This window comes from Ancylobacter mangrovi (genome assembly GCF_024752335.1).
Lineage (GTDB): Bacteria > Pseudomonadota > Alphaproteobacteria > Rhizobiales > Xanthobacteraceae > Ancylobacter > Ancylobacter mangrovi.
Genome location: NZ_JANTHY010000005.1, coordinates 168,004 through 223,355 on the forward strand (window position 1 = coordinate 168,004; position 55,352 = coordinate 223,355).

General features: G+C 68.5%; 52 protein-coding genes, 2 tRNA genes and 1 pseudogene (1 of these 55 running past the window's edge). 30 read left to right on the forward strand and 25 right to left on the reverse strand.

What is annotated here, in order from left to right; all coding sequences use genetic code 11:
* The first annotated feature begins 288 nt into the window (after positions 1-288).
* A complete protein-coding gene (locus tag NVS83_RS14160; protein ID WP_258739903.1) occupies positions 289-615 on the forward strand; it encodes a hypothetical protein in 327 nt (108 codons plus the stop codon).
* Between the two features lie 38 nt (positions 616-653).
* On the opposite strand, the gene NVS83_RS14165 is transcribed toward NVS83_RS14160, so the two are convergent.
* Positions 654-1,502 (reverse strand): LytTR family DNA-binding domain-containing protein, encoded by an 849-nt coding sequence (locus NVS83_RS14165; protein ID WP_258739904.1) that lies wholly within the window; start codon positions 1,500-1,502, stop codon positions 654-656.
* A gap of 288 nt (positions 1,503-1,790) precedes the next feature.
* Here NVS83_RS14165 and NVS83_RS14170 point away from each other — a divergent pair, with 288 nt between their 5' ends.
* On the forward strand, positions 1,791-2,552 hold the full coding sequence (locus NVS83_RS14170) for a MipA/OmpV family protein (protein WP_258739905.1): 762 nt from the start codon (positions 1,791-1,793) through the stop codon (positions 2,550-2,552).
* A 97-nt stretch (positions 2,553-2,649) separates the two neighbouring features.
* Here the strand turns inward: NVS83_RS14170 and NVS83_RS14175 are convergent, their stop codons facing one another.
* Positions 2,650-3,333, reverse strand: a complete 684-nt coding sequence (locus NVS83_RS14175) for a carbonic anhydrase (protein ID WP_258739906.1) — start codon at positions 3,331-3,333, stop codon at positions 2,650-2,652.
* Positions 3,334-3,494: 161 nt separating this feature from the next.
* The gene (locus tag NVS83_RS14180; protein WP_258739907.1) at positions 3,495-4,457 is read right to left on the reverse strand and encodes an AraC family transcriptional regulator; all 963 of its coding nucleotides are present in this window, start codon (positions 4,455-4,457) and stop codon (positions 3,495-3,497) included.
* 312 nt (positions 4,458-4,769) lie between these two features.
* Between NVS83_RS14180 and NVS83_RS14185 the strand changes: the two genes are divergently transcribed.
* From NVS83_RS14185 to NVS83_RS14195, 3 genes are read left to right on the forward strand one after another with little or no spacing between them, the layout of a single operon-like run.
* Entirely contained in the window at positions 4,770-6,905 is a 2,136-nt protein-coding gene (locus NVS83_RS14185) for an FUSC family protein (RefSeq protein ID WP_258739908.1), read from the forward strand.
* A gap of 3 nt (positions 6,906-6,908) precedes the next feature.
* Complete coding sequence (locus NVS83_RS14190; RefSeq protein WP_374115066.1) at positions 6,909-7,148, forward strand: DUF1656 domain-containing protein; 240 nt, start codon at positions 6,909-6,911, stop codon at positions 7,146-7,148.
* Positions 7,145-8,017 carry an efflux RND transporter periplasmic adaptor subunit gene (locus NVS83_RS14195; protein ID WP_258739909.1) on the forward strand — a complete coding sequence of 291 codons (873 nt, stop codon included), beginning with the start codon at positions 7,145-7,147 and terminating at the stop codon, positions 8,015-8,017. Before NVS83_RS14190 ends, NVS83_RS14195 begins: the two co-directional genes overlap by 4 nt.
* Before the next feature lie 203 nt (positions 8,018-8,220).
* Here the strand turns inward: NVS83_RS14195 and NVS83_RS14200 are convergent, their stop codons facing one another.
* The gene (locus tag NVS83_RS14200; RefSeq protein ID WP_258739910.1) at positions 8,221-8,379 is read right to left on the reverse strand and encodes a hypothetical protein; all 159 of its coding nucleotides are present in this window, start codon (positions 8,377-8,379) and stop codon (positions 8,221-8,223) included.
* Between NVS83_RS14200 and NVS83_RS14205 the strand changes: the two genes are divergently transcribed.
* From NVS83_RS14205 to NVS83_RS14255, 11 genes are all read left to right on the forward strand, one after another.
* Positions 8,378-9,802 carry a sensor domain-containing diguanylate cyclase gene (locus NVS83_RS14205; RefSeq protein ID WP_258739911.1) on the forward strand — a complete coding sequence of 475 codons (1,425 nt, stop codon included), beginning with the start codon at positions 8,378-8,380 and terminating at the stop codon, positions 9,800-9,802. The genes NVS83_RS14200 and NVS83_RS14205 overlap by 2 nt on opposite strands.
* Before the next feature lie 172 nt (positions 9,803-9,974).
* Complete coding sequence (eno, locus tag NVS83_RS14210) at positions 9,975-11,258, forward strand: phosphopyruvate hydratase (protein WP_258734112.1); 1,284 nt, start codon at positions 9,975-9,977, stop codon at positions 11,256-11,258.
* A 208-nt stretch (positions 11,259-11,466) separates the two neighbouring features.
* Entirely contained in the window at positions 11,467-11,802 is a 336-nt protein-coding gene (locus NVS83_RS14215) for an FtsB family cell division protein (RefSeq protein ID WP_258734111.1), read from the forward strand.
* Between the two features lie 245 nt (positions 11,803-12,047).
* Positions 12,048-13,109, forward strand: coding sequence for a pyruvate dehydrogenase (acetyl-transferring) E1 component subunit alpha (gene pdhA / locus NVS83_RS14220; protein WP_258739912.1), 1,062 nt, complete (start codon positions 12,048-12,050; stop codon positions 13,107-13,109).
* 16 nt (positions 13,110-13,125) lie between these two features.
* Positions 13,126-13,425: a hypothetical protein gene (locus NVS83_RS14225; protein ID WP_258739913.1), complete on the forward strand. Its 300-nt coding sequence runs from the start codon at positions 13,126-13,128 to the stop codon at positions 13,423-13,425.
* Positions 13,426-13,452: 27 nt separating this feature from the next.
* The gene (locus NVS83_RS14230) at positions 13,453-14,865 is read left to right on the forward strand and encodes a pyruvate dehydrogenase complex E1 component subunit beta (RefSeq protein WP_258739914.1); all 1,413 of its coding nucleotides are present in this window, start codon (positions 13,453-13,455) and stop codon (positions 14,863-14,865) included.
* A gap of 14 nt (positions 14,866-14,879) precedes the next feature.
* Positions 14,880-16,292 (forward strand): pyruvate dehydrogenase complex dihydrolipoamide acetyltransferase, encoded by a 1,413-nt coding sequence (locus NVS83_RS14235; protein WP_258739915.1) that lies wholly within the window; start codon positions 14,880-14,882, stop codon positions 16,290-16,292.
* A gap of 8 nt (positions 16,293-16,300) precedes the next feature.
* On the forward strand, positions 16,301-17,716 hold the full coding sequence (gene lpdA, locus NVS83_RS14240) for a dihydrolipoyl dehydrogenase (RefSeq protein ID WP_258734106.1): 1,416 nt from the start codon (positions 16,301-16,303) through the stop codon (positions 17,714-17,716).
* A 34-nt stretch (positions 17,717-17,750) separates the two neighbouring features.
* Positions 17,751-18,029, forward strand: coding sequence for a GlsB/YeaQ/YmgE family stress response membrane protein (locus NVS83_RS14245; RefSeq protein ID WP_258739916.1), 279 nt, complete (start codon positions 17,751-17,753; stop codon positions 18,027-18,029).
* A 111-nt stretch (positions 18,030-18,140) separates the two neighbouring features.
* Positions 18,141-19,178 carry a lipoyl synthase gene (gene lipA / locus NVS83_RS14250; RefSeq protein WP_258739917.1) on the forward strand — a complete coding sequence of 346 codons (1,038 nt, stop codon included), beginning with the start codon at positions 18,141-18,143 and terminating at the stop codon, positions 19,176-19,178.
* Positions 19,179-19,181: 3 nt separating this feature from the next.
* Positions 19,182-19,652, forward strand: a complete 471-nt coding sequence (locus NVS83_RS14255) for a type II toxin-antitoxin system RatA family toxin (RefSeq protein ID WP_258739918.1) — start codon at positions 19,182-19,184, stop codon at positions 19,650-19,652.
* Here NVS83_RS14255 and NVS83_RS14260 read toward each other — a convergent pair.
* Together NVS83_RS14260 and NVS83_RS14265 are read right to left on the reverse strand one after the other, a co-directional pair.
* Positions 19,552-20,146 (reverse strand): annotated as a pseudogene (locus NVS83_RS14260) (CinA family protein). The gene NVS83_RS14255 and the pseudogene NVS83_RS14260 sit on opposite strands and share 101 nt — an antisense overlap.
* Before the next feature lie 49 nt (positions 20,147-20,195).
* On the reverse strand, positions 20,196-21,362 hold the full coding sequence (locus tag NVS83_RS14265; protein WP_258740115.1) for a bifunctional 2-C-methyl-D-erythritol 4-phosphate cytidylyltransferase/2-C-methyl-D-erythritol 2,4-cyclodiphosphate synthase: 1,167 nt from the start codon (positions 21,360-21,362) through the stop codon (positions 20,196-20,198).
* Between the two features lie 199 nt (positions 21,363-21,561).
* On the opposite strand from NVS83_RS14265, the gene dusB reads away from it, so the two are divergent.
* From dusB to ntrX, 5 genes are all read left to right on the forward strand, one after another.
* Entirely contained in the window at positions 21,562-22,623 is a 1,062-nt protein-coding gene (gene dusB / locus NVS83_RS14270; RefSeq protein WP_258739919.1) for a tRNA dihydrouridine synthase DusB, read from the forward strand.
* Positions 22,620-23,744 carry a two-component system sensor histidine kinase NtrB gene (locus NVS83_RS14275; RefSeq protein WP_258734100.1) on the forward strand — a complete coding sequence of 375 codons (1,125 nt, stop codon included), beginning with the start codon at positions 22,620-22,622 and terminating at the stop codon, positions 23,742-23,744. Before dusB ends, NVS83_RS14275 begins: the two co-directional genes overlap by 4 nt.
* A 7-nt stretch (positions 23,745-23,751) precedes the next feature.
* On the forward strand, positions 23,752-25,197 hold the full coding sequence (gene ntrC / locus NVS83_RS14280) for a nitrogen regulation protein NR(I) (protein WP_258734099.1): 1,446 nt from the start codon (positions 23,752-23,754) through the stop codon (positions 25,195-25,197).
* A 120-nt stretch (positions 25,198-25,317) separates the two neighbouring features.
* Entirely contained in the window at positions 25,318-27,570 is a 2,253-nt protein-coding gene (locus tag NVS83_RS14285) for a sensor histidine kinase NtrY-like (protein ID WP_258739920.1), read from the forward strand.
* Between the two features lie 14 nt (positions 27,571-27,584).
* Positions 27,585-28,952, forward strand: coding sequence for a nitrogen assimilation response regulator NtrX (gene ntrX, locus NVS83_RS14290; RefSeq protein WP_258734097.1), 1,368 nt, complete (start codon positions 27,585-27,587; stop codon positions 28,950-28,952).
* A gap of 24 nt (positions 28,953-28,976) precedes the next feature.
* Here ntrX and bla read toward each other — a convergent pair whose 3' ends face one another.
* Positions 28,977-29,864, reverse strand: a complete 888-nt coding sequence (bla, locus tag NVS83_RS14295; RefSeq protein ID WP_258739921.1) for a class A beta-lactamase — start codon at positions 29,862-29,864, stop codon at positions 28,977-28,979.
* Positions 29,865-30,025: 161 nt separating this feature from the next.
* Here bla and trkA point away from each other — a divergent pair, with 161 nt between their 5' ends.
* From trkA to hflX, 5 genes are all read left to right on the forward strand, one after another.
* Positions 30,026-31,402 (forward strand): Trk system potassium transporter TrkA, encoded by a 1,377-nt coding sequence (trkA, locus tag NVS83_RS14300; protein WP_258734095.1) that lies wholly within the window; start codon positions 30,026-30,028, stop codon positions 31,400-31,402.
* 10 nt (positions 31,403-31,412) lie between these two features.
* Positions 31,413-32,861: a TrkH family potassium uptake protein gene (locus NVS83_RS14305; RefSeq protein ID WP_258739922.1), complete on the forward strand. Its 1,449-nt coding sequence runs from the start codon at positions 31,413-31,415 to the stop codon at positions 32,859-32,861.
* 13 nt (positions 32,862-32,874) lie between these two features.
* On the forward strand, positions 32,875-33,735 hold the full coding sequence (locus NVS83_RS14310) for a D-amino-acid transaminase (protein WP_258739923.1): 861 nt from the start codon (positions 32,875-32,877) through the stop codon (positions 33,733-33,735).
* A 184-nt stretch (positions 33,736-33,919) separates the two neighbouring features.
* Entirely contained in the window at positions 33,920-34,171 is a 252-nt protein-coding gene (hfq, locus tag NVS83_RS14315) for an RNA chaperone Hfq (RefSeq protein WP_192638390.1), read from the forward strand.
* A 1-nt stretch (position 34,172) separates the two neighbouring features.
* Positions 34,173-35,570 (forward strand): GTPase HflX, encoded by a 1,398-nt coding sequence (gene hflX, locus NVS83_RS14320; protein WP_258739924.1) that lies wholly within the window; start codon positions 34,173-34,175, stop codon positions 35,568-35,570.
* A gap of 1 nt (position 35,571) precedes the next feature.
* Here hflX and mazG read toward each other — a convergent pair whose 3' ends face one another.
* The 12 genes from mazG to NVS83_RS14380 form a co-directional block, all read right to left on the reverse strand.
* Positions 35,572-36,420, reverse strand: a complete 849-nt coding sequence (gene mazG, locus NVS83_RS14325) for a nucleoside triphosphate pyrophosphohydrolase (RefSeq protein ID WP_258739925.1) — start codon at positions 36,418-36,420, stop codon at positions 35,572-35,574.
* Between the two features lie 121 nt (positions 36,421-36,541).
* A complete protein-coding gene (locus tag NVS83_RS14330; protein ID WP_258739926.1) occupies positions 36,542-37,342 on the reverse strand; it encodes an MBL fold metallo-hydrolase in 801 nt (266 codons plus the stop codon).
* A gap of 19 nt (positions 37,343-37,361) precedes the next feature.
* Positions 37,362-38,135: a TatD family hydrolase gene (locus NVS83_RS14335; protein WP_258739927.1), complete on the reverse strand. Its 774-nt coding sequence runs from the start codon at positions 38,133-38,135 to the stop codon at positions 37,362-37,364.
* On the reverse strand, positions 38,132-39,688 hold the full coding sequence (gene metG / locus NVS83_RS14340; protein ID WP_258739928.1) for a methionine--tRNA ligase: 1,557 nt from the start codon (positions 39,686-39,688) through the stop codon (positions 38,132-38,134). The genes NVS83_RS14335 and metG overlap by 4 nt, the downstream gene beginning before the upstream one ends.
* A 37-nt stretch (positions 39,689-39,725) precedes the next feature.
* Entirely contained in the window at positions 39,726-40,757 is a 1,032-nt protein-coding gene (locus NVS83_RS14345) for a DNA polymerase III subunit delta' (RefSeq protein WP_258739929.1), read from the reverse strand.
* A complete protein-coding gene (gene tmk, locus NVS83_RS14350) occupies positions 40,754-41,503 on the reverse strand; it encodes a dTMP kinase (RefSeq protein WP_374115067.1) in 750 nt (249 codons plus the stop codon). Before tmk ends, NVS83_RS14345 begins: the two co-directional genes overlap by 4 nt.
* A gap of 2 nt (positions 41,504-41,505) precedes the next feature.
* Positions 41,506-42,732, reverse strand: coding sequence for a D-alanyl-D-alanine carboxypeptidase family protein (locus NVS83_RS14355; RefSeq protein WP_258739930.1), 1,227 nt, complete (start codon positions 42,730-42,732; stop codon positions 41,506-41,508).
* A 99-nt stretch (positions 42,733-42,831) separates the two neighbouring features.
* A complete protein-coding gene (locus tag NVS83_RS14360) occupies positions 42,832-43,785 on the reverse strand; it encodes a septal ring lytic transglycosylase RlpA family protein (RefSeq protein WP_258739931.1) in 954 nt (317 codons plus the stop codon).
* A gap of 299 nt (positions 43,786-44,084) precedes the next feature.
* On the reverse strand, positions 44,085-45,392 hold the full coding sequence (locus NVS83_RS14365) for an ABC transporter permease (protein ID WP_258739932.1): 1,308 nt from the start codon (positions 45,390-45,392) through the stop codon (positions 44,085-44,087).
* A gap of 3 nt (positions 45,393-45,395) precedes the next feature.
* On the reverse strand, positions 45,396-46,061 hold the full coding sequence (locus NVS83_RS14370; protein WP_258739933.1) for an ABC transporter ATP-binding protein: 666 nt from the start codon (positions 46,059-46,061) through the stop codon (positions 45,396-45,398).
* A 2-nt stretch (positions 46,062-46,063) separates the two neighbouring features.
* Entirely contained in the window at positions 46,064-46,465 is a 402-nt protein-coding gene (locus tag NVS83_RS14375) for a hypothetical protein (protein WP_258740117.1), read from the reverse strand.
* Between the two features lie 161 nt (positions 46,466-46,626).
* Positions 46,627-48,369 carry an alkaline phosphatase gene (locus NVS83_RS14380; protein WP_258739934.1) on the reverse strand — a complete coding sequence of 581 codons (1,743 nt, stop codon included), beginning with the start codon at positions 48,367-48,369 and terminating at the stop codon, positions 46,627-46,629.
* 305 nt (positions 48,370-48,674) lie between these two features.
* Between NVS83_RS14380 and NVS83_RS14385 the strand changes: the two genes are divergently transcribed.
* On the forward strand, positions 48,675-49,730 hold the full coding sequence (locus tag NVS83_RS14385) for an alpha/beta fold hydrolase (RefSeq protein ID WP_258740118.1): 1,056 nt from the start codon (positions 48,675-48,677) through the stop codon (positions 49,728-49,730).
* Between the two features lie 159 nt (positions 49,731-49,889).
* On the opposite strand, the gene NVS83_RS14390 is transcribed toward NVS83_RS14385, so the two are convergent.
* Positions 49,890-50,114, reverse strand: a complete 225-nt coding sequence (locus tag NVS83_RS14390) for a hypothetical protein (RefSeq protein ID WP_258739935.1) — start codon at positions 50,112-50,114, stop codon at positions 49,890-49,892.
* A 690-nt stretch (positions 50,115-50,804) separates the two neighbouring features.
* Between NVS83_RS14390 and NVS83_RS14395 the strand changes: the two genes are divergently transcribed.
* The gene (locus NVS83_RS14395) at positions 50,805-50,951 is read left to right on the forward strand and encodes a hypothetical protein (protein ID WP_258739936.1); all 147 of its coding nucleotides are present in this window, start codon (positions 50,805-50,807) and stop codon (positions 50,949-50,951) included.
* Positions 50,952-51,189: 238 nt separating this feature from the next.
* Complete coding sequence (locus tag NVS83_RS14400; RefSeq protein ID WP_258739937.1) at positions 51,190-51,423, forward strand: hypothetical protein; 234 nt, start codon at positions 51,190-51,192, stop codon at positions 51,421-51,423.
* A gap of 39 nt (positions 51,424-51,462) precedes the next feature.
* On the opposite strand, the gene NVS83_RS14405 is transcribed toward NVS83_RS14400, so the two are convergent.
* The 5 genes from NVS83_RS14405 to NVS83_RS14425 all read right to left on the reverse strand — a co-directional run bounded on the left by NVS83_RS14405 (position 51,463) and on the right by NVS83_RS14425 (position 54,443).
* Positions 51,463-51,789, reverse strand: a complete 327-nt coding sequence (locus NVS83_RS14405; protein WP_258739938.1) for a hypothetical protein — start codon at positions 51,787-51,789, stop codon at positions 51,463-51,465.
* A gap of 402 nt (positions 51,790-52,191) precedes the next feature.
* Positions 52,192-53,397: a M14 family metallopeptidase gene (locus NVS83_RS14410; RefSeq protein ID WP_258740119.1), complete on the reverse strand. Its 1,206-nt coding sequence runs from the start codon at positions 53,395-53,397 to the stop codon at positions 52,192-52,194.
* 509 nt (positions 53,398-53,906) lie between these two features.
* Positions 53,907-53,983: transfer RNA gene (locus tag NVS83_RS14415), tRNA-Arg, on the reverse strand.
* A gap of 24 nt (positions 53,984-54,007) precedes the next feature.
* Positions 54,008-54,313 carry an ETC complex I subunit gene (locus tag NVS83_RS14420; protein WP_258733602.1) on the reverse strand — a complete coding sequence of 102 codons (306 nt, stop codon included), beginning with the start codon at positions 54,311-54,313 and terminating at the stop codon, positions 54,008-54,010.
* A 53-nt stretch (positions 54,314-54,366) separates the two neighbouring features.
* A tRNA-Pro gene (locus NVS83_RS14425) sits at positions 54,367-54,443 on the reverse strand.
* Positions 54,444-54,772: 329 nt separating this feature from the next.
* Here NVS83_RS14425 and NVS83_RS14430 point away from each other — a divergent pair.
* On the forward strand, positions 54,773-55,352 hold the 5' end (the start) of the coding sequence (locus NVS83_RS14430) for a glycosyltransferase family 4 protein (protein WP_258739939.1). Its footprint extends 1,061 nt past the window's final position; 580 of the gene's 1,641 nt are visible here — the first part of the coding sequence; its start codon is at positions 54,773-54,775; its stop codon lies beyond the right edge, outside the window.

Here is a 55,352-nt window from a genome sequence, read left to right on the forward strand (position 1 = left end):
TGAAGATGTGAGTTGACACCTGCATTGCCGGTCGTGTTCTATCGTCGTTATCTGCCAGAGTCGCACTAACCTCGGCGATCTATGTAGTAATTATCGCGCATAGATCTGTACGCGCCGCAGGAATGTGCAGTGTTGAATTCGACAAATAAATAAATAATGAAATTCGAAATATTGTCGACTTCATGTAGAGGTAATATAATCCTTACGACGTGAGCGGTTACGCTGGGCAGGCGGTGCGGGTTCTTTCGCCTCGCTCGCTCGGCCTTCCTCCTCGGAGCGCGGTGCCTCATGCAGCAGAATGCCATCTATCTCCACTTTCCCGATCGTGCCGCCGCGCTGGCCATGGGCGCGGCACTCGCGGGCGGGGAGAGAGTCGAGCGGCTCCAGCCGGAAGGCGTTTATGTCGGCACCTATTGGCGGATGGACGATATCGGCACGCTCTACCGGCCGACCGGCGCCGTGGACGGGGAGGGCGCCCCGCTCTACGAGGCGCTGGCGGGCTATTACGTCAATATGGTGTGGTGCGGGCCCGTTGAGACGCTGCCGGACGCCATCGACGCCTTCCGCATCTATCCCGACACGCCGTTTGCCGTGCAGGCCGGGCGCGCTTCCTGAGCGATTCCTCGCCCCCTAGGGCGGCGGGCTTTCGCGGCCTAGCGGGCCGCCGGACGGCTAGACGCCAGCGTCTCGACCGACTTCAGGTGCCGCTGGGAGACCGGCGTCGACAGGCCGTTGCTGAGGCGGAGCGTCCCGGTGCGCCCGGTGCGAACGAAGCTATCCACCGCGTCGTCCGCCACCCACCAGGAACGATGCACCTGTCGCCCGGCCGTGGGCGCGGTCTCGGCCATCGCGTCGCTCAGGCGCAGCAGCAGGAGCGCCGAGCCGCGCTCAGTGTGCACGCGCACATAGTGGTCTTCCATCTCGAGGCAGATCAGCCGGCCGCGCAGTCCCGGCGCAAGGCGCTGGACGAGGCGGCTCTCCACAAGTTGCGGCGCTGCGGGAGGCACGTTCGGCACGATAGCGGCCGGCAGCGCGCCCGCCGTTCCCCTTTGGACGGGCGGACAGTCCGAGACGGTTTCGGGCGCGCGGGCGAGAGCGGCGCGGGCGATCAGCCACACGCCGGAGCCGACGAGGACGATCTGCACGTATTTCTCGCCGAGTTCGAGAAGGGTCACCTGCCATCCGGTGAACAGGTAGGTCGCCGGCGCGACGATAAGGAGCATCGGGAAGGCGGCGAGGGCGATGATCGCCGCCCGCTTCGCCACCGGGCGTGCCTCCGCGAACAGGCCCGCATTGCCGAGCAGTTCCTCGGTGATCGCCATCACGACGAACCAGCTCGCCAGCATCCCGCTCCAGTACAGCAGCCCGGAGAGAAAGGGCTCGTCATCGGTGCCGAACGGACCGACCCAGGCGAAGGCCGGGCCGAGGGCGAGGGCGAACCCCACCTCCGCTGTCCAGCGCGGCAGCCGGACGGCGGGGTGGAAACTGGCGAATTCACGCATCGTGAACGGTCCCGATTCCTGTGTCGGGGCACCGTTGACGAAGAGTTTGGCGCAATTGCGAAACCGGGCTGGAGGCAGTCGGGTGCGGCGGGAATTGTGCGGCGGTCCGCAAGACCTGCGTTTTCACTCACGAAGAGCCGCTGCATGAGAAACGCCGACCTGACCTGCATCAGGCCGTCCTCGATCGTCCCTGCCATGATGATCGCGATCCTGTCGCTTACCCCGAGGCCGGCGAGAGCCGACGAGGCTGCGCCGCCCGAAACGGCCCGGCGCGAAACCGCCGAGCCTATGAGCGGCTGGGACTTCGACACCGCCAGCGCCGATCTGCGCTCCACGGTGAACGAGCAGCTCACCTTCGCCAACCAGCGGCTGGCGGAGTGGAAGGTCATCCTCGGCGGCGGGGCGATGATCGCGCCGAAATATGAAGGCTCGAACGAGCTCGACGTGCAGCCGATCCCGTTCTTCGCCGCCAGCTTCGGCGAGTGGGTGAAGGTCGATCCGCGCGCGGTCTCGATAAGCCTGTACGAGCTCGGCAATCTGCGCTTCAGCGGCCAGGTCGGCTACGACCGCGGGCGCAAGGAGGACGATTCCGACAAGCTGCGCGGCCTCGGCGACATCGATGTCGGCGCGGTGGTCGGCGGCACGGTGCAGTTCGGCACCGACCCGTTCGACTTCTACGCCTCGTTCAGCCAGATCATCGGCGGCAGCGACGGCATCGAGGTCACGTTCGGTGGCGACTTCGCGCAGACCATCGACCGATTCCGCCTGTCGGCCGGCCTGTCGACCACCTGGGCCGACGGGGACTACATGCAGACCTTCTTCGGCGTGACGCCGGAACAGTCCGCGCGCTCGGGCCTCCCCGCCTATTCGATCGGCGCGGGGTTCAAGCGCGTCGATCTCGACCTCGCCGTCACCTACGCGGTCAGCGAGCACTGGGTCGTGCGCGGGCAGGTCGGCCTCGGCTACCTGCTGGGCGACGTCGCCGACAGCCCGATCGTGCAGGACGAGTTCCAGCCATCGGTCACCTTCGCCGTCGGCTACCGCTTCTGAGCGGCGCCGACGCGGAAAGCCCGGTGCCCAGGTCTGCGAGCCCCCGAGGGCCCGGGCACCGGGCTGCTATTTCCCGGAAGCGGAACCGGGCGCGGGTCTACATGAACGTCACCTGCCCGGTGGAGATGTCGTAGACGCCGGCCGCCGCCGTCAGCTTGCCCGCGCTATGGAGATCCGAGAGGATCGGCGCCGCGGTCCTCGCCCGCTCCGCGTTCAGCTGCGCGTTCTTCGCCGTCGCGGCGGCGAGCAGATCCTCCGCCTTGTCGTCCATCGCGGCATACACCGCCGGCCGGATGGCGTTGACGAGGCTCGGCAGGTGGCCGGGCGGCAGGGTCCTGTCCTTGATCGACTTGATCGTGGCGTCGACCGCGCCGCAGGACGAATGGCCGAGCACGAGGATCGTGCCGATACCGAGCACGGCGGCGCCGTATTCGAGGCTGGCGAGGCCGTCCTCGTTGATGAAGTTGCCGGCGACGCGGACGATGAACAGCTCGCCCGGCCCCTGGTCGAAGATCAGCTCGGGAACGACGCGCGAATCCGAGCAGGTGACGATGGCGGCGAAGGGCTGCTGCCCGAGCGAGCGCTTGGAGCGGCCGACCGAATGGTCGGTGTTGATCGGCGCATTGGCGACGTAGCGCGCATTGCCTTCCTTGAGACGCGTCAGCGCGTCCTGCGAGCCGGCGGGAGCCGCCGTCTGGGCGGAAGCCCGGGACATGAAGGCACCCGTCAGCGAGAGGGCGAGGCCGCCCGCGATCAGACGTCGCCGGTCCAGCATACCCATCGAACAATCACGGCACATGGCCAACCCCCCAGTTGTTTGTTGCCAGGATGCGCAAAAAGGGCGCGCACGCTCTTTTCAATAGGAAGGTGAGGCAATGCCGACTATCCGGAAACCGCAAAGCCGGCGGCGGCAGCAGCCGATTTCCCTTGTCGCTCCGTTCATTAGGAGGTGAGCGTCGCGGAAGGCGTCTCCTCGAACATCTGTTTGTAATCGCCGGCGAAGCGGCCCAGATGCAGGAAGCCGAGCCGCATCGCCACCTGCGTGACGCTGGTCTCCTCCGGCGTCGCGGCGAGCAGCATCGCCCGCGCGCGGCTGAGGCGGCACAGCCGCAGATAGGCGAGGGGCGAGATGCCGACATATTCGCGGAACGCGTATTGGAGCGTGCGCTCGCACACGCCCACCGCGGCGCAGATGTCGGAGAGGGTGGGAAGATCGTCGCCCTCCATGCGCTCCTCGACGAAGGCGCGCGCCGACTGGCAGATTCGCAGAGCTCGCGCCCGGGTGGGGGGCGGCGGAGAGGCGGTGCCCTGCCTAGCCGCCACCACCACGGCCTGCACCACGGACTGGAAGACGAGCCGGTCCAGCACGCGGGGATCGGGATGGTCGCCGTCGTCCGCCTCGGCGCTCTCCAGCCACAGGTCCACCGCCTGCCGTAGCTCGGGGAGGGCGGCCGGCAGGGCCGTCAGCGCGCGCGGCGCGTCCTCCCACCGCTCGGGATCGAGCGCGCAGGCCGCGTGCTGGAACGCCTGCTGGCTGAAGCCGACATAGAAGGTGCGCGCCCCGGCGGGCACGCGCAGGTCGAACTCGGTGTTCTCCGGCATGAAGAAGATCGCTTCCTCCGCACCTGTGCAGCGGTCGGTGAAGCGGAACGCCGGATCGGGCGTGCATTGCGAGACGGTGCACAAATCGGCCGGCGTGGCTCCCAGCTTCTGGACCGCCGCATATTGCGTCTCGCGCACGATCTGCGCCCCGGACAGGCCGAGGCTGTCCATGCGCGCGACGCGCCGGCCGGGGCTGAGCTGGAAGCACTGCATGGAGAAGCGCGGCTGCAGCGCCGCCTGGAGCGCGGCGTCCTCGATCTCCACCGAGCGCAGGCCCTCCTCGCGCGGATGCTCGCCGCACATGTCCCCGTCACCGGGAGGAGGAGGCGGAGTGCCGAGGGCTGCCTCTCCCGCCGGGAGAGCGCCGGTGCGCCAAGCCGATTCCATGTGCCCTCATGTCGACCCGCCGCACGGTAGAGCAGCGGGCACGACTATACCTGCGAAACCTGGCAAACCGCCACCCGACCTTCCCAAGGGGCGGGAGCGGTTCCGTCCGGGCCATTACGGCGAAGGGCGTGCGCGAATACATCTTGGCCGGCACGGCGCTACCGGCGATAATCTCACGGCGAGGCCGGAGTCCGACGGCCGCGAGCTTAGGATCGCCCGCGAGGCGCCATGAGTGCGGCCAACGTCTCCCGCTCCCGTCTCCTGTCGTCCTTTCCGGTCGACCTCGGCTGGCGCAATGTCAGCTTCGCGCTGCGGATCGGGATCGCCGGCGTCGCCGCCCTCGCCATCGCCTACCAGCTCGAGATGCAGGACCCCCAATGGGCGATCCTGACCGTCTACCTCCTTGCCCAGCCGACCGCGGGCGGCGCGCTCGCCAAGAGTGCGTATCGCGTGGTCGGCACGGTCGGCGGCGCCTTCGTGGGGCTGCTGATCCTGAAGCTCTACGCCGAGGCGGCGGTGCCGCTGGTGGGCTGCGTCGCGCTCTGGCTCGGCGGCTGCTTCTATGCCGGCGCGCGGCTGCGCAACTACGCCTCCTATGGCTTCTTGCTGTCGGGCTACACCACGCTGCTGGTGGCGCTGGAAGGCGCGACCGATCCGATGAACGCCTGGTCGATCGCCGCCGACCGCACCGGCGAGATCATCATCGGCATCGCCTGCGCCACAGCGGCGACCGTGCTGGTGATGCCGCGCTATGCCGGCGTCGTGCTGCGCGAGCAGATGGCGCGGCTCGTCAGCGAACTCGCCCATTACGGGGCGACCGCGCTGCGCCCGGGCACTTCGCTCGCCGCCTTCGCGGCGCTGCGCCGGCAGATGGTGGAGGCGATCGTCAGCTTCGATGCGCTGCGCTCCTACACGGTGTTCGAGGCGCCGGAGATGCGGGCCGACGACGTGCTGCTGCGCCGCGCGGTGCGCGAGTTCCTGCGCGTCCTCGCCGTGGCGCGCGGGCTCTACATGCGGATCGGCGATTTCCGCGTCGAAGGCGCCGGGCCGGTCCTTGCGCAAATGCAGCCGGCGATGGAGGCAACGGCGGCGACGCTCGACCGCATCGCCGCGAACCCCAATGCCTTCGCCGACCTGCACGCGGTGCGCAGGGAATTGCTGGCCGCACGGGCCGGGCTCGGGGCGGGCGCGCAGCGGCTGGAGGCGATGGCCGGCACGGTGCCGTTCGAGCCGCTGGCCGACGGGCTGCTCATCCTGCGTCGCTCAGGGGACCTTCTGCACGGCCTCTCCATGGTGATGGTGAGCGAGGCGGCCAGCGTGCGTGCGCGCCGCCCGACCTCGGTGCGGCGCCCGCAGCACACATTGCCGGCCTCCGCGCGCCTCGAGGCGGTGCTGATCGGCCTGCGGGCGGTGCTCGCCATCGTCCTCGCCAGCCTCTTCTGGGCCGCGACCGAATGGACCTACGGCTTCAACGCGCTGACCGGCGTCGGGCTGATGCTGTTCTTCTCGGTCAACCAGGACCGGCCCGGCAAGCTCGGCCTGCCGGTGATGATCTGGACCGTGCTTGCCCTCGTCATCTCCTACTTCGCCATGGTGCTGGTGCTGCCACGCATCGAGGGGTTCGAGGCGCTCGCCCTGTTCCTCGTCCTTCTCCTCCTGCCCGGCGGGCTGATGGCCGGCACACCGCAGCTGATGTGGCCCGGCGTCATGCTGGCCGGCTTCATCGGCGCCCAACTCGGCACCGGCAACGTGTTCCGGCCGGACGACCTCGCCTTCTTCAACGCCAACCTCGCCTTCGTGCTCGGCATGGCGACGTGCCTCGGCTTTCTCGCCCTGGTGCCGGTCACCTCGACGGCGACCCGCACCGCCTTCTGGAGAAAAGTGATCGGCCGGCTGCTGCCGGAAGCGGCGCGCGGGGTGCGCCACGAGCGGCGGATCCTTGGGCAGGTCCTGGACATGCTGGCGGAGCTGCTGCCGCGCCTGTCGCTCGACCGGACGCCGGACGAGGATTTCCTGCGCGGTGCGCTCGGCGCCGCCTCGACCGCTCTCGAACTCGGCCGGCTCAACCGCCTGCGCCGCGACCCGGACCTGCCGCCCGAGGTGGCAGCGCTGCTCACCACCTTCCTGGCGCGCTTCGCCGGGATGCTGGAAAGCCTGCCGCAGGCGGGGGAGGCGCGGGCAGGGCGGCTCGCGGATGCCGAGGCCGAGGTGCGCTCGGCGCGCACCAATCTCGCCGGGCTGGCGCTTCGGCCGGGCGAGCCGGGCGCGGCGCTGACGGTGCGCGCCGGCGCGTCGCTGCGCTTCATCTCGGACCGCTTCGACATCGACCGACCCTTCCTCACCCGTTCGCTCACGGAGGAATGAGCCGTGCTGTTCGCGCCGCAGATCGTCTTCCACGCGCCCGAGGCGTTCGGCTTCTACCTGCCGCCGCTGCTGATGTGGGGGCTTGCCGCGCTGCTGCCGTTCTTCGTACTGCGCTGGCTGCTGGGACTGGCGGGCTTCTACCGCCTCGTCTGGCACCGGCCGCTGTTCGACACGGCATTCTACGTCATCGTGCTCGGCGTGCTCCTGCTCGCCTTGCCGATTCTAGCGGGAGGACAGGGATGAACCGGGGCGGCGCCCTCCTTCGCGTCGGCATCACCTGCGTCGCGGTCGCGGCCGCACTGGCGATCGGCTGGCAGCTCTGGATCTACTACACGCTCTCGCCCTGGACCCGCGACGCGCGGGTGCTGGCCAACGTGATCGAGATCGCCCCGGACGTGTCCGGGCTGGTGAGCGCCGTCAACGTTTCCGACAACCAGCTCGTCCACAAGGGCGACGTGCTGTTCGTCATCGACCAGCAGCGCTTCAAGGTCGCGGCCGAGCAGGCGAGGGCGCAGGTGGCGCTGAAGGTGCAGGCGCTGAAATACGCGCAGGACACCGCCAATCGCGACACGAGCCTCGTCCGCGACGACAGCGAGGCGATCTCGGTGCAGACGGTCGAGCGAACCTCGGTCTCGGCGGCCGAGGCCGAAGCCGAGCTGCAGGCCGCGCAGGCGGCGCTCGACACGGCCGAGCTCAACCTGACCCGCAGCGAGGTTCGCGCGCCGGTCGAGGGCTACGTCACCAATCTCAACGTCTTCGTCGGCAACTACACCACGGTCGGCAAGGGCGCGATGGCGCTGGTCGATCGCAACTCCTTCTACGTCTACGCCTATTTCATGGAGACCAAGCTGCCGGCGATCCGCGACGGCGATCCCGCGCGGGTCGAGCTGATGGCCGGCGGGGTGGTGATCGACGGCGTGGTGGAGGGGCTCAGCCGCGCCATCGCCAACACCACCGACCAGAGCGGCCTGCTCGCCAATGTGAACCCGGAATTCGACTGGATCCGGCTCGCCCAGCGCATTCCGGTCCGCATCAAGCTCGGCCCGCTGCCGCCCGGCGTCGAGCTCGCCGCCGGCATGTCGGCGACCGTGATCGTCCTCCCTCGCCGGTGATCGCGCACACGTGAGCACGGTCGTCTCATAGCCAAGGCCGATGATGTCTTTCCCCGCGCCCGGCTCGATTCCGGCGCCGAGGCCGGCCGTCTACGGCGCGGCCTCGCGACGAGAAAGGTAATCCATTCTGCATCCGGGTGAATTTCATGCTGACGCATAGGTCGCGTGCGAGATGATCGGGTCACAAGTGCGAGCGAAGGGTGCTAGGTTCCCTGCCGCAAGCTTTTGTTAACCAACGAAGCGAGCGGCAGGGTGGACGGGTATTCGATCAGCAGGCGTTTCAGGCCGATGCCGCGCGGGCGCATCGGCACCATCATCACCGTGCTGGTGGCCGTCGCCTCCCTTTCGGTGGTCGCGGTCATGGTCGAGACGGTCCGCATGGCCTATCGCGACGCCGAGTACCGCGCCGAGCGCGAGGGCCTCGGCCTGTTGCAGGCGAGCGAGAGCTACATCGCCAGCCGGCTCAGGGTCTGGGACCTGGCGCTCGAAATGAGCGTCGATCTGGTGCAGGACCCGCGCTTCTCCTCCATGCCGGCCGCCGACAAGAACGCGCTGCTGGCCAATCTGGCGTCGAAGATCAGCTTCATCGGCTCGCTGCTGGTGCTCGACAGCAACGGCAACATCGTGCTCGACCCGCTGTCGCCGCAGCCGCGGCTGGGCAATTTCGCCGACCGCGACTATTTCCTGGCGCAGAAGCCGAGGGATGCCGGGCTCTATATCAGCCAGCCCTTCCGCAGCCGCCTGCGCAACAACGACCCGAGCATCGGCATCAGTCGCCGCATCTCGAATCCCGACGGCTCGTTCGGGGGGATCGTCCTCATCGCCATCCGCCTGAACTCGATCCGGGACCTGTTCAGCAGCCTCGATCCGGGCCAGCGCGGCTCCATCACCCTGTTCAATGCCGCCGGCCGCGTACTGATGCGCCAGCCGTCGATGGACGGCACGGGTGACACCGACATCGACCTGTCGAGCAGCCCCACCTTCGCGCAAATGGTCCGGGAGAAATCGGGCACGCTCACCGCGGTAGCTGTCACCGACGGCACCGAGCGGCTCTATAATTTCTCCCAGATCCCGGGCACCGATCTCTTCATGGCGGTCGGACTCGCCTGGAACGACATCCTCTCCGGATGGTGGTTCCGGCTCTACATGACCGTCGCCTTCACCTTGACCCTCTGTTTCCTCGCCCTCGTCGTCGCGATCCGGTTGCAGCGGGAGCTGGCGCGGCGGGAGCGGGTCGAGAACGAGCTGGCGAAGCTGGCGCGCACCGATCCGCTGACCGAGCTCGCCAACCGGCGCGTCTTCGACGAGAGCCTGGAGCGGGAATGGCGGCGCACGCGGCGGACCCACAAGGAGCTCTCGCTGCTGCTGGTCGATTCCGACCACTTCAAGCAGGTCAACGACCGCCATGGCCACACCATCGGCGACCGCGTGCTCAAGAAAATCGGCGACGTGCTGGCGCGTCATGCCCGCCGCGCGGGCGACCTCGCCGTGCGCTATGGCGGCGAGGAATTCGCGATGATCCTGCCCGATACGCCGGCCGAGGGCGCGTGCAAGCTCGCCTCCGAGATCTGCCAGGCGGTCGAGGAGGAGACCGGGCACATGACCTCGCTCTCCCAGGCCTGCACGGTGAGCATCGGCGTCGCGTCCTCCCACGCCCATGTGGCGACCGCGAGCCAGCTCGTGAAGGAAGCGGACGCCGCGCTCTACCTCGCCAAGGAAGCGGGCCGCAATTGCGTCAAGTGCTTTGAGCCGCCGCTGAAGGGAACGGCGTTCCCGGCGACGTAGGGGACCAGCGCGCAATGAGCGTCGGGGAGGGGACGGGCACGGCCCCGCCTGCCGCAACGCGAGGCGGAGGGCGGCAGGGCGCTGTCATCGTGGCACCCCTTTCGCATGTCACACGGGTCGAGTAGAAGCGCCCACGAACCCTCCGTGGGCGAGCGAGGAACTGGGGAAGCGCATGACCGCCATAGTCGATATCGTTGGGCGTGAGATTCTGGACAGCCGCGGCAACCCGACCGTCGAGGTCGACGTGGTGCTAGAGGATGGCTCTAAGGGTCGCGCCGCCGTTCCCTCGGGCGCCTCGACCGGCGCGCACGAGGCCGTGGAGCTTCGGGACGGCGACAAGGAGCGCTATCTCGGCAAGGGCGTGACCAAGGCGGTCGACGCGGTCAATGGCGAGATCTTCGACGCCATCGGCGGCATGGATGCCGAGGACCAGGTGGCGATCGACCAGATCCTGATCGATCTCGACGGCACACCCAACAAGGCGCGGCTCGGCGCCAACGCCATTCTCGGCGTCTCGCTGGCGCTGGCCAAGGCGGCCGCGGCGGCGCGCGACCTGCCGCTCTACCGCTATATCGGCGGCACCAATGCCCGCACCCTGCCGGTGCCGATGATGAACATCGTCAATGGCGGCGCTCATGCCGACAACCCGATCGATTTCCAGGAATTCATGATCCTGCCGGTCGGCGCGCCGACCTTCGCCGAAGCGCTGCGCACCGGCTCGGAGATCTTCCACACGCTGAAGAAGGCCCTCAAAGACGCCGGGCACAACACCAATGTCGGCGACGAGGGCGGCTTCGCGCCGAACCTGCCGTCCGCCGACGCGGCGCTGGGCTTCGTGATGAAGGCGATCGAATCGGCCGGCTACACCCCGGGCGAGGACGTGTGCATCGGCCTCGACTGCGCCGCGACCGAGTTCTTCAAGAACGGCAAGTACGACTATGAGGGCGAGGGCACCGTCCGCGACGTCGAGGCCCAGGTTGCCTACCTCGCCGACCTCGTGGCGCGCTACCCCATCGTCACCGTCGAGGACGCCATGTCCGAGGACGACTGGGAGGGCTGGAAGCTGCTCACCGATGCCATCGGCTCCAAGTGCCAGCTCGTGGGCGACGACCTGTTCGTGACCAACGTCACGCGCCTGTCGGCCGGCATCAAGCAGGGCGTCGGCAACTCGATCCTGGTCAAGGTGAACCAGATCGGCTCGCTGACCGAGACGCTGAACGCGGTCGAGATGGCCCACAAGGCCGGCTACACGGCGGTGATGTCGCATCGCTCGGGCGAGACCGAGGATTCGACCATCGCCGACCTCGCCGTCGCGACCAATTGCGGGCAGATCAAGACCGGCTCGCTGGCCCGCTCCGACCGCACCGCCAAGTACAACCAGCTCCTGCGCATCGAGCAGGAACTCGGGCCGCAGGCGCTCTATGCCGGCCGCGCGGCGCTGAAGGCGCTGGGCTGAGTCGCGAAGGCTCCCGCCGCGGCGCCCGCCTCTCAGGCGTCGCCGGCATCCATTAGCCGACCACATAAACGGTCCCGGCGGGCATCCCCTCCGGGATCGTTTCTTTTTCGGCGTGCCGAAGCGAGGAGCGGGGAGGGCGACATGCGCGCGTCGCTTTTTGCCCGCAGAGTTAACGGAGCCTCAACCCGCGCGCGGCTAGGCTCCGCTCATGATCATTCGCACCCGCTGGCGCTCCTTCTTCCAGACCGTCACCCTGCATCTCGGGGCGGCGGCGCTGATCGGCTATTTCGCCTTCCAGGGCTATAACGGGCAGTACGGGCTTCTGGCCCGACGCCACTTCGAGCAGGAGCTCGCCGACCTCACGGCGCAGCGCGACGACATCCGCTCCCGGCGCGAGGCGCTGGAGGCCAAGGTGGCGCTGCTCTCGCCCGAACGGATCGACGCCGACACGCTCGACGAGGAGGCGAGGGCGCTGCTCAACCTCGTCAATCCCAAGGATCTCGTTTTGCTGCGCACCCCCGGAACGACGGCGCGCCCGGAATAATCATGCGGAACCGCATTTTCGGCGCAGCGTTGGTATGCCACATACGCAGGGCGGGAAGTGGCGCGATTGCAAAAGCTTAACTTGATGTGAGCTAATTTCGTTCCTGAACTATATTTCCGTTAAAGTCCGGAAACTGCTGCGCCTACAGCATGTTGTGCGTTGCAGCATTGCGCTGAAAGCGTAGCGCAGTGTCCGAAGGTGCGTTATTAAGCTCGGCAAATTCCGCAACGAGCTGAGGATGCGCCATGGTAGTTGCCGCCAAGAAATCGGCCGCCAGCAAGACCGTCGCCAAAGCCGCCGCGCCCAAGGGAACTTCCCGGCGTTCGGAGAAGGCCCCGACGGTTCCCGACTTCACCAAGGCGGAAGAGCTCGACGCCTACCGCGACATGCTGAGGATCCGCCGCTTCGAGGAGAAGGCGGGCCAGATGTACGGCATGGGCCTGATCGGCGGCTTCTGCCACCTCTATATCGGCCAGGAAGCGGTCGTGATCGGCATGCAGGCGGCGTTGAAGGATGGCGACCAGGTCATCACCGGCTACCGCGACCACGGCCACATGCTGGCCTGCGGCATGGACCCGAAGGGCGTCATGGCCGAGCTCACGGGCCGCCGCGGCGGCTATTCCAAGGGCAAGGGCGGCTCGATGCACATGTTCAGCATCGAGAAGGGCTTCTTCGGCGGCCACGGCATCGTCGGCGCGCAGGTCTCCCTCGGCACCGGCCTCTCCTTCGCCAACCACTACCGCGAGGACGGCGCGGTCTGCCTGACCTATTTCGGCGACGGCGCGGCCAATCAGGGCCAGGTCTATGAGAGCTTCAACATGGCGGAGCTCTGGAAGCTGCCGGTGGTCTACATCATCGAGAACAACAAGTACGCCATGGGCACCGCGGTGAACCGCGCCACCGCCCAGGCGGACTTCTCCAAGCGCGGCAGCTCGTTCAACATTCCCGGCGAGCAGGTCGACGGCATGGACGTGCGCGCGGTGAAGGCCGCCGGCGAGCGCGCGGTCGAGTTCGCCCGCTCCGGCAAGGGCCCCTACATCCTCGAAATGCTCACCTACCGCTATCGCGGCCACTCCATGTCCGACCCGGCCAAGTACCGGTCGAAGGAGGAGGTGCAGAAGATGCGTACCGAGCACGATCCGATCGAGCAGGTGCGCGCGCGTCTGCTGGACAAGAAGTGGGCGAGCGAGGACGAGCTCAAGGCGATCGACGCCGAGATCCGCGACGTCATGAACGCGGCTGCCGACTTCGCCTCGCACGATCCCGAGCCGGATCCTTCCGAGCTCTATACCGACGTCCTGCGCTGAGCGGCGGGGCCATCGGATGCTCGTCGAGCTGTTCTGGGTCGCGATCGTCGCCGGGGCGTCTTCCGCCGTGGTGATCTGGGTTCTCGCGACCCGGGCCGCCTTCGGCGTCGTTTCGGCGGGCCATCCGAGCCTCGCAGATCGCATCCGCCTCGTGCTGTGGCCCTTCGGGGTCCGCCACTCGGCCGCGGTGTCCGCCGAAACCGCCGCCAGCTTCAACAAGATGCTGGTCGGCTTCTTCATAGCCCTTCTCGTGGCCATCGCTTCGGTGGCCGTCTACAGCAACCTGACGTTCGTGCCGCCCGCACGGATGCAGTGACGCGCGATCTTGCCGAGGAACGCCGCCATGTCGACCGAAATACTGATGCCGGCCCTCTCCCCCACCATGGAGAAGGGCAATATCGCCAAGTGGCTCAAGAAGGAGGGTGACACCGTCAAGTCCGGCGACGTCATCGCCGAGATCGAGACCGACAAGGCGACCATGGAGGTCGAGGCGATCGACGAGGGCACGCTGGGCAAGATCCTGGTCCCCGAGGGCTCGCAGGACGTCGCGGTCAACACGCCGATCGCGGTGATCCTCGCCGATGGCGAGGACGCCAGCGCCATCGGCTCCGCGCCCAAGGCCGCCGAATCGGCCCCGCCGGTGGAGGCCGCCCCGCTCGCTCCCTCGCCGGTGGCGAGCGCCGCGCCGGCGACCCCCGCGAGCGTCACCTCGGCCGTAGCGGCCCCGCCGCAGCCCGAGACGGTGCCCGAGCCCGACGTGCCGGAAGGCACGGAGATGGTGAACCTCACCATGCGCGAGGCGCTGCGCGACGCCATGGCCGAGGAGATGCGCCGCGACGGCGACGTCTTCGTCATGGGCGAGGAGGTCGCCGAATATCAGGGCGCCTACAAGATCACCCAGGGCCTGCTGCAGGAATTCGGCGCCAAGCGCGTCATCGACACCCCGATCACCGAGCACGGCTTCGCGGGCGTCGGCGTCGGCGCCGCGATGGCGGGGCTGAAGCCGATCGTCGAGTTCATGACCTTCAACTTCGCCATGCAGGCGATGGACCAGATCATCAACTCGGCGGCGAAGACGCACTACATGTCGGGCGGGCAGATCGGCTGCTCCATCGTGTTCCGCGGCCCGAACGGCGCGGCGGCGCGCGTGGCGGCCCAGCACAGCCAGGACTTCACCGCCTGGTACAGCCACATTCCCGGCCTCAAGGTCGTCGCGCCCTACACGGCGGCGGACGCCAAGGGCCTGCTGAAGGCGGCGATCCGCGATCCCAACCCGGTCGTGTTCCTCGAGAACGAGATCCTCTACGGCCATTCCTCGCCGGTGCCGAAGCTCGACGACTTCGTGATCCCGATCGGCAAGGCGCGCATCGCGCGGCCGGGCAAGGACGTCACGCTGGTCGCCTGGTCGATCGGCATGAACTACGCGCTCAAGGCGGCCGAGGAGCTCGCCAAGCTCGGCATCGACGCCGAGGTGATCGACCTGCGCACCATCCGCCCGATGGACGTCGATTCGATCGTCGCCTCGGTGCAGAAGACCGGGCGCTGCGTCACGGTCGAGGAGGGCTGGCACCAGTCCGGCGTCGGCGCCGAGATCGTCGCCCAGCTCATGGAGAAGGCGTTCGACTATCTCGACGCCCCCGTGCTGCGCGTCACCGGCAAGGACGTGCCCATGCCCTACGCCGCCAATCTCGAAAAGCTCGCCCTGCCGTCGGTGCAGGAGGTCGTCGAGGCCGCGCGGGCCGTCACCTATCGCTGAGGCGGGAGTTCGCTATGTCCATCGACATTCTGATGCCTGCCCTGTCTCCGACCATGGAGAAGGGCAACCTCGCCAAATGGCTGAAGAAGGAAGGCGACAAGGTCGCGCCGGGTGACGTGATCGCCGAGATCGAGACCGACAAGGCGACCATGGAGGTCGAGGCGGTCGACGAAGGCACGCTCGCCAAGATCATGGTGCCGGAAGGCTCGGCCGACGTGCCGGTGAACCAGCTCATCGCCGTGCTCGCCGCCGATGGCGAGGATGTGAGCGCGGTCGCCGCCAGCGCCGGTTCTTCGCCGGCCCCCGAGGCGCCGAAGGCCGAAGCGCCCAAGGCAGAGGCGCCCGCCGCCGAGGCCCCGAAGGGTCCAGAGCCGGCGCCTGCCGCAGCTCCCGCCGTCGCCGCGCCGACCGCTCCGGCGCCCGGCGTCGCGCCGGTCCCGGCGGCCGCCGCCTCCGGCAGCCGCGTCTTCGCCTCGCCGCTGGCCCGCCGCCTCGCCAAGGAGAAGGGGATCGACCTCTCGGCCGTGGCCGGCTCCGGCCCGCATGGCCGCATCGTCGCCGCCGATATCGCCGGCGCGACGCCCGGAGTCGCCAAGCCGGCCGCTGCGGCGCCGGCGGTCGCGCCCGCTCCGGCGGCTGCTCCCGCGGCACCTGCCGCCGCTGCCGCGCCGGTCTCCGCCAGCGCGGTGCTTGAGCAGGCCAAGGCGTTCTACGAGCCCGGCACCTATGAGGAGGTGCCGCTCGACGCCATGCGCCGCGTCATCGCCCAGCGCATGACCGAGGCCCGGCAGACCGTCCCGACCTTCTACCTCACCGTCGACTGCGACGTGGACGAGTTGCTCAAGCTTCGCGAGATGCTGAACAAGCAGGCGCCGGAGAAGGACGGCAAGGCCGCCTACAAGCTCTCGGTCAACGACTTCGTCATCAAGGCCTACGCACTCGCCTTCCAGCAGGTGCCGGACGCCAACATGGTGTGGGGCGGCGATCGCTACCTCAAGCTGAAGCACTCCGACATCGGCGTCGCGGTGGCGATCGACGGCGGCAAGGGCCTTTTGACCCCGATCATCCGCAAGGCCGAGATCAAGACCCTGTCGGCGATCTCCAACGAGACCCGCGACCTCGCCATCCGCGCCCGCAACAAGAAGCTGGCGCCGAACGAGTACCAGGGTGGATCGTCGGCGATTTCGAACCTAGGCATGTTTGGAATCAAGGACTTCACGGCGATCATTAATCCGCCGCATGCAACGATTCTCGCCGTCGGCACGAGCGAGCAGCGCGCCGTCGTGCGCAAGGGCGAGCTCACCATCGCCACCCAGATGACGGTGACGATTTCCTGCGACCACCGGGTGATGGACGGCGCCATGGGCGCCCAGCTGATCGGCGCCTTCAAGCAGATCATCGAAAACCCGATGTCGATGCTGGTGTGAGGAACGAGATGGCCACGAATTACGACGTCCTCATCATCGGTTCCGGTCCCGGCGGCTATGTCGGCGCCATCCGCGCCGCCCAGCTCGGGCTCAAGGTCGCTGTCGTCGAGCGCCAGTACATGGGCGGCATCTGCCCAAACTGGGGCTGCATCCCGGCCAAGGCGCTGCTGCGCTCGGCCGAGATCTTCCACTATATCGAGCACGCCAAGGACTACGGCCTCGTCGCTGAGAAATTCGGCGTCGACATCGCCGGCGTGGTGAAGCGCTCGCGCGGCATCGCGGCGCAGATGAGCAACGGCGTCGGCTTCCTGCTCAAGAAGAACAAGGTCGACGTGATCTGGGGCCAGGCGACAATCACCGCGCCCGGCAAGGTCTCGGTCGCCGCCACTGACGGCGCCCCGAAGGGCGCGCTCGGCGCCGGCGAGTACACGGCGAAGAACATCGTCATCGCCACCGGCGCCCGCCCGCGCGTGCTGCCGGGCATCGAGCCGGACAAGAAGCTGATCTGGACCTATTTCGAGGCGCTGGCCCCGGCGAGCGTTCCGAAGTCGCTGCTGATCATGGGCTCGGGCGCCATCGGCGTCGAATTCGCCTCGTTCTACAAGGCGATGGGCTCGGACGTGACGATCGTGGAGCTGCTGCCGCAGATCCTCCCCGTCGAGGACGAGGAGATCGCCGAGCACGCGAGGAAGCGGTTCGAGAAGCAGGGCATCAAGATCCTCACCGGCGCCAAGGTGTCGAAGGTGGTGAAGGGCGCGGACAACGTGACCGCGACCGTCGAGACCGCCGACGGCAAGAGCCAGGCGATCACTGCCGACCGGCTGATCGCCGCGGTCGGCGTGGTCGGCAATGTCGAGAATCTCGGCCTCGAGGCGGTCGGCGTGAAGACCGACCGCGGCTGCGTCGTCATCGACGGGCTGTGCCGCACCAACGTGCCGGGCATCTGGGCCATCGGCGACGTCGCCGGCCCGCCCATGCTCGCCCACAAGGCCGAGCATGAGGGCGTCATCTGCGTCGAGGCGATCGCCGGCAAGCATGCCCATCCGATGGACAAGCTCATGATCCCCGGCTGCACCTACTGCATGCCGCAGGTCGCCTCGGTCGGCCTCACCGAGAAGAAGGCCAAGGAAGCGGGCTACGAGGTCAAGGTCGGCCGCTTCCCCTTCATCGGCAACGGCAAGGCGGTGGCGCTGGGTGAGGCGGATGGCCTCGCCAAGACCATCTTCGACGCCAAGACCGGCCAGCTTCTCGGCGCGCATCTCGTCGGCGCGGAGGTGACCGAGCTGATCCAGGGCTTCGTGGTGGCAATGAATCTCGAGACCACCGAGGAAGAGCTGATCAACGCCGTCTTCCCGCATCCGACGGTTTCTGAGACGATGCACGAGAGCGTGCTCAACGCCTATGGGCGCGCCATCCACATCTGATGCGGGCGGACCGGCGCGGGGGCAGGGGCGTTTCATGGAGACGGAAACCTATTCGGCCTTGAACCAGCCGGGCGTCGGCTGGTTCGCGATGATCGTCATCGGCCTGCTGGCCGGATGGATCGCGGAGAAGGTGACGGAGAGCGACCACGGCCTGCTCACCAACCTGCTGTTCGGCCTGGTCGGCGCCTTCCTCGGCAAATATGTCGCCGAGATGGCGGCGATCCCGATCTTCGGCTTCTTCCGCACGCTGATCGCCGCGACGGTCGGCGCCATCATCGTCCTGTTCGTCTGGCGCAAGATTCGCGGGCGCTAGGCTCCGCCATGCGTTGCGCAGGGGGCGGCTGCGTGCGCGAAGCCCTTTCGCATCGGCCGGAGCGGGCTTAACTGTGGGGCATCCGCTCCCCGATGAGGCAACGGAAAGCGAATGGTCGTCGTTCTCAACACACTGAACCGCGCTCTCGAAAAGCCGCGTCATCCCGAGAAGGCGAAGCGCGCCGAGACGCCGGCGCTGAAGAAGCCGGACTGGATCCGCGTGCGCGCGCCCGGCACGCCCGGCTGGGCCGAGACGGCCTCGATCGTGCGCGCCAACGGCCTCGTCACCGTGTGCGAGGAGGCGAGCTGCCCGAACATCGGCGAGTGCTGGCAGAAGAAGCACGCAACCTTCATGATCATGGGGGATACGTGCACGCGCGCCTGCGCCTTCTGCAACGTGCGCACCGGCATGCCCGCCCCGCTCGACCAGGACGAGCCGCAGAAGGTGGCCGACGCGGTCGCCAGGCTCGGCCTCGAGCACGTGGTCATCACCTCGGTCGACCGCGATGACCTCGCCGACGGCGGCGCCGAGCATTTCGCCCGCACCATCCGGGCGATCCGCGCCACCAGCCCGAAGACCACGATCGAGATCCTGACCCCGGACTTCCTGCGCAAGGACGGCGCGCTCGAGGTGGTGGTCGAGGCGCGGCCGGACGTGTTCAACCACAACCTCGAATGCGTGCCCTCGCTCTATCTGACGGTGCGCCCCGGCGCCCGCTATTTCCACTCGCTGCGCCTGCTGCAGCGGGTGAAGGAGCTCGACCCGTCGATCTTCACCAAGTCCGGCATCATGGTCGGGCTCGGCGAGGAGCGGAACGAGGTGCTGCAGCTCATGGACGACCTGCGCTCGGCCGATATCGACTTCATTACCATCGGCCAGTATCTCCAGCCGACCCGCAAGCACCACGCGGTGATGGCCTTCGTCACGCCGGAGGAGTTTAAGTCCTACGAGACGATCGCCTACACCAAGGGCTTCCTGATGGTTTCGTCGAGCCCGCTGACGCGCTCGTCGCACCATGCGGGCGAGGACTTCGCCCGGCTGCGCGCCGCCCGCGAGGCCAAGCTCGGCGTCATGGGCAAGGGAGCGATGGGTAAGGGCGCGGCGCCCACCGCCGCTCAGGTCGCGGCAGCCGCCCCGGCGACCGCCTGAGCGATGCCGTCCTTCCGCAACAAGCGGCACGTCCGCCATTCCGCGAACGACATGTTCGACCTCGTGGCCGATGTCGAGCGCTACCCCGAATTCGTGCCGCTGTGCGCGAGCCTGCATGTGCGCCGGAAGGTGGCGAGCGGCGAGGGGGTGGAGATCCTCGTCGCCGACATGAGCGTCGCCTACAAGATGCTGCGCGAGAACTTCACCAGCCGCGTGACGCTCGACCGCCCGCGCTTCGCCATCACCGTCGAATATCTCGACGGGCCGTTCAGCCGGCTGGAGAATCGCTGGACCTTCCGGCCCGACGGCGAGCACGCCTGCGAGGTCGAATTCTTCATTTCCTACGAGTTCCGCTCGCGCACGCTCGGCCTACTCATGGGGGCGATGTTCGACGCCGCCTTCCGCCGCTTCGCCGAGGCGTTCGAGAAGCGGGCGGACGAGGTCTATGGCCGTCAGGGCGTGACCGGCTCCTGAGCCGCGAGCTCGGCCAGCATGGCGAGCGCCGTGAGTACGGAAAGCTGCCGCACGCCTGTGCGATCCTCGCCGGCGAAGACCTCCCGCCGCTCGATCATCTTCCCCGCCGCCGTCACCGCCACGAAATGCACGAGCCCAACCGGCTTCGAGGCCGAGCCGCCGCCCGGCCCGGCAATGCCGGTGATCGCCACGCCGAGCGAGGTGCGGGCGATGCGCAGCAGGCCGGAGACCATCTCGCGCGCCGTCTCGGCGCTCACCGCGCCATGGGCGTCGAGCGTCGCGGCGGCGACGCCGAGCACCTCGCGCTTGGCGGCGTTCGAATAGGTGACGAAGCCGCGGTCGAGCACGTCCGAGGAGCCGGCGATGTCGGTCAGCGCGCCCGCAACCAGGCCGCCGGTGCAGGATTCCGCCGTCGCGACGGTCAGGCGCCGCGCCCGGCACAGGTCGAGCACGCGGATCGCCTCGAGATCGATCGCATCGGTCCGCTCGTTCATCCCGTCATCCCTCGCTGGCTGGCCCGGCGGCAGTCTAACCGTTCGGCGCTCAGTCTATCCAGGGCAGGCGGACCGTGGCACTCGCCATCGCCGCGATGCCCTCGCGCCGCCCGGTGAAGCCCAGCTTTTCGCTGGTGGTCGCCTTGACGCTGACCCGGGCCAGCGAGATGCCGGCGATCTGCGCGATCCGCTCGCGCATCGCCTCGCGATGCGGGCCGATCTTCGGCGCCTCGCAGATGACGGTGGCGTCGAGATGGGCCACCAGCCCGCCGGCCGCCTTCACCAGCGCCACCGCATGGGCGAGGAAGAGGTCGGAGGAGGCGCCCTTCCATTGCGGATCGGAGGGCGGGAAGTGGTGGCCGATATCGCCGCTGCCGATCGTGCCGAGCAGCGCGTCGGTGAGTGCGTGCAGCACCACGTCGGCGTCGGAATGCCCGCTGAGCCCCTGCTGGTGGGGAATGCGCACGCCGCCGAGCACCACATGGTCGCCGGGCCCGAAGGCGTGGACGTCGAAGCCGGTTGCGCTGCGGACATCGGCGAGTGCGAGGGCGACATGGCGTTCGGCGGTCACGAAATCCTCGGGGGTCGTCAGCTTGGTGTTGGCGGGATCGCCGGGGAAGGTGGCGACCCGGTGGCCCGCCGCCTCGGCGACCGCCGCGTCGTCGGTAAGGTCGTCCGTCCCCGCGCGGGCACGGTGGGCGGCGCGAATCAGCTCGTAGCGGAAGCTCTGCGGCGTCTGCACGCTGCGCAGGCCGCCGCGGTCGGGGCCGGCGCCGACGAATCCGGGCTCGCCCACCGCCTTGATCGTGTCGACCAGCACCAGCGCGGGCACCGCCGCGCCATGACGCTCCGCCGCCGCGATGGCATCGGCGACGAGGCGCGCCGAGACGAAGGGGCGGGCGGCGTCGTGGATCAGCACCAGGTCCGGCGGGTCGTCCGCCAGCGCCTCGAGTCCCGCACGCACCGAAGCCTGCCGCGTAGCGCCGCCGGCGACCGGCGCGAGCACGCCCTCGAGCCCCGCCATGGCTTCGGCGCACCAGGACGCGTGGTCGGGGTGAATGACCGGCAGCACGTGGCGAATTCCCGGCTGACCGAGAAAGGCCTCCAGCGACCGGCGCAGCACGGTGCGTCCGCCGAGCGGGCGGAACTGCTTGGGTATGCCATCGCCCGCTCTTTGGCCGCTGCCTGCCGCGACCACGATCACGTCCGTCCGCATCACCCCGGGTACCGCCTCGTCCAATGATTGCCGCTTCATCAATCACGGCTTGTCCTGCCGGATCGTTTAGCGCAAAAGCGGGGCACATTTATAAAAGTTTTGACGTATCGTCGTCACGAGGGTTGATGATGGGCGCGCCGTGGCTATTATGTAGGCAGAGCCCTTGAGGCTCATTTCGTGTGCATCGAGTGATCACGGCTTGATCCCTACTGCTTCTGCGATCGTCAATCCCAGCATCGGCCCCGTTCCGGTGCCCAGCATGGTCGTGCTCGCGCCCATGGCCGGCATTACCGACGCACCGTTCCGGCGCATGGCGCTGCGCTACGGCGCGGGCCTCGTCGTGTCGGAGATGGTCGCCTCCCAGGCGCTCGAGGACAGGCACGAGGAGACTGTGCTGCGCGCCGAGGGCGAGGGGGTCGCCATCCACGCCGTCCAGCTCGCCGGAAACGAACCCGCCTCCATGGCGCGGGCGGCGCGAATCGCCGAGGGCGCGGGCGCGGCGATCATCGACATCAACATGGGCTGCCCGGCCAAGCGGGTGACGACCGGGCTCGCCGGCTCGGCGCTGCTGCGCGACCTCGATCTCGCCCAACGCATCATCGAGGCCGTGGTCGGCGCGGTGAAGGTGCCGGTGACGCTGAAGACCCGGCTCGGCTGGGACGAGACGCAGACGGTGGCGCCGGAGCTGGCCCGCCGGGCCGAGGCGATCGGCGTCGAGATGATCACCATTCACGGGCGCACGCGCTGCCAGTTCTACACCGGCAAGGCCGACTGGGCCGCGATCCGGCAGGTCAGCGAGGCGGTGTCGATCCCGGTGCTGGCCAATGGCGACCTCGTCCATGCCGACGACACGCCGGCGATGCTTGCCGCTTCCGGCGCCGACGGCGTGATGATCGGGCGCGGGGCGCAGGGGCGCCCGTGGTTCCCCGGCCAGGTGGCCGCGCGGCTGAAGGACGGGACCGCTCCCGCCGATCCGGCGCTTGCCGAGCAGCGCGACGTGCTGCTGGAGCTTTATGACGGCTGGCTCGGCCATTACGGCCGAGATCTCGGCCTGCGCTGCGCCCGCAAGCACATCGGCTGGGCGCTCGCCGCCGCCGCGCAGAGCGCCGGCCGGCCGGCCGAGGCGGCCGGTGCGTGGCGCCGGCGCCTGCTTACGCTCGATACGCCCGAAGGGGTCGTTGCCGGCATCGTCGACGCGTTCGATGATCTCGCCGGGGACGGACCCGCCCGGGACGACCTTGATTGGAGTGCCGCAGCATGACGTCGGCGTCGTCGGAACGCCCCGCGCCCGTGATCCCGACCGCCGAGGCCGTGGTCAACGCGCTTCCGCATCCAGTCATAACGGTCGCGGAAGACGACCGCATGGTCGACGCCAATGTCGCGGCCGAGGCCTTCTTCGAAGCCTCACTCGCGGTGCTGCAGCGCCACCGCCTGCAGGAATTCGTGCCGTTCGGCAGCCCGATCCTGGCGCTGGTCGAGCAGGTGCGCACGCGCGGCGCGGCGGTGAACGAGTATCGCGTCGACCTCGGCACGCCGCGCAATGGCGGCGAGCGCATCGTCGACATCCATGTCGCGCCGCTGCCCGAGGTGCCGGGGCACGTCGTCATCATGCTCCAGGAGCGGACCATCGCCGACAAGATGGACCGCCAGCTCACCCATCGCGGCGCGGCGCGCTCGGTCACCGCACTGGCGGCGATGCTGGCGCACGAGATCAAGAACCCGCTGTCCGGCATTCGCGGCGCGGCGCAGCTTCTGGAGCTCTCCGCCAGCGACGACGACCGCTCGCTGACCCGCCTCATCACCGAGGAGGCGGACCGCATCGTCAAGCTGGTCGACCGCATGGAGGTGTTCTCGGACGAGCGCCCGATCGAGCGCGAGCCGGTGAACATCCACGCGGTGCTGGAGCATGTGCGCACGCTCGCCTCGTCCGGCTTCGCCCGGAACATCCGCTTCGTCGAGGAATACGACCCCTCGCTGCCGCCGGTGCTGGCCAATCGCGACCAGCTGATCCAGGTGTTCCTCAACCTCGTGAAGAACGCCGCCGAGGCGGTGAGCGACGTGCCGGATGCCGAGATCCAGCTCACCACCGCGTTCCGGCCGGGCGTGCGGCTGATGGTGCCCGGCGCCCCGGCCCGGGTGAGCCTGCCGCTCGAATTCTGCGTCAAGGACAACGGCCCGGGCGTGCCCGAGGACCTGATGCCCCACCTGTTCGATCCCTTCGTGACCACCAAGCCGACCGGAACCGGCCTGGGCCTCGCCCTGGTGGCAAAGATCGTCGGCGACCACGGCGGGATCATCGAATGCGACAGCCAGCCGCGCCGCACCACGTTCCGGGTTCTCATGCCCATGTATCGCGGTGGCCGCGGTAACGAGAAGAGTTGAGAGCGCCATGCCGACGGGAAGTATCCTGGTTGCCGATGACGATGCCGCCATCCGCACCGTGCTCAATCAGGCTCTGTCGCGGGCAGGCTATGAGGTGCGCTCCTGCGGCAATGCCGCTACCCTGTGGCGCTGGGTGAGCCAGGGCGACGGCGACCTCGTCATCACCGACGTGGTGATGCCCGACGAGAACGCCTTCGACCTGCTGCCGCGCATCAAGAAGGTGCGCCCGGACCTGCCGGTCATCGTCATGAGCGCGCAGAACACCTTCATGACGGCGATCCGCGCCTCGGAGAAGGGCGCCTACGAGTACCTGCCCAAGCCCTTCGACCTGAAGGAGCTGATCGCCATCGTCGGGCGCGCGCTGTCGGAGCCGAAGAAGCCCGACGCGGCGCTGAAGCCGGGCGGCGACGACGTCGACAACATCCCGCTGGTCGGCCGCTCGCCGGCGATGCAGGACATCTACCGGGTGCTCGCCCGGCTGATGCAGACCGACCTCACCGTCATGATCGCGGGCGAGAGTGGCACCGGCAAGGAACTGGTGGCGCGCGCGCTGCACGACTACGGCAAGCGCCGCAACGGCCCGTTCGTCGCCATCAACATGGCGGCGATCCCGCGCGACCTGATCGAATCCGAGCTGTTCGGCCACGAGAAAGGCGCGTTCACCGGCGCCAATGCCCGCTCGGCCGGTCGCTTCGAGCAGGCCGAGAGCGGCACGCTGTTCCTGGACGAGATCGGCGACATGCCGATGGAGGCGCAGACCCGCCTGCTGCGCGTGCTGCAGCAGGGCGAGTACACGACGGTCGGCGGGCGTACCCCGATCAAGACCGACGTGCGGATCGTCGCCGCCACCAACAAGGACCTGCGCATCCTCATCCAGCAGGGCCTGTTCCGCGAGGATTTGTTCTTCCGCCTCAACGTCGTACCACTGCGTCTTCCTCCTCTACGCGAGCGTACCGAGGACGTGCCGGACCTGGCGCGCCACTTCTTCCTGCAGGCCGAGCGTGAGGGACTGCCGAGCAAGCAGATCGACGCCGCCGCGCTCGACCGGCTGAAGCGCTACCGCTGGCCGGGCAATGTGCGCGAGCTGGAGAACCTGATCCGCCGGCTCGCCGCGCTCTACCCGCAGGAGATCATCACCGCCTCCATCATCGAGGCGGAGCTCTCGACCCCGATCTCGACCTCGGCGACCGAGGAATCGAGCCAGGACGAGACGCTCTCCTCGTCGGTGGAGCGGCACCTGAACGCCTATTTCGGCGGCTTCGGCGAGAACCTGCCGCCGCCCGGCCTCTATCACCGCATCCTGAAGGACGTGGAGTACCCGCTGCTCTCGGCCGCGCTGGCGGCGACGCGCGGAAACCAGATCAAGGCGGCAGAGCTTCTGGGCCTCAACCGCAACACGCTGCGCAAGAAGATTCGCGATCTGGACATCCAGATCATCCGAACCAGCCGATGAAGGCGACGCCGCCTTCCGGTGAATAAATCCGGGCGGTGGCGTTCAATGTCACATTTTTGCACCAGTGTCGTTTCACTGCATCACCCGTGCGGGCCGACTCTGCGGCTCTTCGGGTGATGAATGACTGATTCCTCCAACCGCGACCTGGACCGGAACGACGCGCCCGACATCGGCGCGCTCGGCTTCCGGTTCTCGCTCTGGGGGCTGGCGCCGCTCGCGGTTCTGCTGGCGCTGATCATCGCGCTGGCGAGCTTCCTGATCCTGATCGGCCTGACCCCGCTGGTGCCGGCGCAGACCGTCGTCATCACGGTGCTGGCGATCAACGGCGTAATGTCGCTGGTGCTGGTCAGCATCATCGGCCGCGAGGTCTGGCGCATCGTCAAGGCGCGGCGGCGCGGGCGGGCGGCGGCGCGGCTGCATGTGCGGGTGGTCGGGCTGTTCGGCATCGTCGCCGTGGTGCCGGCGCTGCTGGTGGCGCTGCTCGCCAGCATCACGCTGGATCGCGGCCTCGACCGCTGGTTCTCGGTGCGCACCCGGGCCATCGTCGACAATGCGGTATCGGTGGCGCAGACCTATGTGCGCGAGCACGCCTATTCGATCCGCGGCGACATTCTCGGCATGGCGCGCGACCTGCAGCGCATCCGCCCGCTATGGGACCAGGACCGCAGCCGGTTCCGGCAGGCGCTGACCGCGCAGGCGGTGGTGCGCGGCCTGCCGGCGGCGATGATCATCCAGCGCGACCTCACCATCGTCGACCGGGCGACGATCCGGGTCGGGCGCGAATTCGTGGTGCCGCAGAACCTCCAGCTCAAGGACGCGACCGACGAGCAGCCGCTCATCTACCTGCCAAACGACGCGGACTTCGTCGGCGCGGTGATCCCGCTGAAGGATTTCGGCGACCTGTTCCTCTATGTGGCGCGCCCGATCGACCCGCGCGTCATCGAATATCTCAAGGAGACGCAGGCGGCGGTCGCGGATTATCGCAATCTCGAGCAGCAGCGATTCGGCGTCCAGGTGGCCTTCGCGCTGCTCTATGCGGTGATCTCGCTCACCGTGCTGCTCTGCGCGGTCTGGCTCGGCATCCACTTCGCCAACCGGCTGGTCGCGCCGATCCGCCGGCTGATCGGCGCCGCCGACCTGGTGGCGGCGGGCAATCTCTATGTCGAGGTACCGGTGCGCCGCTCCGAGGGCGACCTGTCGAGCCTCGCCGAGACCTTCAACAAGATGACCCAGGAACTGCGCACCCAGCGCAACGACCTGGTGCAGGCGCGCGACCAGATCGACACCCGCCGCCGCTTCACCGAGGCGGTGCTGTCGGGGGTCGGGGCAGGGGTCATCGGCCTCGATTCGACCGGGCGCATCTCGATCATCAACCGCCCGGCCGAGAAGCTCCTCGGCGTCACCGAGGCCGAGGTGCTGGGCACCGAACTCGGCGCGGTGATCCCCGAAATCGCCTCGCTGCTGGCCGAGGCGATGCAGCCCGACCAGCGCAGCGCGCAGGGCAACACCACGCTGACCCGCAACGGGCGCGACCGGGTGATCGCGGTGCGCGTCACCACCGAGCAGTCGCGCGAGGCCGACCATGGCTGGGTGGTGACGCTCGACGACATCACCGAGCTGGTGCTGGCGCAGCGCTCCTCGGCCTGGGCGGACGTCGCCCGGCGCATCGCCCACGAGATCAAGAACCCGCTCACCCCGATCCAGCTCTCGGCCGAGCGGCTGCGACGGCGCTACGGCAAGGTGATCGGCGAGGACCGCGAGGTCTTTGACCAGTGCACGGACACCATCATCCGCCAGGTCGGCGACATCGGCCGCATGGTGGACGAGTTCTCCTCCTTCGCCCGCATGCCGAAGCCCGTGGTCGAGGACCAGGACGTGGCGGAGACGACGCGGCAGGTGGTGTTCCTGATGCGGGTGGGCAATCCCGATATCAGCATCGACTTCGCCGTGCCGGACACGCCGGTGATCGCCCGCTTCGACCGCCGGCTGATCTCGCAGGCACTGACCAACATCATCAAGAACGCCACCGAGGCGCTCGCCGCCGTTCCTCCCGAGGAGCGCACCGAGCCCGGGCGCATCAAGGTCGACCTCACGGGCGACGAGCGCATGGTGGCGATCGACGTCATCGACAACGGCAAGGGGCTGCCGACCGAGAACCGGCAACGGCTTCTCGAGCCCTATGTGACGACGCGCGAGAAGGGCACCGGGCTCGGCCTCGCCATCGTCGGCAAGATCATGGAAGAGCACGGCGGCGGCATCGAGCTGTTGGACGCGCCGGACGGGCAGGGGGCATGGATCCGCCTGACCTTCGCGCGCGACGGCGGCCCGGCGACCGCGGCCCTCGCTGCCGGCAACGGCAGACTGGCTGGCTAAAGGAGAACGGACTCATGGCGACCGACATTCTGATCGTCGACGACGAGGCCGACATTCGCGGACTGGTGGCCGGCATCCTCGAGGACGAGGGCTATGGCTGCCGCACGGCGAAGGACAGCGACGAGGCGCTCGCCGCCATCGAGGCGCGCCGCCCGCATCTGGTGTTCCTCGACATCTGGCTGGAGCGCTCCAAGCTCGACGGCCTGCAGCTTCTCGAGCTGATCAAAAAGCACCACCCGGACGTGCCGGTGGTGATGATCTCGGGCCACGGCACGATCGAGACCGCGGTGGCGGCGATCAAGCAGGGCGCCTACGACTTTATCGAAAAGCCGTTCAATTCCGACCGCCTGATCCTCGTCGCCGAGCGCGCGCTGGAGACGCTGCGGCTCAAGCGCGAGGTGAAGGACCTCAAGCAGCGCGCCCCGGTCGCGCAGCAGCTCGTCGGCAAGTCATCAGTGATGAACCAGCTCCGGCAGGCGATCGAGCGGGTCGCCCCGACCAACAGCCGCATCATGATCGTGGGCCCCTCCGGCGCCGGCAAGGAGCTGGCGGCGCGCATGATCCATGCCGCCTCGGGGCGGGCCAACGGGCCGTTCGTGGTGATCAACGCCGCCGCCATCACGCCAGAGCGGATGGAGGTCGAGCTGTTCGGCATCGACGAGGCGAGCGGGCAGGGGCGCCAGACCGGCGCGCTCGAGGAGGCCCATGGCGGCACGCTGTTCATCGACGAGATCGCCGACATGCCGCGCGAGACTCAGAACCGCATCCTGCGCGTCCTCGTCGACCAGAACTTCCTGCGCGTCGGCGGGGCGACCCGCGTCTCCGTGGACGTGCGCATCATTTCCTCGACCGCGCGCAACCTCGAGAAGGAGATCGCCGAGGGCCGGTTCCGCGAGGACCTCTACCACCGGCTCGGCGTGGTGCCGATCCGTGTGCCGCCGCTGGCCGAGCGCCGCGACGACGTGCCCGAGCTGGTGCAGTTCTTTCTCGACCAGATTTCGCAAGGCACCGGCCTGCCGCGCCGGCGCATCGCCGACGACGCGCTCGCCGTGCTGCAGTCGCACGACTGGCCGGGCAATGTCCGCCAGCTCCGCAACAATATCGAGCGGCTGCTGATCCTCGCCTCGGGCGAGGCCGAGGCGCCGGTGACGGCCGACATGCTGCCGCCCGACGTCGGCTCGCTGGTGCCGAGCCTGCCGAACGGCAATGGCGGCGAGCACCTGATGGGCCTGCCGCTGCGCGACGCCCGCGAGGTGTTCGAGCGCGAATATCTGGTGGCCCAGATCAGCCGCTTCGGCGGCAACATCTCGCGCACCGCCGAGTTCGTCGGCATGGAGCGCTCGGCGCTCCACCGCAAGCTCAAGGCGCTCGGCATCGGCTGACGAGCGGGGTGAGGGGCGCCCGCCTCAGTCGGTGAGGAAATCCGCCGCCACCTGCGCCACCGAGGCGAACACCGCGTCGGTCTCCGCCTGCTTGAGGGTGACCTCCTTCATATAGGCGGCGATCACCACCGGGGCGCGGTCGGGCGGCCAGGCGATGGCGACGTCGTTGGCCGCGCCGGTCGTCGTGCCGGTCTTGTCGCCCGCCTTCCAGTCCTTCGGCAGGCCGGCGCGCAGGCGCTTGCCGCCGGTCTGGCTGGCGATCAGCCAGTCGGCGAGCTGCTGGCGCGAGCCGGGCTGGAGCACATCGCCGGTGACGAGGCGGCGCACGTCCTCGGCCATGGCCGCGGGGGAGGTGGTGTCGCGCCGGTCGCCGGGCTTCACGTCGTTGAGCGCGGTCTCCCAGCGGTCGAGCCGGCTGGTCTCGTCGCCGATGCGGCGGGCGAAGGCGGTCAGCCCCTCCGGCCCGCCGATCGTCTTCAGCATGAGGTTGCCGGCGGTGTTGTCGCTCAGCGTTATCGCCGCCTCGCAGATCGCTCCGAGGCTCATGCCCTCGCCGGCGTGCTTCTCCGTCGCCGGCGAATAGGCGACGAGGTCGTCCTTGCCGTAGGCGACGACGCCATCCAGCCGGTTCTTATGCGCGTCGACCCGCTCCAGCACCGCCGCGCCGGCCAGCAGCTTGAACGAGCTCAGCAGCGGGAATCGCTCGTCGGCGCGGTAGCCGACGCGGGTGCCCCAGGCGCAGTCGATGATGCAGACCCCGAGCTTCGCCCCGCCCGCCTTGCGCTCGATCGCCTGCAGCGCCGCGATCAGATCCGACGGGCCGGTGACGGCCGCGCCAGCCGGGCGCGCAAGGGAGGGAAGGGCGAGCGCGGCAAGGCCGCCGGTGACGAGCTGGCGTCGGTCGATCCGCATGGTGGAAGCCCCCAAGGTCAACATGCGCGAGATGATCAATATCGACGAGAAGCGTCTGCGGCCGCTCGCGAAGCTGCTATAGAGTGAATCGAACAAGGCAGGCCGATGGCAATCCGGCGGTATCGGGCGCCACCCGGCATCCGTTCGAACGAGGCGTTTTCATGAAGGTCGTCATTTGCGGCGCGGGGCAGGTCGGGTTCGGCATCGCCGAGCGGCTGGCCGCCGAGCAGAACGACGTTTCGATCATCGACACCTCGCCACGTCTCATCCAGGCCATTACCGATTCGCTGGATGTCCGCGGCTTCGTCGGCCACGGCTCGCATCCCGACGTGCTGGCGCGCGCGGGCATCGAGGCGGCGGACATGCTGATCGCGGTGACGCTGCATGACGAGGTGAACATGGTGGCGTGCCAGGTCGGGCACGCCCTGTTCGACGTGCCGACCAAGATCGCGCGCGTGCGGGCGCAGAGTTACCTGCAGGGCCACTGGCGCGACCTGTTCTCGCGCGATCACCTGCCGATCGACGTGGTGATCTCGCCCGAGGTCGAGGTGGGCGAGACGGTGCTGCGCCGCCTCTCGCTGCCGGGCGCCATCGACACGGTTAGCTTCGCCGACGGCGAGGTGGTGGTCGCCGGCGTGCTGTGCGAGGAAGACTGCCCGGTGCTGGACACGCCGCTGCGCCAGCTCACCGACCTGTTTCCCGACCTTCAGGCCGTGGTGGTCGCGGTGAACCGGAAGGGGCGGGTGTTCGTGCCCCACAGCGCCGACCAGCTCACGGCCGGCGATGTCGCCTATTTCGTCGCCCAGGGCGATCAGGTGACGCGCACGCTCTCCATCTTCGGCCATGACGAGCCGCCGGCGCAGCGCATCGTCATCTGCGGCGGCGGCAATATCGGCCTCTACGTCGCCCGCCAGCTCGAGGAGCGCAATCCGCGCGCGCGGCTGAAGATGATCGAGGCCGACCTCGACCGTTCCGAGGAGATCGCGCAGGAGCTCTCCCGCACCGTGGTGCTGCGCGGCAGCGCGCTCGACCGGACGATCCTGGAGGAGGCCACCGTCGATGCCGCCGACACGGTGATCGCCGTCACCAATGACGACCGGGTCAACATCCTCTCCTGCCTGCTGTCGCGCGAGCTCGGCGCCAAGCGCATGCTCTCGCTGCTCAACGACCCGGCCTATCCGGCCTTCGCACGCGGGCTCGGCATCGACGCCTATGTCAATCCGCGCCAGATCACGGTCTCGAAGATCCTCCAGCACGTGCGCAAGGGGCGCATCCGCGGCGTGCACTCGCTGGTGAACGGGCAGGGCGAAGTGATCGAGGCGGAAGCGCTGGAGACCTCGCCGCTGGTCGGCAAGCCGCTACGCGAGCTCGACCTGTTCGACGGAATGAGGATCGGCGCGGTGATCCGCGGCGGGCGCGTGCTGCTGCCCCGCGGCGACATGGTCATCCAGGCCCGCGACCGGGTGGTGATCTTCGCCCTCGCCGGCAAGGTGAAGCGGGTGGAGCAGCTCTTCCGCGTCAGCCTCGAATTCTTTTGAGCGCATGCCGATGATCGCAGTCGCCCGCCACAGTGCCGTCGCTGCCGGGGTGATGGCCGTCTTCCTCCTCATCGTCTCCCTCGGGGCGCTGTTGCGCAACGAGGCGGGGGCGGACGTCTACATCATGACGGCGCTGCTGACCGTGTTCGGCGCCGGCGCGGTGCATCTCGCCGTGCGCAATCGCGGCGGCCGGCTCGACCGGCGCGCCGCCTACAGTTTCCTGGTGCTGATGTGGGTGGGGGTGCCGGTGATCGCGGCCTTCCCGGTCGCCGCCACCACCTCGCTGTCGCCGATGCAGGCCTGGTTCGAGACCGTCTCCGCCTTCACCACCACCGGGGCGGTGCGGATCCACGAACTCGAGGACGTGCCGCGCGCGACGCTGGCCTGGCTGCTCACCCTGCAATGGGGCGGGGGACTGCTCACCCTCCTCGGCTTCGTGGCCGTGCTCGGCCCGGCGGGAATCGGCGGGCTGCCGGACCGGAGCATGCGGCTCGACCGCTTCGGTGGCACCGAAGCGCAGGAGATCGACGACGCGCTGCGGCAGGTGCTGCCGCTCTATCTCGGCGCGACGATCGCCTGCGCGCTGGCGCTGTTCGCGGTCGGCGTGCGCGGCTTCGACGCGATCGGCCTCGCCGGCGCCGCGCTGTCCACCGGCGGGCTGATGCCGGACGCGGACGGCATCCCCGCCTATGGGCATTTCTCGGTCAAGCTCGTCATGATGGCCTTCATGCTGGTGGGCGGCACCAGCGTGCTGTGGCACCGGCTGCTGCTGACGCGGCGCTTCCGGCTCGCCATGGGCCAGCAGGAGAACATTGCGCTGCTGGCGGTGTGCCTCGTGGTCGGCATCCTCGCGGCGTCGCTGCATTATGGCGGGCCGTTCGGCCACCTCTCGCTGCCGGTCGCCATCACGGACGGGCTGTTCACCGCCGTTTCGCTGGTCACCACCACCGGCGCGCAGCCCTATGGCGACGCCTTCGCCACGCTGCCTCTGGCGCTGGTGCTGGCGCTCATCTTCATCGGCGGCGCCACCTTCTCCACCACCGGCGGAATCAAGATGTACCGCGCCGGCATCATGATGCTGCAGAGCTTCCTGGAGCTCGAGCGGCTGGTCCAGCCCCATGCGGTGCGCATGCGCAAGCTCGGCCAGCAGAACGTCTCGCTGCAGATGATGAAGGGGATCTGGATCATGTTCGGCGTCGCCTGCACGGTGACGGCGGCGCTGACGGCGGCGGTCTCGCCCGCCATGCCGAGCTTCGCGGCCGCCTTCGTCGCCGTGATGTCGGCGATGTGCAATATCGGGCCGGTCTACGCCACCGGCTGGCCGGATGCGGGAAATTGGCCCGAATGGAGCACATTGCCGGCCTATGCGCAGATAATATTGGCGCTCGCCATGATTCTCGGCCGGCTGGAGATACTCGTCGTGCTCGGCCTCGCGAATTTCACGCTCTGGCGGCGGTAAGTTGGGGACGACCATGTCGCGCATCGCCTATGTAAACGGACAGTACGTACCGCACGATCAGGCGGCCGTGCATATCGAGGACCGCGGCTACCAGTTCGCCGACGGCGTCTATGAGGTCTGCGAGGTGACCGGCGGGCGGCTGGTGGACGAGCGGCGCCACATGGCGCGGCTCGTGCGCTCGCTCGGCGAGATCCGCATCGCCATGCCGATGCCGCTCGCCGCGCTCGGCGTGGTGCTGCGCGAGACGATCCGGCGCAACCGGGTGCATGACGGCTTCGTCTATCTTCAGGTCACGCGCGGCGTCGCCCGCCGCGACCACTATTTCCCCGATCCCTCCACGCCGCCCTCGATCGTGGTCACCGCCCGCGCCGCCGATCCGCGCAAGGCGGACGCGCAAGCGCTGCAGGGAATCGCGGTGATCACCACGCCCGACAATCGCTGGGGCCGCGTCGACATCAAGACCGTCGGCCTGCTGCCGAACGTGCTCGCCAAGCAGGCGGCGAAGGAGGCCGGCGCGCGCGAGGCGTGGTTCGTCGACGCCGAGGGCAGGGTCACCGAAGGCGGCTCAACCAATGCCTGGATCGTCACGCAGGACGGCAAGCTCGTCACCCGGCAGGCAGACAACGCGATCCTGCGCGGCATCACCCGCACGGTGATGATGGAGGTGGCCGAGAAGCTCCAGCTCCGCGTCGAGGAGCGCGCCTTCACCGTGCCGGAGGCGCTGGCGGCGAAGGAGGCGTTCGTGACCTCGGCCACCAATTTCGCCATGCCGGTGGTACGAATCGACGGCAAGCCGGTCGGGGAGGGCAGGCCGGGCCCGGTGGCGCGGGCGCTGCGCGAGCATTTCCACGAGACCGCGGAAATCACCGGATGACGCGGTGCGGCGGGCTATGGCGCACTGCCATATCAATGTCACGAAAGCATCTTGCGCGACGATCATGGTGTGCGATGCTATAATCGCACGTCTTCGTCGATGTTCGTCCCCGGACGGGACGCAACGGAGACGAGGATAACCGCGCCGACTTACGAGCAACAACAAACAAACGGATCAAAAAAATATGGCCGCGGAACGGTCCCAGAATCTCCAGGACACCTTCCTCAATCACGTCCGCAAGAACAAGACGCCACTCACGATCTTCCTCGTCAATGGCGTCAAGCTCCAGGGGGTCGTCACCTGGTTCGACAATTTCTGCGTGCTGCTGCGCCGGGACGGGCATTCGCAGCTCGTCTACAAGCACGCCATCTCCACCATCATGCCCGGCCATCCGGTGCAGCTGTTCGAGCCGGACGAGACCGCGGAGAAGGGCTGAGTTGGAACTGAAGGGCAGCCGGCGCTCGCCAGCCGGCCGCACCGCCGGGCTTCCCGCCGACGACACGACGAGGGGCGACGCGACCCGCGTGGTGGTGATCGTTCCGAACCTGACGCGGCGGAGCGCCGAGGAGGAGACTCCCCGGCGTGCGCCAGAGGCACGCCTCGACGAGGCGGTCGGGCTGGCCCTCGCCATCGATCTCGACGTTGTCGCCAGCCTTGTCGTCGGGCTGAGCCAGATCCGCCCGGCGACGTATCTTGGTACCGGCAAGGTCGAGGAGATCGCCGGGCTGGTGCGTGCCGAGGAGGCGGGGCTCGTCTTCGTCGACGCGCCGCTGAGCCCGGTGCAGCAGCGCAACCTCGAAAAGGCGTGGTCGGCGAAGGTCATCGACCGCACGGCGTTGATCCTTGAGATCTTCGGCCAGCGCGCCCGCACCAAGGAGGGCGTGCTGCAGGTTGAACTCGCCCACCTCAACTACCAGCGCAGCCGGCTGGTGCGTTCCTGGACCCATCTGGAGCGCCAGCGCGGCGGCTTCGGCTTTCTCGGCGGTCCCGGCGAGACACAGATCGAGGCCGACCGCCGGCTCATCGGCGAGCGCATCATCAAGATCGAGCGCGAGCTGGAGCAGGTGAAGCGCACCCGCGCCCTGCACCGCGCCAGCCGCAAGAAGGTGCCGTATCCGGTGGTCGCGCTGGTCGGCTACACCAATGCCGGCAAGTCGACCCTGTTCAACCGGCTGACGCGCGCAGAGGTGAGGGCGCAGGACCTGCTCTTCGCCACGCTCGACCCGACCCTGCGCGCGGTGCAGCTTCCCGGCGGCGAGCGCGTCATCCTCTCCGACACGGTGGGCTTCATCTCCGACCTGCCGACCCAGCTCGTCGCCGCCTTCCGCGCCACGCTGGAAGAGGTGATCGAGGCCGATCTGATCCTTCACGTGCGCGACGTGTCGCACGAGGACACTGAGGCGCAGGCCCACGACGTGGCGCAGGTGCTGGCGGATCTCGACATCGACCCGGACGACCATCACCGGCTGATCGAGGTGTGGAACAAGATCGACCGGCTCGACGAGGACGGCCGGGCGGGCCTGTTCAACACCGCGTCGCGTCGCGAGGGCGAGGCGCGGCCGATCCCGGTCTCGGCGCTGACGGGGGAGGGCATGGACGCCCTGCTCTCGGCCATCGCCACCCGGCTCGGGCGCGACCGCACGGTGCTCGGCGTCGAGCTCGAGGCCACCGATGGCAGCGGGCTGAGCTGGCTCTACCGCCACGCCGAGGTGCTGGAACGGCGCGAGGATGCCGAGGGACGGCTGCACCTCGCTGTGCGCGTGCCGCACGATCGCGCCGATCACATCCGGCATCGCTTCGGCGCGCGCCGCGTCACCGTGCAGGGCGCGGCCTGAGCTATTCCGTGCCTTTGGCGGTGCCCGTGGCGGCCGTTTTCGCGGCCTGCCAGTGCGCTTCCATCTCGTCGAGCGTCGCCTCGCGCGGCGTGCGGCCCTCGCGCGCGAGCTGGTCCTCGATATAGGCAAAGCGGCGCGCGAATTTCGCGTTGGTGCCGCGCAGCGCCGCCTCCGCGTCGACGTCGAGATGGCGGGCGAGATTGGCCATGGCGAAGAACAGGTCGCCGACCTCGGCCGCCGCAGCCGCCTGGTCGCCGCGGTCGATCTCGGCCTCGACCTCGTCGACCTCCTCGCGGATCTTCGCCAGCACGAGGCGCGCATCCGCCCAGTCGAAGCCGACCGTCGCCGCCTTGGCCTGGAGCCTTGCGGCGCGGGCGAGGGCGGGGGTGCCGGCCGGCACCCCGTCCAGCGTGCGGCCCTGCGCCGGCTCCGGCGGCAGGCCGGCCCGTGCCCGGCGCGCGGCGCGCTCCGCCTTCTCCTCGGCCTTGATCTCCGCCCACGCCGCGTTGACCGCCTCGACGTCGCGCCCATGCTTGTCGCCGAACACGTGCGGGTGGCGGCGGATCATCTTGGTGGTGACGGCGGTGACGACGTTACCAAAATCGAACGCGCCGCGCTCCTGTGCCATGCGGGCGTGGAACACGACCTGCAGCAGCAGGTCGCCCAGTTCGTCGCACAGATCCTCCAGGTCGCCGCGCGCGATCGCGTCGGCCACCTCGTAGGCTTCCTCGATCGTGTAGGGCGCGATGGAGGCGAAGTCCTGCTCGAGGTCCCACGGGCAGCCGGTTCCGGGCGTGCGCAGCGCGGCCATGATCTCGATGAGGCGGGAAATGTCCCGGGAAGGCGTCATGTGCGGTTCTCCGGTTTCCGGCATCCACGATTCGCAGAAGACATATTATGGAAATTACTGTTGAACCCGATATGGGCGCCGGGCATAGTTCCGTACATGAGAGACAGCCGCCAACAGCCTGTCAAATCGTGATTTTCAGGCCGTCATAGGCGGCGACGATGCCCTCCGGCAGGCCACGCGACACGGTCGCATAGTCGAGGTCGGTGTGCATGTTGGTCAGCACGGCGCGGCGCGGCTTCATGCGCGCGATCCAGCCCAGCGCCTCGCTCAGCGAGAAATGCGTCGGATGCGGCGTGATGCGCAGCGCGTCGACGATCCACATGTCCAGGCCTTCGAGATGATGCAGGCTTTCGTCCGGCAGGTCGTGCAGGTCGCTCGAATAGGCCAGCCCGGCGATGCGGAAGCCGTAGGAGATGATGTTGCCGTGATACTGCTGGAACGCCGTCGCCTCGATCGGCCCGCCGGGCCCGTCGACGCGGATGGTGTCGCCGTTTCGGAAACGGTGCTCGGCGAGGATCGGCGGATAGTCGCTGCCGGGCGGCGTCTCGAAGCAGTAGCCGAAGCGCTGGTGCAGCACCGCCGAGGTCTCGGCGTCGACATGCACGTTGATGCGCCGGCGGTGCATGATGGTGAGCGGGCGCAGATCGTCGATGCCGTGGGTGTGGTCGGCATGCTCATGGGTGAAGAGCACGCCGTCGAGCCGGTCGACGCCGACGCCGAGAAGCTGCTCGCGCAGGTCCGGCGAAGTGTCGATGAGGACTCGCGTGGGTTGTACTTCCCCATCGGCAAATCGCTCGACGAGGAGCGAGCAGCGCCGGCGGCGGTTGCGCGGCTCGTCCGGATCGCAGGCCCCCCACCCCTGCCCGACTCGCGGCACCCCGCCCGAGGAACCGCAGCCGAGAATGGTGAAGACATAAGCCATGCGCCGGATTCGTCCTTGGCTAGTGCGCCCGCGCGAACAGGCGGAAAAAATTCCCAGTGGTCAGCGCCGCGATCTCCTCGCGGGAGACGCCGCGCGCCTCGGCCAATATACGGGCCGTCTCGACCACATAGGAAGGCTCGTTGCGCTTGCCGCGCCAGGGATTGGGCGCGAGATAGGGCGCGTCGGTCTCCACCAGCAGCCGCTCCGCCGGCAGGCCCGCCGCGATCTCGCGCAGCGGCGCGCCGGACTTGAAGGTCAGTATGCCGGAGAAGGACACGTAGCCGCCAAGCGCCACGGCGCGCCGGGCGAGCTCCGGCCCGGCGGTGAAGCAGTGCAGGACGAAGGAGAACGCCCCGCGGCCGGTCTCGTCCTCGAGGATCGCCGCCACGTCGTCGTCCGCCTCGCGGGCATGGATGACCAGCGGCAGGCCGGTGCGCCGCGCCGCCTCGATGTGGAGCCGAAAGCCGGCCGCCTGCGCCTCGCGCGGGGCAGAGTCGTAGTGGTAGTCGAGCCCCGCCTCACCGATGGCCACAACCCTCGGATGGTCCGCCTCGGCGAGCAGCTCGTCCAGCGTCACGTCGGCTTCCTCGCCCGCATTGTGCGGATGGGTGCCGACCGAGCAGAACACGTCGTCGAAGCGCTCGGCGATCGCCCGCACCTGCGCCGAGCGGCGCACGCGGGTGCCGATCGTCACCATGCGCCCGACCCCGGCGGCGCGGGCGCGCTCGACCACGGCGTCGAGTTCGTCCGCGAAATCGGGGAAGTCGAGATGGCAGTGGCTGTCGACGATCATGCCGAGCTCGAAGTCTCGGGTTCGACGTAGCGCGGGAAGACCGCCGCGGGGGCAGGGAACACCGTGCCGCCCGCCAGCCGACCGCCCTCCCCCAGGCTTGCGAAGTCGCGCGCATCCGCCGGAATAGCGAGCAGGTCCAGCAGCTTGGTGGCGCCGGCCGGCACGAAGGGTTGCGCCAGCACGCCGACCTGCCGGATCACCTCGGCCGTCGTCCACAGCACGGTGCCGAAGCGCTCGGGATCGCTCTTGCGCAGTTCCCAGGGCGCGGCGGTGGCGAAGTAGCGGTTGGCCTCCGCGACCACGGCCCAGATCTCCGCCAGCGCGTGGTGAAGCTGCTGCTGCTCCATCGCCGCCCTCACCTTTCCGGCCAGCGCATCGGCCGCGGCGAGCATTGCCGCGTCGTCCGGCGACAGAGGTCCGGGCGCCGGCAGCGTGCCGCCGAGATTCTTGGCGATCATGGACAGCGAGCGCTGCGCGAGATTGCCGAGGTCGTTGGCGAGATCGGCATTGGTGCGCGCGACGATCGCCTCGTGGCTGTAGGAACCGTCCTGGCCGAACGGGATCTCGCGCAGCAGGAAGTAGCGCAGCGCGTCGACGCCATAGGCCTTCGCGAGGTCGAACGGATCGATCACGTTGCCGACCGACTTCGACATCTTCTCCCCGCGATTGTGGATGAAGCCGTGCGCGAACACGGTCTTCGGCGGCGCGACACCGGCCGACATCAGGAAGGCGGGCCAGTAGACCGCGTGGAAGCGGATGATGTCCTTGCCGATGACGTGCAGGTCCGCCGGCCAGAAGCGCTCGAAGCTGGCGCTGTCCGTCTGCGGATAGCCGACGCCGGTGATGTAGTTGGTGAGCGCGTCGACCCACACATACATCACATGCGCCGGGTCGTCCGGCACCGGGATGCCCCAGGTGAAGGTGGTGCGGCTGATGGAGAGGTCCTGCAGACCGCCCTTCACGAAGCTCAGCACCTCGTTGCGCCGCACGTCGGGGCGGATGAAGTCCGGGTGCGCGGCGTAGTAGTCGAGCAGCTTCTGCTCATAGGCGGAGAGGCGGAAGAAGTAGCTCTTCTCCTCGGTCCATTCGACCGGCGTGCCCTGCGGGCCGAGGCGCGTGCCGTCCTGGTCGACGATGGTCTCGTCCTCGGCGTAATAGGCCTCGTCGCGCACCGAGTACCAGCCGGAATAGGCGCCGAGATAGATGTCGCCCGCCTCTACCATCCGGCGCCAGATGGCCTGGCTGGAGACGATGTGGTCCTCATCCGTGGTGCGGATGAAGCGGTCGTAATCCACGCCAAGAAGCGCGTCCATCTCCTTGAAGCGGTTCGCGTTCTTCGTCGCCCATTCGAGCGGCGCGAGGCCCTGCTTCTCGGCGGTTTGCGCCATCTTCAGCCCGTGCTCGTCGGTGCCGGTCAGGAAGAACACGTCGTAGCCGTCGAGCTTCTTGAAGCGGGCGAGCGCGTCGGTCGCGATCTTCTCATAGGCATGGCCGATATGAGGAGCGCCGTTCGGGTAGTCGATCGCGGTGGTGATGTAGTAGGCGGGTTTCACGCGGGTGTTCCTGCGGCACGGCCGGCCCCCGGAGCTGTCACGGGCGGACGGCCTCGTTGAGCGTCGCGAAGATCCTGAAGACGAGGGTCTTGCGGTCGAGATTGTAGACGTCGGCGTCGACCGCGGCGCGGCGAACCTTGTCCCACACCTCCGGCAGCCGTGCAAGGAGCAGGGACGGGCTCTGGCGGCGGCCGGTGGCGTGGTCGGAGATCCATCCCTCCACCGTGGAGACGAAGCTTTCCAGCGCCCCTCCCCGGTCGCCCTGCAGGCTGTCGCCGAGCGCATGCAGCGCCTTGGGGTCGACCGCCGGCAGCGTGTCGAGCAGCTCCGACGTGCGGCGCCTCACCACCAGCCCCTCGCCCGAGAGCAGCGTCAGCGCGGCGCGCACGCTGCCCTCACTGGCCTCGGCCGCCTCCTCGAAGCGGCTGCGGTCGAGGTCGGGCATATCCGGGGCGAGATCCTCCAGCGCCGCCGCCACCTCGTCCGGCGCCAGCCCGCGCAGCGCCACCATGCGGCAGCGCGAGCGGATGGTCGGCAGGAGCCGGCCGGGGGCGTGGCTGACCAGCAGGAACAGCGCGCGCTCCGGCGGCTCCTCCAGCGTCTTCAGCAGCGCGTTCGCGCCCTGCGCGTTCATCTCGTCGAGCGTGTCGACGATACACACGCGCCAGCCGCCCAGCGCCGCCGTCGAGCCGAAGAAGCTGCGCACGCGGCGCACCGTCTCGGCGGGGATCATCGAGGGCAGCCGGCCGCTGTCGTTCGCCGTCCGGCGCAGCACCAGCAGGTCCGGATGCGACAGCGCCGCGACCTGCCGCGCCGCCGGATGGGACGGGTCGACGTCCAGCTCGTGCGCGGGCGCCGTGCCGCCGGCGAGCACGAAGCGCGCGACCTGATAGGCGAAGGTCGCCTTGCCGATGCCTTCCGGCCCGCCGATCAGCAGCGCGTGCGGCAGCCGCCCGGCATCCCACGCCTCGCGCACCATGGCGCGGGCCTCGTGATGGCCAATCAACCCGTGGCGCTCGCGCGGGGCGGGTGCGCCGGGCAGGCGGTCCGCTTCGGGCGTGTCGCTCATGGGGAGGCTCCGCCAGCCGCCGTGCCGAGCGGCAGCCGCGCGCTTACCGCCTGCCAGACCGCCTCGGCGACCGCCTCGGCATCCTGGCGCCCGTCGACCAGCACGCAGCGCTCGGGCTCGCGCTCGGCGAGCTCGCGGAACGCCTCGCGCAGCCGGCGGTGGAAGCTCAGCCCCTCGCTCTCGAAGCGGTCGGCCGGCCCGCCGGAACGGGCAGCCGCCCGCGTCAGCCCCTCCTCCGCCGGAACGTCGAGAATGATCGTCAGGTCCGGCCGGGTCGGGCCCACGGTCACGGCCTCCAGCTTGGCGATCAGCCGGGCATCCACGTCACCGACCGCGCCTTGATAGACGCGCGTGGAATCGGCGAAGCGATCCGAGATCACCCAGGCGCCGCGCTCCAGCGCCGGGCGGATGGTGACGTCAAGATGGTCGGCGCGGGCGGCGGCGAACAGCGCCGCCTCGGCGAGCGGACCGAGCGGCTTGGCGGCGCCCGACAGCAGCAGATGGCGCACGATCTCCGCGCCCGGCGAGCCGCCGGGCTCGCGCGTCGTCACCACCTCGATGCCGAGCGCCTGCAGCCTCTCGCCGAGCCGACGCACCTGCGTCGACTTGCCGGCCCCCTCGCCGCCTTCGAAGGTGATGAAGCAGCCGCGCCGGCCGGACCGGCGTGCGGCAGGCCGGGCCGCGGAACGCGCGGCAGGTCGGACGGCAGGTCGGACTCCTGCGGAACTGGCTTTACCGGTGGGCATAATCAGCTTGTCAGTTTCGCGTAGCCTTGGCGGATCAGGTTGACCATCAGTTCATACGCCCCGTCCATGGCCCGCCGCCAGAGCGGGCCGCGCGGCACCGACTCGGCGGCGACCAGCGGCACCTGCAGGGCAAGTTGGTCGCCGCGATAGACGTCGAGCCGGGCGACCTCATCGCCCTCGGTCACCGGCGCCGGGATCGGCCCCTGGAAGCGGATGCGCGCAGTCACCCGCTCGTTCCCATCGCGCGGCACGACGATGCGGATCGGGCCGGTGCCGGTCAGCGGTGCACCGCCGCGCGCGCCGCCATAGAGCGTCGCCTCGCCGACGATCTGACCGGGCTTGAACAGGAGCCGCGTCTCGAACGAACGGAAGCCCCATTCGAGCAGCTTGCGTGCGTCCTCGGCGCGGTCCTTTGCGGTCTTGTCGCCCATGATCACGACGATCAGCCGCTGGTCGTTCTGCACCGCCGAGCCGACGAGGTTGTAGCCGGCATCTTCCAGATAGCCGGTCTTCAGCCCGTCCGCCCCGAGGCTCATGCCGAGCAGCGGATTGCGGTTGTTCTGGCGGATCTTGTTCCAGGTGAAGCTGGTCTCGCCATAGATCGCGTAGAACTGCGGGTAGTTGCGGATGATGTAGGCAGCGAGCTTCGCCATGTCCCGCGCCGTGGTCACCTGGTCGGGAGCGGGCAGGCCGTTCGAATTGCGGAAGACCGAGTTGGTCATGCCGATGCGCTTGGCTTCCTCGTTCATCCTGGTCGAGAAAGCGAGCTCGTTGCCGGCGAGCCCTTCCGCCAGCACGATGGCGGCATCGTTGCCCGACTGGATGATCACCCCGCGCATCAAGTCGCTGACCTTGATCGAGCTCTTCAGCGCCGCGAACATGGTCGAGCCGCCCGAGGGCGCTCCGCCGCGCCGCCACGCATATTCGCTCACGGTGTATTCGGTGTCGGGGGTGATGCGCCCTTCCTTGATCTCGCGGAACACGACCGCCATCGTCATGAGCTTGGCGAGGCTCGCCGGCGCGCTCTGGATGTCGGCGCCACGCTCGAACAGGACGCTGCCGCTCTCATAGTCGAGCAGGATCGCCTGAGGTGCGGAGATGTTGGGGGCTTCGGTCTGGGCGAACGCGGCAGCGCCGGGCAGAAGCAGCCGGGCGGCGAGCAGCACAAGCGTGAAAGAGAGCACGCGCGCCGAGCGGGCGATGACACCAGGGTTAGCTGTGCACATCATGCTCGTCGGCCCTCCCTGCCCCATCGCAGAGTTATCAGCCGACGGCGGCTCCCGCAATGCAGGTCCCGTCAGGGACGCGTAAGTAAATACCGCCAGGGATCAGTAGAGGCCGCGACCGCTGCCGACCGGCGTGACGACCGCTTCGGAGGCATAACCCATGGCGGGCTGCGCACCCACGACCCAGCCTGCCGGCGGCGCCGAGGGGTCCATCTCGATCTGCGGAGCGGGAACGCTCGCCACCCGCACCGGGCGCGGCTTGGCGACCGGCTCGGGAACCGCGACCGCCACCGCGCGCGGCTTGCTCGGAACATAGGCCGGACGTGCATCGGCGACCGCCGGGCCCGACTCGCCGAGATCGAACGGCCGGCTGGGCGGCAGCGGCACATTGGCCGGCGCGGACGCGACATGGCCCGGCAGCGGGCCGGCCGAAGCCACCATCACGCTCGGCGCCGGGGCCTCGCCGTTCTGGCGGAAGGTCGCGGCGAGCTGGACGTCGCTGGAGCCTTCCAGCGGCGCAGGGCCGAGATATTCCATCTGAACCCGGGCGGTGCCCTTGCTCTTGAAGCCGAGCATGTCGGCGGCGCGGCGCGACACGTCGATCATGCGGTTGCCGTGGAAGGGACCACGGTCGTTCACGCGCACGACCATGGAGCGGCCGTTGCCGAGATTGGTCACGCGGACATAGGACGGCAGCGGCAGTGTCGGGTTGGCCGCGGCGATCGCGTCCATGTCGAACACTTCGCCATTGGCGGTCAGGCGGCCGTGGAAGTCGTCGCCATACCAGGAGGCCAGACCCTGGGCCTTGTAGCCCTTGGGCGGAACGCGCGGGGTATAGGTCTTGCCGGCGACGACATAGGGCTTGCCGACGCTGTATACGCCGCCGCCCTTGGGAACCGGCTGGCCCGGCTCGACCACACGCGGGCTGGCCGCGACGCCATATTTGGGATCGATCTTGCTGGAAAGCTTCGAGCCGCTGCAATTGGCGGCAAGGAGGCCGACACCGCACAGCAACACCGCACGGCCAAGGCCGGAAAGGACTTTACTTGCCGGCATGCCACCGGCAACCCAAGCGAGAGCTGGTTTCGTCCCCATGCACCCCGACCACTTCGCGTGCCCCTCACCCTTCACGGCACCCGAGAGATGCCGAAAGCCGGGCGAAGCGCGCCTCAACTCAGATCGCAGGCCCCTTACCTGCGACCCCACTCCATGTCGCACAAAAGGCTGCCCGAGTGGGGCGAAAATGCGGCGCACATTACATTATGGTAAAGAAGCCGTAACCTACCGGTAGGGAACCGAAAAACCCGGCACCTTCCGGGGCTTGTGTGCGCCGGAAGCCTCGGAATCGCGCATTTTCAGCCCCTGAGCGCGATCGCTGGCGGCTGGCGGTAGGCCAGCAGAGCCGGCAGGCTGGCGATGATTCCCGTCACGAGAAGCAGCAATCCGAGCCGGAACAGGTCCGCCGGCTCGAAGGTCACCGGCAGCGTGATGCCGCTCGCCGCGGTGAAGGCGGTCGACAGCGCGCGCGCCGCGCCGTAGCCGACCGCGAAGCCGAGGCACAGTCCGACGCCGATGATCGCGAACGCCTCCGACCATACGATGGCGAAGATCGCATGGCGCGGCGCCCCGAGCGCCCGCAGCGCCCCGATCTGGCGCCGGCGCTGGAGGATGTGCACCGTGACCACCAGCAGGATCGCCGCGCCGACCAGCGCCTGCGCCCCGGTCGCCACCATGGAGAGGATGAAGCGCACGTCGCCCAGCGTGCCGTAGAGGCGGGTGAGGACCTCGCCCGGGAAGACCGCGACCGTGCGCTCGCTGCGATATTGCTGGCGCAGCTTGTAGGCGTCCGAGATCGAGGCCGGCTTCACCACGATCGCCGGCAGGCCGGGCGCGCCGGCATCGGCGACGGCGGCCGGATCGACCGCCGCGCCGAAGCCGAGCGCATCGTGCCCGTCTTCCTCGCCGCCGCCGGCGGGCGTGAAGAAGGAATGCGGCCCGGCTTGGCCCGGCTGCCCCTCGCTGGCCCCCTGCCCCTCGCCCTGCCCGCCATGCTCCTCATGTTCCTCGTGGCGATGCAGGTTCCACACCGCCTGGATCGGCACCAGCACGGCGCGGTCCCATGGCGTTCCGGTCGGCTTCAGCCGGCCCACCACGTGGTAGCTCGCCTCGGTATGGACACCGCCCGGACCACCGACCTGCCCGTGCTGGGGATGGAAGCGGTCGCCCGGCCGCATGCCGACGCTGGCGCCGATCACCGCGTCGCCGATGTGCTCGAAGCTGCGCCCCTCGGATACGCCGCCCACCCCTTCGACGAGCGCCGCCGTGGTGCCGACGATCGGGCTACCCTCGACGAAATCGCCGAAGCCGACCGGTGCCGCCCAGGCGACACGCGGGTCGGCGACGAGCCCGGCGAGGACACTGCCGGGCATCAGCGGCAGCGGCGCGGCCTGCAGGAACACCGAGGACAGAACAAGCTGGGTCTCGCTGCCCGGCGCCCCGATGACGAGGTCGAACGCGTCGGCGGCGCGGGCACTGCCGAGCCGGAGCGCGCGCTCCTGCAGCGTCACCACCACGCCGAGCGCGGTGGCCAGCGCAACGATGAGCGTGATCGCGACGACGCCCGCCCAGTGACGCCTCAGATCGGCGAGGATGAAGCGGAACATGGCTCAGCCCTCCAGCCGGCCGCCATCGAGGCGCAGCACGCGCCCGAGATGGCCGACGAGGCGCGGATCGTGGGTGGCGACGATCAGCGTGGCGCCGACCTCGCGGGCGAGGCCGGTCAGCAGATCGGCGACGGCCGCGCCGGCGTCACCATCGAGGCTCGCGGTCGGCTCGTCGGCGACGATGATGCCGGGATGGGCAAGCAGCGCGCGCGCCACGGCGACCCGCTGCATCTGGCCGCGCGACATGGTCTCGACCGGCTGGTCGAGCCGGGCGATGCCGACCCGCTTGAGCAGGCGCCGCGCCTCCTCCTTCGCGCCCTTCGCCAGGCGGAAGCGCGCGAGCCGCTGCGGCAGCAGCACGTTCTCGATCGCGGAGAGGCCGGGGAACAGGTGGAAGTCCTGCATGACGAGGCCGACATTGGCGGCGCGCCAGCGGTCGCGCGCGCCCTCGCCCAGCGTCGCGAGATCGGTGCCCTCCCAGTCGACATGGCCGTGGCGGACCCGCTCGAGGCCGGTCAGCACGTTGATCAGCGTGGTCTTGCCGCAGCCGGAAGGGCCGGTCAGCGCCACCTGCTCGCCCGAGCGCAGCTCGAGCCCGGGAATTTCCAGCGCCGGCCGCTCTAGCCCGGGGAAGCGCACTTCAAGGTCGCGCAGCGTGAGATCGGCCATGGTCAGACGGCGTGGAAATGCGCGCCGACGATGCGCAGCAGGCTGACGAAGCCGGTCACCGGGTCGGTCCAGGAGCCGACCTCCAGCGTGCCCTCGACCTCGATCAGCGCGTTGGCCTGCTCGAAGGTCTGGGCCCGGTCGAGCCGGACGACGACGATGTTGTCCGGCCAGTCGGCGTCCGAGGAGCAGAAGGGGCAGAGCGCCATCGGGATTTCGGTGAGAACGAAGAAATCGGCCTCGGCCTTGAGCGGGGGCGCCATGAAGCCGCGCATGGCGACCTTCTTACCGTCGAGCGATTTCACCTTGTCGGAGAAGCTCAGGCCCAGCACGCTGATCTTGCCGTAGAGCTCGTCGAAATCGAGCGCGGTCGCGGCGACGGCCTGCCCGACGCCCAGCACGGACATGCCAAGGAGGCCGGCGCCGGCCTGCAGGAGGCGACGGCGGGACAACGGAGGGTCCATCTGCCGAACGGGCGATATCCTGATGCGCGGCATGGCCTGAAGGCTCCTTCACAGGCGCGGCCCGGGCGTTGCCGCCCGGGCCGGAAGGTCGTATCGGCGCGCGATCAGTTCTGGACCGGCGCGATGGCCAGCGCGTCGACCAGCGCGCGGTAAACGTCGCTCTGCTCCATGTAACCGCGGAAGCCCTCGGCGCCCGGGCCGGTCGCCTGCAGGACCACGTCGTCGACCGCGTGGACCGCCGTGTCACCGTTGCGCGGGATGTTGCCGGTGCGCAGCACCGCGCCGGGAACGTCCTTGTACTGCTCGTTGGCGACGTACTCGCCCTTCTCGTTCTTCACCGCCGGCTCGAACGGGCCGTCCAGCTTCGGACGGAAGGTCTCGTAATAGTCCGGGAAGTTGTTGGCGAAGAGCATCAGGCGGCGGGAGACGTCGACGCGGTCGGGATAGCCGTCGCCGTCCTTGTCCTCGTAGTTCGGAAAGCCCGCCTCGGCATAGGTGCCGACCTTCTCGCGCATGTCCGCGCCCGGCTTGTCGTCATCGACCGTGCCGACGATGGAGACGCCGTGCGTGTGGTCGCCCGTGACAACGATCAGCGTATCGGGATGGGTCTTGGCGAACTCGACGGCGACGCCGATGGCCTTGTCGAACTCGATGGTCTCGACCAGCGCGCGGTCCCAGTCCATCGGGTGGGACATCTTGTCGATCGAGGAGCCCTCGACCATCAGGAAGAAGCCGTCCGGGTTCTTGGCGAGTTCGTCGATCGCCACCTGCGTCATCTGCACCAGGCCCGGCTGGTTCGGGAACTTCGACACCGTGCCCTTCTTGAGGAACTCGCGGTCGAGCGTCACGTCCATGTTGCCGGTGTGGAACAGGCCGAGGATCTTGCCGGAATTGGTGCCGGCGGCGGTGGCGAGCTCATCCTTGCTGGTGGCGAGCGTGTAGCCGGCGTCGCGGAACATCTGGACGTAGTCCTTGTCGTCCTTGCGCTTCGAGCCGGGGGTCGCCTTGCCGAGGAAGTAGGCCGAGCCGCCGCCGAGGATGACCTCGGGCTTCACCGCGAAGAAGTCGTCGACCAGCGCCGCCTTCTCGGCGCGCAGGCGCGTGTGGCCGACCACGGCCGACGGGGTGGCGTCCTCGATCTCGGAGGTGGCGACGACGCCGATCGACTTCTTGGTGGTGCGGCGCAGCGCCTCGGCGATGTTCTCCACCCGCGGATCGTCGAACGGATCCTTGGTGCGGTCGGCATAGACGCCGATCGCGTTCACCGCCGTCTTGTGACCGGTCATGTAGGCCGACATGGTGTTTGCGCTGTCGGTGGCGACGGCGTTGGTCGCCGAGGTGCCGATGAAAGCCACCGGCGGGATGTCGTCCATGTTCAGGCGGCCGTCGGCCTTGCCCTCATGCATGCCCTTGGACATCAGGCGGGCGCCGGTGCGGTGCGCGACCGACAGGCCGTCGCCGAGGAAGAAGATCACGTTCTTCGCCGTCGGGGTCGAGGGGGTGGCGAAGACCTCCCACACCACGGTCTTGGTCTCGCCGCCGGCCTTGGCCTCGACTGTGTAGGTACCGGGCTTGGCGATGCTCGCCGCGCGCACGATCACGGCCGACGCGTCGACGCCCTTCTCCTTCTCGACGAACGCGACGCTCTTGCCGAGCACCTTCTCGGCCGGCTCGCCATTGATGGTGACGGTGACATCGCCGGGGGCGACGACGGCGTCGAATTCCACCTTCATGTCGAAGGGCGAGCCCGCGAGAATGGTCGCGCGGTCCAGCGGAAACACGGTCGCCGCCTCCGCGACCGAGACAAGACAGGTTGTGGCCACGAGGGCCGCGAGCAGGCTGCGCATCCGGTTTCTCCGAGGAATATGGGCTGACCCTCGGTTAGTCCGGCTGAATGTCAGTGAGATGACCGTTCGTCACCCCGCTGGGGACGCCGCGTGGGGGTGGAGATGGCGTCTGCGGTGCCCTGACGTTCGGCGGGATGGCGCGGGTGGACGTCCGATGCGGCGGCACCTCACCGAAATGGGCTGCAGCCCTGCCGGATCGGGAAGGGTTGCCGTGCGGGCCGGCAAGACCGGGCGTCGGCCATGTCGCACTCTATTCGCGCGGATCGCTGGCCTACTCTCGCTCCTTTCAGCCGTCGGGACGCCTCATGGAGTTCGACATGGATCCCCAGCGCCGCAACCTTCTCGGCATGGTCGCCCTCGGTCTTGCAACAGGCCCGCTCGCCATGTCCTCCGCCACCGCGCAGCCGGCCGCTTCATCGTCGACGGCTCATGCCGAGGCCTCGGCCGGGCGCGGCGCCCACACCGCCTTCGCTCCGTTGAAGACGGTGCGCGCCGGATCGCTCGATGTGGGCTATGCCGAGGCCGGCCCGGCCGACGGGCCCGTGGTCCTTCTGCTGCACGGCTGGCCCTATGACATCCACGCCTATGTGGACGTGGCGCCCCGGCTTGCCGCGGCCGGCTATCGCGTACTCGTTCCCTATCTCAGGGGCTACGGCACCACTCGCTTCATCTCCGGGAAGACGGCACGAAACGGCCAGCAGGCCGCGTTCGCCGTGGATGCGATGGATTTCCTCGACGCCCTGAAGGTGGAAACGGCGATCCTCGGCGGCTTCGACTGGGGCGCGCGCACGGTCAACATCATGGCCGCGCTCTGGCCGCAGCGTTTCAAGGGCATGGTGTCGGTCAGCGGCTACCTCATCGGCAGCCAGGAGCAGAACCGCAAGCCGCTGCCGCCCAAGGCGGAGCTGCAGTGGTGGTACCAGTATTATTTCGCCACCGCTCGCGGGGAGGTCGGCTATCGCCAGTACACGCGCGACTTCGCGCGGCAGATCTGGACACAGGCCTCGCCGAAATGGGCCTTCGACGACGCCACCTTCGATCGCTCGGCGGCGGCACTCGACAACCCGGACCATGTCGCCATCGCCATCGACAACTATCGCTGGCGGCTCGGCCTCGCCCTCGGAGAGGCCCGGTACAACGACATCGAAGCCAGGCTCGCGACCTTCCCTTCCATACACGTGCCCACCATCACTATGGAGGGCGACGCGAACGGCGCGCCGCATCCCGAGCCTGCCGCCTATGCCAAGAAGTTCACGGGCAAATACCAGTTCCGGCTGATTACCGGCGGCATCGGCCACAACCTTCCGCAGGAGGCGCCGCAGCCCTTCGCACAGGCGATCATCGATGTGGCGCAGCTGTAACGGAAGGGTATGGCAAGCAAAGTCGTCGCTCTGGCGGGTTGCGCCACCGACGTGCCGGCCGGGTATCGCTGCCGGGTCGATTGCGCCCACCGAGGCGTTCAACGCAAGTTGTCACCCAGTTCTGGCGTCACCCGTCGCTGGCGTCGCCCTTCCCGATGGCTATCGGCGTCGGGAGCTCGCGGTGCCGGCCTTGGAGGCGGCAGCATCCGGGGCATCGACCGCCTCGCGCGCCAGCCTCGCCTCGCGCAGCCGCATAAGCTTGGCGTCGCGCTTGGTGGCCTCCTGCTGGATCATGCCCATCGCCGTGCGCGATACCGCCTCCGCCCTGGATTCTGTCTTGCTCAGATTGGGCTTGAATAGATTGTTTCGGGTTAAGTCAGCCATGACGTTCAGTCTCCTATCCGAATGAAAAAAGGCCGGGTTGCCCTAGCCTCTCCCGATGCCTCGACGGTTCGTGCCAGTACATCCGTGGTCAGGAACCGGAGACACGGCCTCGGGCGGCTTTGAGGTTGGCCGCCGATCTGCCGCCGCTGAGGCGAGCGGCTTCGATTTCAAAGAAAATCTTCCGGTCTTTGCTCCGGCTCATCAAGCGCGAACGCTCCATGACCCAAATATGGACGAATATCTCCGGCTCGCCCTGATCAGGTTAAACGAAGCCGAAGCCTTTTCTACCCGTTGAACGGCTTCAACCTACCGGTCGCCATGACGATGGCCGTTCAAATCGACATAGAAATTCGACCACCCGCAACCGCGCGTGCGTCACGATGGCATCGATTTGAGAGGACGTTTGTCCGGCGCAACTCGGCGCGAAACGCGTTCAACGTACAAGTTCGACAGAATTACAATAGAGTTGAACCGAATATTTTACAAGCCGGCGCCGATTTTATTTCTTCCGATAGTCCGCCCGGGCCCGACGGTTTGCGGCCTTCTTTGACCCGCATTTCAGTGTTATACGTTGAAAGTCGTCATATCGACGTGTCCCGCCCTCTTTCGGTGGAGCGGGCCCCTTTTTGGAAATTGCGAAATGTCGTCGCGCGTCGCCGGTTTGAAAAGCGGCGCGCGCACAGGAACATCATGACCAGCAAGAAGACCAAAAGGGGCATCAAGCCCCACCCCGCCGCCATGCCCACCGCGACGCGCGCCGCCGCGGACTGGAAGCCCGAGCCCTGCGGCCTGACCCGCGAGCAGATCCGAGCCATCGTCATCGAACAGATCGGCTGAGGGCCCGACCTCGCGCAGGGGCGGCCGCGCCGTCTCTCGCCGGTCTGCGGCCGGCGCCCCCCGCTCGGCGCCTTCGCCAGCACTCCAACCTCAGTTTCCATCAATCCCGGCTGGATCGCGGCGCCGTGACGATCCGCTCCGGGCGTTCCTAAGGCGACCGTCACCCGGACGCTGCTTTGGGGGGAGCCAGACCTGACATTGCCGTCTACATGAGCGGTGGCGGTCCGGAGGATGCACAGTGACGACGTTCGAGGAAAGCTACGATTCGAAGACCGTGGACCTGCTCGACCAGGTCTTCGCCGATGCGTGCGCGCACGCGGCTTCTCGCGTCGTGATGGACGAGGGAATTCGCACCATGCTCGCCTCGGCCGTGCTGGAGGGCGCGAAGCTCGGGCTGCGCGAGCGGGACGATGTGCTCCGCTTCGCCCTGCGGGCGATCCCCGCGTTTCGCGAGCGCGAGGCGCAGCTGTAGCGCGCGGAAATAGTCGGAAGCGGGAATGTCCCGCTGCGATCAAGCCCGCGTAATAAGCGCGGCGATAAGGGCGGCGAGGACGACGACAACGCCCAGCAGGGCGATGACCGCCGTCGGAAACGACACGCCCAGCACCGTCGCTCCCCTATCGTCGAACGGGCGCCCGCGCTCATCCGTACCGGAGCCCGCCGCCGGGTCCGGCTCGAAGGCGTCCCGCCGGGCCTCGGCGATCTCTTCGCGGGTGGCCGGCCTTCCGGCGGCCTCGTCGTCGGTACCGAGCGGAGCCGTCGCCGGATCGGGGAACGGGACCTTGTCCCCGAAACGGCCGCTGTCGATCTCCTCGCGCAGATGACTGTTCGTCGGCATGATCGCTGCTCCATATGTCGCGCGCATCCCGCCAGCCGATGGCGACTTCCTGAATAAGCCGGTGAAGCCCCTGGACGTTCCCCCTACCGACCCCGGCGGGGCGATCGACCGGTTCCACAGGCCAAAAAAAGCCCACGGAAATTTCCACGGGCGATCTCTCGTCTGGCGGAAACCCGTTGCCATTTCGGAGGCCGGCGGGCGGCGCGGGCGTCCGTCCGGTTCAGGAACGTTCGGGCGTTTCATCGCCCCGCGGGGGCGCGTGAGGCGGCGAAGGATCTATGACGGCCGCGCGCGCCGGCTGATGCAAAGCCGCGCCGGCGGAACCGCCATAGGGGTAGCGCGGATCGGGCCACGCTTGTCGGCGGGCCCGTCATGATGCCGCCGGCGCCATGTGCCGGATCATCACTCGGGATAGGTCTCGCTTCCCTGCGCCCCGTCCTTGTGGAAAAGGATGAAGGCCAGAGGATTGCCGGGCTCGGCCATCGCGTCGCTGCGCTGGCCCGTTATCTCTCCGGCCACGCCGCTCGTATATTCGGCGACCACCTCGCCGAAGCTGTTGCGCTGGATGGCGACCTTCTGTCCGGGCTCGACCTTCTCGTTGAGCTTGACCAGATGCTCGACGAGGCCGCCCTCGGTCGCGAGGATCGGAACCGCGCTGTTGCCGACGAAGACGTCCACATCCTTCCCCGTGCGCCCCATGGGCCCGGCGACGATTCCGTAATGCTTGAGCACGTTCATCGTGCCCTCGACGAACAGTCCGATCATGTCGAGGTCGAGCACGCGCGCGGCGCCGATCTCCGGCGTGAACGCCGGAATGCCCACATCCATGAAGGCGTTGTGCAGGACGCCGGGATACACATGATTGTCGAAGACCTGGCCGACGGGGAAAAGCTCCACCATCTCCCTGACCTCCGGCACGTCCATGCCGCCAATATTGAATGCGGTGACTTCGAATCCCGTGGTCCCGGTGTGGAAGTCGATGGCGGCGTCGGCGTTGCGCCGCAGCAGACGGTTGAACAGCAGCCCGGCATGCCGGCTCGGGGCGGTCAGGCCGTTCTCGTTTCCGGGCCACTCGCGATTCAGGTCGATCAGATCGGCGCCCCTGCCGGCATTGGGCCATCTGCGCTGCATGCCTTCCATGGCCGCGCGCGCAACATCGGTGACGGCCATCACCGTGCCCGACATCTGCGCCGGGTCGAGCTGGTTCATCACCGTCTGGACCGTGTGCACGGAGCTCATCTCGTCGCCATGCACGCCGCTCACCAGAACGACGCGCTTGCCCGGCTTCGCTCCCCTGGCGACGGTCACCGACACGTACCAGTGCTGGCCGGTGGGCATTTCGACGCCCTGAAAATAGAGGAAATGCTTGCGTCCCGGCTCAAGGTCCTCGACGTCGAGCGCGCTGACGACCTTTTTTCCCTGGATGACGTCGCCGGTATAGACCGTCGCCGCGGAGGTGCCGGACCCGGCGTCCGGTGCGGAAGTCGATGCGCCCTGCGCGGCGGCGGAACCGGCGCTGGCCAGGAGGCCGGCCGATGAGCCGATCGTCGCGACCGACGCGATCATGAAGTCGCGGCGGCCGAGGCGCTCGTCCGGTTCGTTCGACATGGCGCAGTTCCTTTCGGTAAGATCGGCAGAGGCTTCCCGCCGCCTGATGGGCGCGGGCAGGCGCGTTTCGCATGGGAACGGGCGAAGCCGAGGGGGGATACTCCCAGCGCCCGATGCAGGCCCCATGACGGCACGCGGCCATGCTTGCGCCCGCCCGGCGCCGAGCGCAATGCCGCACCGCTTCGATCAACCGAAGGTGCCCGCATGGCATAGGCCGTCCGGACAAGCCTCGCCGCCTGCCCCGTCGGCGCGAACCATCTCGCCGGGATGAGATCGTCAGTGCCTGGAAATTCGGAAAATGCGCGTCTGCGATGGCCGCCACAGAGGCTGCCCCTGACGTTACGTCAGGCACCCGAAACACGCCGTGAACGATTCAGGATGTTCTCGGGACTTGTCGTTCCGACGCTCCCGGCCACGAAACATACCGAAGGACGGCCGTCGTACCTGTTTCGTTACGACTGCCGCGCGCCAACAGGAGCCGTATCCAAACGCATATCCGATGCGTTAAGTGGCGACCGCGGCTGGGCTCGAACCAGCGACCTGCCGCTTAGAAGGCGGCTGCTCTATCCAGCTGAGCTACGCGGCCTTTCCGGCATGCATGCCCGCGCGGTCAGTGGGTCCACTGGCCGAGGCGGCGGAAGCTGAAATTGTCGGCATAGGCGATGCGCCGGCGCGAGGCTTCCTTCGGCTCCTGGATCTGGTAGGCGATGCCGTGCCGCTCGGCATAGGCGACCGCCTCTTCCTTGGAATCGAAGCGCAGACGAAGCTGGCTCTTCATGTCGCCGGAGCTGGTATAGCCCATCAGCGGCTCCACCTGCCGGGCCTGCTCGGGCTCGTAGTCGAGCACCCAGAGCTTGGTCTTGGCCGTGCCGGACTGCATGGCATTCCGGGTCGGCTTGTAAATGCGCGCCACCATTCTACTCGCTCCCCTGCCCTTCGCCTCTCGCAAGCCAAGATCGCACGTCCGGATGGTCGGGGCAGCAGGATTCGAACCTGCGACCTGAAGTTCCCAAAACTTCCGCGCTACCGGGCTGCGCTATGCCCCGACGGCTACAAACCGTTGCAACCAAACGATCTTCGAACGCCGCACCGCGCCGCTCGCGACATGCAATGGCACAGACCGGCGCACCAAGGCAAGAGCCGCCTCTCGACGGGCGGTTCCGCGCCGACGGCAGCGTGTTCGAGGGAACTTAGTTGTGAAGACCCGAATCATATGTTTGACACAAAGTTAAGGATTATATTGTATGAACAGCGAGGGGCATAAGCTGTTTTTAATAGTAACAATGTAGCCACTTAGCGCCCTTCGAAAACAATCATGTCAGTAAAATTAAAAACTGCTCTCGTCATCGACGCAGTGACGAACAGCCCGGATTCCGTGGCCCGGGACTGTCTCGCCCAGTACGCTGTACTGTCGGGCGACGGACAGAACAGGGACGTCCGGATATTCTGCGAGCGCCCCCGCTCCTCGTCCCACCCGGATATCGCGTTCCATGACCTCGCCGAGCTGCCGGCGTGGCTGGAGGGGGATGGCGAGTCGGTGGTCATCTATCACTGGCGCGACGGCAATCCCGACTTCGACGCGCGGTTCGCGCGCCTCGGCACGCGGCGCATCATACGCTGGCACAACAACACGCCGCCCTGGTTCTTCGCGCCCTATGCGGCGAGTTGCGCGGCCAACACGCTGCGGGGCCTGAAGGCCATCCGCGAATTCGCTGCCATGGCGGGCATCGAGTTCTGGGCCAATTCGGCCTATTCGGCCCGGCAGCTCGTGGGGCTGGGCGCCGATCCGGCGGCAATCCGCGTGGTGCAGCCGCTCTCGCCGCTGCTCGCCGACGTCGCGGCGGGCGACCAGAGCCTCGCCGCGCCCGGCCTGCTCCACTTCATCGGTAGCAACAACCGGGGGCCACTGCGCCTGCTGTTCGTCGGCCGCTTCGTTCCGCACAAGGGCCATCGCC

What these genes read in the sequence shown, in the direction of transcription:
- NVS83_RS14200 (WP_258739910.1), bottom strand. Translation starts at nt 8,379, where the DNA reads ATGACCGCGACCACCGAAAGGGAGGCGACGGCCACCAGCACGGTGATG.
- NVS83_RS14375 (WP_258740117.1), bottom strand. Translation starts at nt 46,465, where the DNA reads ATGTCCGTGCTGGGCGTCGGGCAGGCCGTCGCCGCGACCGCGCTCGAT.
- NVS83_RS14310 (WP_258739923.1), top strand. Translation starts at nt 32,875, where the DNA reads ATGTCGCGCATCGCCTATGTAAACGGACAGTACGTACCGCACGATCAG.
- NVS83_RS14285 (WP_258739920.1), top strand. Translation starts at nt 25,318, where the DNA reads ATGACTGATTCCTCCAACCGCGACCTGGACCGGAACGACGCGCCCGAC.
- NVS83_RS14245 (WP_258739916.1), top strand. Translation starts at nt 17,751, where the DNA reads ATGGAGACGGAAACCTATTCGGCCTTGAACCAGCCGGGCGTCGGCTGG.
- NVS83_RS14355 (WP_258739930.1), bottom strand. Translation starts at nt 42,732, where the DNA reads ATGATGTGCACAGCTAACCCTGGTGTCATCGCCCGCTCGGCGCGCGTG.
- NVS83_RS14160 (WP_258739903.1), top strand. Translation starts at nt 289, where the DNA reads ATGCAGCAGAATGCCATCTATCTCCACTTTCCCGATCGTGCCGCCGCG.
- bla (WP_258739921.1), bottom strand. Translation starts at nt 29,864, where the DNA reads ATGCGGATCGACCGACGCCAGCTCGTCACCGGCGGCCTTGCCGCGCTC.
- NVS83_RS14165 (WP_258739904.1), bottom strand. Translation starts at nt 1,502, where the DNA reads ATGCGTGAATTCGCCAGTTTCCACCCCGCCGTCCGGCTGCCGCGCTGG.
- NVS83_RS14255 (WP_258739918.1), top strand. Translation starts at nt 19,182, where the DNA reads ATGCCGTCCTTCCGCAACAAGCGGCACGTCCGCCATTCCGCGAACGAC.
- NVS83_RS14175 (WP_258739906.1), bottom strand. Translation starts at nt 3,333, where the DNA reads ATGGGTATGCTGGACCGGCGACGTCTGATCGCGGGCGGCCTCGCCCTC.
- ntrC (WP_258734099.1), top strand. Translation starts at nt 23,752, where the DNA reads ATGCCGACGGGAAGTATCCTGGTTGCCGATGACGATGCCGCCATCCGC.
- NVS83_RS14385 (WP_258740118.1), top strand. Translation starts at nt 48,675, where the DNA reads ATGGAGTTCGACATGGATCCCCAGCGCCGCAACCTTCTCGGCATGGTC.
- NVS83_RS14405 (WP_258739938.1), bottom strand. Translation starts at nt 51,789, where the DNA reads ATGCCGACGAACAGTCATCTGCGCGAGGAGATCGACAGCGGCCGTTTC.
- NVS83_RS14395 (WP_258739936.1), top strand. Translation starts at nt 50,805, where the DNA reads ATGACCAGCAAGAAGACCAAAAGGGGCATCAAGCCCCACCCCGCCGCC.
- NVS83_RS14180 (WP_258739907.1), bottom strand. Translation starts at nt 4,457, where the DNA reads ATGTGCGGCGAGCATCCGCGCGAGGAGGGCCTGCGCTCGGTGGAGATC.
- NVS83_RS14170 (WP_258739905.1), top strand. Translation starts at nt 1,791, where the DNA reads ATGAGCGGCTGGGACTTCGACACCGCCAGCGCCGATCTGCGCTCCACG.
- NVS83_RS14365 (WP_258739932.1), bottom strand. Translation starts at nt 45,392, where the DNA reads ATGTTCCGCTTCATCCTCGCCGATCTGAGGCGTCACTGGGCGGGCGTC.
- NVS83_RS14225 (WP_258739913.1), top strand. Translation starts at nt 13,126, where the DNA reads ATGCTCGTCGAGCTGTTCTGGGTCGCGATCGTCGCCGGGGCGTCTTCC.
- NVS83_RS14330 (WP_258739926.1), bottom strand. Translation starts at nt 37,342, where the DNA reads ATGGCTTATGTCTTCACCATTCTCGGCTGCGGTTCCTCGGGCGGGGTG.
- NVS83_RS14390 (WP_258739935.1), bottom strand. Translation starts at nt 50,114, where the DNA reads ATGGCTGACTTAACCCGAAACAATCTATTCAAGCCCAATCTGAGCAAG.
- pdhA (WP_258739912.1), top strand. Translation starts at nt 12,048, where the DNA reads ATGGTAGTTGCCGCCAAGAAATCGGCCGCCAGCAAGACCGTCGCCAAA.
- NVS83_RS14230 (WP_258739914.1), top strand. Translation starts at nt 13,453, where the DNA reads ATGTCGACCGAAATACTGATGCCGGCCCTCTCCCCCACCATGGAGAAG.
- NVS83_RS14380 (WP_258739934.1), bottom strand. Translation starts at nt 48,369, where the DNA reads ATGCGCAGCCTGCTCGCGGCCCTCGTGGCCACAACCTGTCTTGTCTCG.
- NVS83_RS14215 (WP_258734111.1), top strand. Translation starts at nt 11,467, where the DNA reads ATGATCATTCGCACCCGCTGGCGCTCCTTCTTCCAGACCGTCACCCTG.
- NVS83_RS14305 (WP_258739922.1), top strand. Translation starts at nt 31,413, where the DNA reads ATGATCGCAGTCGCCCGCCACAGTGCCGTCGCTGCCGGGGTGATGGCC.
- NVS83_RS14370 (WP_258739933.1), bottom strand. Translation starts at nt 46,061, where the DNA reads ATGGCCGATCTCACGCTGCGCGACCTTGAAGTGCGCTTCCCCGGGCTA.
- ntrX (WP_258734097.1), top strand. Translation starts at nt 27,585, where the DNA reads ATGGCGACCGACATTCTGATCGTCGACGACGAGGCCGACATTCGCGGA.
- NVS83_RS14185 (WP_258739908.1), top strand. Translation starts at nt 4,770, where the DNA reads ATGAGTGCGGCCAACGTCTCCCGCTCCCGTCTCCTGTCGTCCTTTCCG.
- mazG (WP_258739925.1), bottom strand. Translation starts at nt 36,420, where the DNA reads ATGACGCCTTCCCGGGACATTTCCCGCCTCATCGAGATCATGGCCGCG.
- NVS83_RS14265 (WP_258740115.1), bottom strand. Translation starts at nt 21,362, where the DNA reads ATGCGGACGGACGTGATCGTGGTCGCGGCAGGCAGCGGCCAAAGAGCG.
- lpdA (WP_258734106.1), top strand. Translation starts at nt 16,301, where the DNA reads ATGGCCACGAATTACGACGTCCTCATCATCGGTTCCGGTCCCGGCGGC.
- NVS83_RS14275 (WP_258734100.1), top strand. Translation starts at nt 22,620, where the DNA reads ATGACGTCGGCGTCGTCGGAACGCCCCGCGCCCGTGATCCCGACCGCC.
- tmk (WP_374115067.1), bottom strand. Translation starts at nt 41,503, where the DNA reads ATGCCCACCGGTAAAGCCAGTTCCGCAGGAGTCCGACCTGCCGTCCGA.
- hfq (WP_192638390.1), top strand. Translation starts at nt 33,920, where the DNA reads ATGGCCGCGGAACGGTCCCAGAATCTCCAGGACACCTTCCTCAATCAC.
- eno (WP_258734112.1), top strand. Translation starts at nt 9,975, where the DNA reads ATGACCGCCATAGTCGATATCGTTGGGCGTGAGATTCTGGACAGCCGC.
- lipA (WP_258739917.1), top strand. Translation starts at nt 18,141, where the DNA reads ATGGTCGTCGTTCTCAACACACTGAACCGCGCTCTCGAAAAGCCGCGT.
- NVS83_RS14410 (WP_258740119.1), bottom strand. Translation starts at nt 53,397, where the DNA reads ATGTCGAACGAACCGGACGAGCGCCTCGGCCGCCGCGACTTCATGATC.
- NVS83_RS14205 (WP_258739911.1), top strand. Translation starts at nt 8,378, where the DNA reads ATGGTCGAGACGGTCCGCATGGCCTATCGCGACGCCGAGTACCGCGCC.
- NVS83_RS14420 (WP_258733602.1), bottom strand. Translation starts at nt 54,313, where the DNA reads ATGGTGGCGCGCATTTACAAGCCGACCCGGAATGCCATGCAGTCCGGC.
- NVS83_RS14235 (WP_258739915.1), top strand. Translation starts at nt 14,880, where the DNA reads ATGTCCATCGACATTCTGATGCCTGCCCTGTCTCCGACCATGGAGAAG.
- NVS83_RS14335 (WP_258739927.1), bottom strand. Translation starts at nt 38,135, where the DNA reads ATGATCGTCGACAGCCACTGCCATCTCGACTTCCCCGATTTCGCGGAC.
- trkA (WP_258734095.1), top strand. Translation starts at nt 30,026, where the DNA reads ATGAAGGTCGTCATTTGCGGCGCGGGGCAGGTCGGGTTCGGCATCGCC.
- NVS83_RS14360 (WP_258739931.1), bottom strand. Translation starts at nt 43,785, where the DNA reads ATGCCGGCAAGTAAAGTCCTTTCCGGCCTTGGCCGTGCGGTGTTGCTG.
- NVS83_RS14345 (WP_258739929.1), bottom strand. Translation starts at nt 40,757, where the DNA reads ATGAGCGACACGCCCGAAGCGGACCGCCTGCCCGGCGCACCCGCCCCG.
- NVS83_RS14195 (WP_258739909.1), top strand. Translation starts at nt 7,145, where the DNA reads ATGAACCGGGGCGGCGCCCTCCTTCGCGTCGGCATCACCTGCGTCGCG.